Raw genomic sequence first — 57671 nt, 5'->3', positions numbered from 1 at the left:
CTAAAAAAGGGTGGGCTCTTTATCAATTTAGAACCGACGCATAATAATTTTCTATTTAAGTGGGTGAGAGAAAGGATTTATAAAAAGAACGCATTGTTTGAAGAAAGCTCAGAAAGAGGATTCGAGTTAAAAGAATACAATCGACTCTTGAAACAAGCTAGATTTCAAATTTTGGATCAATTCTACCCTGGATTATTAGGATATGTGCTCTATTACAATCCGGATGCATTTCCATTCTTAGATAGGGGTTCCGTAAGAATCGCTCGAAGTCTTTCACACTTGGATTGGATAGTGGGTAAAACGTTCCTCGGAGTATATTTTTCCTTTGCCACTTGGTCGGTCTGTAAAAAGTGAATCTGTTAACGAAAGAGTTTCTCTGGAGTCCTTACCAATTTGCTTTTCTTGGTTTTTTCTTACTGCTTTATCTAGCTGAGAGTCAGTTTAGATGGAGTCGAAAAACGGTCCTTGTTGCTTGCATTTTTGTCGCGCTCAGTCTCTCTGTCTATTTGTTCGGACCAAATCTGAAAGCAAAATGGTGGTTGATTGACGATCACGAAATTTTTTATTTTCTAAAGTCAAAAAATTCACAACAGAACTGGATACAATTTTTTGAAATTCTTTTAAATCAAACAGAAGTAGGAAGCTTTGGTAACAGCCAAAGATATCGTTCTTCCTATTATTTCCTTCGTGTATTTGAAACTTTACTCTGGAAAGATAACCCGCTTTTATGGTATTCTTTTCGATTAGTCATCACTGCTCTATTTAGTTTTTCTATTCTAAAACTGCTAACGAAATATTTTTCATTTTCTTTATCCATTCTGTTTTTGCTCTCGGCTTATTCTTTACGCTATTGGTCCGATATTTTTTCCCGAATGGCAACGAGCGAAACGTATGCGGTATTCGGAATAAGTTTGATTCTAATCGGAATTTCTAATTATCGGAATCAATCTCCGAATTCTATTTGGACTTATATTTCGATCGCGGTCGGTGTAATGATCGCGGAAGGTTCTAAGGAGAATTTTCTATTTTTAATTTCCATTCCTCTCGTGATATTATTTTTGGAAAGAAAGGCGTTGAACACTTGGAGTTCAAAGATTGTTTTGACCGTCCCAATTGTTTACGCTGGAAGTATTCTGCTTTCCCTATATTTATTTTTTAGAAAGATTCAAGTTGATATCTACGGTAATAGTACAAAAGCATCGGATAGGCTGTCTGTTTTTTTCACTTTTTTAAACAATGAGTTAGTCATCGGTTGTACGATTTTGCTCGGTATTTTGATCCTACTGATCGCTTTTCATTCGATAAAGTCTAAAAAGTATTCTCTTTCTTTTCCGGAGTTGATTCCATTCTTCTTTTTCGGGCTCTTGCTTTTAAATTTCGTTTTCTATAATGGAATATGGCCGACAAATTCCAGATACGATTTTCCAGGACTTTTAGGATATCAATGTGCGATCGTTTTTTCGGTTTATTTGATTGTTTCGAAAGTTTTAGACCTTGCAAAGGTCCCTTATCCTGAAAAGAATTTTGTTACGAATCTGATTTTAGTTTTCTTTCTCTGTTCGTTTACTCCATTGAGCGGTATAACAAATCTGCAAAGGGATTCCCGATTCAATATGAAGAGGACGCAAGAGTTTACTTCTTTTCTGAATGATTTTCTCGCAGATAAGGCGGACCGTTTCATCATTTTCTATATAAATCAGGCTTTTGACTTTGAACCTGTTGACTCTTTTTCGAGATTCTTGAATTACCATGACGATTCACGAAAGAGGATGCTCATAGTGACGGAGGTAGATGCCGAGTCCGATTTTAAAAATGGTCTTTTGAACTATTTAAGAACGATTTCAAAAGATGGATCTTTAGAGAGAAAAATTATTCCATTCGACTCGAAAGCTCTGAAGGGGAGATCGTGTATTCTTTTGCTTTTTCCTCCAGCTTCCTTAAAAGAAGCGCCTAACGTTCCGGAATGTAAAACCGTAGACGTTAAAATTGTCCCGTTTCAATGAATAGTTTGCAATTTTCTTATTAGGAGTTCCTTGGTTAGCGAAAGCTGTCATCTTTCAAGATCTCTTTTTTCTCGCCTTACCGCGATTTGATGGCGAGTGATCACCGCACAAAAAATTTTTATCACAATGAAAACACCGAAAGTATCTATTATCACAATCAATTTTAATGATCGAGAAGGTCTCGAGAAGACAATTCTTTCCGTTCGAAACCAAGATTTCGACCAATATGAACATGTCATTATAGACGCAGGCTCTAAGGATGGGAGTGTCGATGTCATTAAGAAATACAAGGATAAAATTTCCCATTGGGTAAGCGAGAAGGATAAGGGAATTTACGACGGACAAAATAAAGGAATCTTAGCTTCAAAGGGGGAATATTGTTTATTCCTCAATTCAGGTGATTTCTTTGTCGACTCGAATGTTTTAAAAGACGTTTTCTCGAAAGATCCAAGAGAGGATTTTCTCTACGGGGATATGTTGATTGATTCCGGGAGTGGGAACGTCGTATACGGAAAGAGCCCCGAAGACTTGGATTTATACTTTTTATCTTACGGGGTTCTTTGGCACTGCGTTACCTTTATTCGTAGATCATTATTTAAGAAATTTGGAATGTACGATACTTCCTATAAAATCGCCGCGGACGTGGATTTTTTTCTAAAGGCAATCGGAGTGGGTGCTTCTTCATGGCGATACATTTCTAAAAGACCGATCAGTCAATTTAATACGTTTGGCTTTGGTTCGAATCCAAAGAATGAAAAACTTCTGGAGGACGAAAGAGCTCGAATGAGAAACGATCATTTGTCCCCTGCGACCTTGAATCTTTTAGCGCAATATCATGAAATGAGGAAGGATTATCGAGTTTTTTCCTATTTTTATTTACCCCAAATTCTAAACTTCTTTCGCAATATTTCCTTTCTGAGATCTCTCATAAGAAAGTTTTTTCAATTTCTTAATAGGTGAACGACTCAATTGAAAATTCTCGTTTTTATTAATCACTTTTATGGGAAGAATCCTTTTTTTAAAGGGAGATCTACGGTCGATACGGAAAGGTTATCTCCGAAAATTTTAAAAAAAATAGAAGAACGAAAACTACATTTACGAACTACGATTCGTTCCTTAAAAACCTTAAGCGATTCGGTGGATATAAAGATTTGCGGGTATCAGGGAAAGTCTCTGGTGCATTTGGATTTTGATTTTGAGAATACGATTGATAAACCGACGGATATTATGTATGCTAGCTTGTTAAAGATGGGTGAATTCATCGAAGATTATGATTATTTCATCAATATCGAAGACGATATTCTTTTAGAAAAAGAAGCCTTTGATAGAATCGTTGCCTTTGATCGGAATTCCGAAATCAACGAGATCTTACATCCAAATCGCTTGGAAAAGGATCAGCACGGTAACCTTTTTTGCATCGATTTGAAATGTGTTCCCGGTTGGACATATAATCAGAAAACGTTTTTTGGTAAAAAATTTCGACAAGCGGTCAATCCCCATTCGGGCCTTGCAATATTCAGAAAAGATAAGCTTAAATATGCATTGGAGAATTCTGATATCCGCTCTTCAACTATTGTATTGTCCAAAGGAATGGAATCCGCATATGCGAGTATTCATTCTCCGTTTCTCTTATGGAGATCATTCGAAGAGGAAGGGTTTCATTCGGTCTATCATCAAGACAAGTGGGTACTACCAAAACGAGATCTGATTGCTTCTATCACTTGGAGAGATTTTGTTCCTCTCGTAATTCCTAAAATTCTTAAATACTTGGCTTTGTCCGTTGGATTTAAGTTTTAATGTCTTTTTCCATCTTGCGTTCAACAGGATCTAAAGAATCGTTTTAGATTTTTTCTCTATACTTTTTTCAATGCAAAAATTCAATTTTTTCGTTTCCAGAGTTGCGCTTTTTTTCCAAAAGCTTCGCTATTTATTCAGACAATATCAGTATTTCTTCTTTGTATATGCAAAGAAGAAGATTGATGTCGACTTGTTTTCATATCGGCCTTTGATCAGCATCCTGGTTCCGGTTTACAATACTCAGCTAAAACACTTGAAGGCGATGTTTCAATCGGTGGAAGACCAGAGTTACGAAAATTGGGAATTGATTCTTCTCGACGATGCGTCTCCTGATGAGAAGCCAGGGATCTATTTGAAAGAGGAAGCGAAGAGAAATTCCAAAGTTCGTTATTATCGTTCCGAAAAAAACGGTGGGATTAGTATCGCGACGAGACAAGCGTTAAATTATGCTTCGGGCGAATATGTTGCCTTTCTGGATCACGATGACCGTTTATCAAAAGATGCACTGTGCACCATTGTCGATGCCCTTCAAACGGAGAAGAATCGTCCTGAGTTTTTATATTCAGACGAGATTTTTCAGTCGAAAACTTTCGGTGTATTTTCCGTATCCGCCAAACCGGATTTTTCTCCGGAGAAATTGATTTCGCATAATTATATCTGTCACTTCGTAGTAGTTGCAAAAAGTCTAATAGATAAAATGGGCGGGATTCGAGAAGGATACGACGGGAGCCAAGATCACGAGTTCGCTCTTCGGGCATCTCGACATACGAATCGAATCCGGAGACTTCCATTTTTTCTATATATTTGGCGTCTTCACGGAGAAAGTTTTTCGAGAAAGAAGGCCGAAGTCTGCGAAAGAAGTTCGCAAAAGGCGATTTCCGAATACTATGCGGAAAAAAACGAAATCGTAGAACGAATCGATTCCGGTCACTATCCGTTTACGTATCACGCGTTACGGAAACTGAAGACAAATCACTCGGTGCTCATTGTAGTGCTGGGGGCAGAATTGGAACTTGATATTCTATATTCTAAAATTATAAAGCTTACGCAAAAAACTTCGAACGTAAATTTTGAAATAGCGATCGGAGTGAATGAGACGGAAGAATCTCAGGTTTCAAATTGGAAATTTCCTGAAAATACGAAGATCCATTTGCATACATCTGCGAATCGAAATCTGAACACCAAAGAGATCAATCGTATTGTCTCCGATACGGAAGGGGATTTTATTTTTTTTTGGAATCCTATCCTCAGTCTTCAAAAAGAAGACTGGCTTTATGAGCTATTGCAGCACGGAGAGTCGGAAGGAATCGGAGCGGTTTCACCGGTTGTCACAAATTCTAAGAGAGAGCTTCTTTATTCTTCCTTGATCCTTGGTAAAAAAGGTTTTATTGGAGTTTCCGGAAACGGACTCTCACCCATGAAGTCAAAAATTTGGTCAGGAGAATGGATCGAAAAGAATGTTTCAGCTCTTTCCAAGAATGTTCTTCTGATTTCCCGTATTCATTGGAAAACAATACAAGGGTTAGATGAGGCATTCAGTGATTCTTATTGGGACGTGGATCTTTCAATTCGTCTCAGAGAAAATGGGCTCAGACTCGTGAGCAATCCTTTTTCAGAATTCTTACTCGAATCGAAGCGTGATTGTTTCAGGGAGTTTCATCCTGGGAATTCTAATACAATAGTGGATCGAAACGTTCTCTTTGAAAAATGGGGGGATCGTCTGGAGACGGATTCTTTCTATTCTCCTCATTTGGATTTAGTAGGTGCGGATCGTCTACCCAAAGGATTGTTTCACGGATTTTTTGATTGGTTTTGGAAACGCTCCTGGAAATCCAAATAGATTCTGCTACTTATGAGATTTGTATTCTTTCAACCTTTGTTTCTTTCCGAATGATCCATAAATTTTGATCGCGAAGTGCGAGATTAAAAATTCTCTGGTATTCTTACGCTCCATTTTAGAATTTTCAACGATCGATCCAGTGAAGGTATATGCAATTTAAACGATTCTCTATCGAAGGTCCGGTCCTAATCGAACCGAAAGTTTACGGAGACGAACGAGGTTTTTTCTTTGAATCCTTTAAGTCTTCGACTTTTTTGCAGGAGAATATCCCTGTTGATTTTCATCAGGACAATCATTCTCGTTCAGCGAAAGGGGTTCTACGCGGAATGCACTTTCAAATTCCTCCCTTTGAGCAAGGGAAGCTCGTACGAGTCGTTCGAGGGAGAGTCATCGATGTAATCGTGGATATTCGAAACGGTTCTCCCACTTTTGGACAATGGATTTCCGCGGATCTATCAGAGGAGAATAAGAATATTTTCTGGGTTCCACCCGGTTTTGCGCACGGATTCATAACGTTAGAAGATAATACTGACTTTCTCTACAAAGTAACGCAAGAATACAATCCTCAGAAGGAAATCGGAATCCGATGGGAAGATCCTGCTATTGGAATTCCTTGGAAGACCTGGTTGCCTGATTTCGATTTTATCATTTCCAAAAGAGATCAGGAAACTCCGTTTCTTTCCGATTTTCAAACTCCATTCGTATATTAGAATATGATATTATACTCAGGTAAAAACGGTCAGCTAGGCTGGGAATTATCGAAAAGATTCGAGTCCAGCGGTCTATCTTCGAGAGGATTTGGACGGGAAGAATTGGACCTTTGCGATTTAAACGCGATCGAATCGATTCTTTCTCAGAATCCGAAGTTTTTTGTTCATTGTGGGGCTTATACTGCAGTGGACAAGGCTGAGACGGAAAAAGAAGTCGCGTTTCAAATCAATTCCTTAGCGGTTAAAAAAATCGCGGAAGAATGTCTTAAAAGAAAAATTCATCTGATCCATGTTTCCACCGATTTTGTTTTTGACGCGTCCTCGGAAACTATAGGAGATACAATTCGTTTTTGGAAGACCAATTCTCCGCTTTCCCCGAAGGGCGTCTACGGAACTTCAAAGGCGGAAGGCGAAACTTGGATTCGTAAGACGTTTCAAAATTCTTCGCAAGCGAATATTATACGAACGAGTTGGGTTTATTCCGCACATGGGAGTAATTTTCCTAAAACGATCTTGCGTCTTCTTGGCGATCCAAACCGATCCGAACTGAAGGTGATTGAAGATCAACTCGGTCGACCTACCTGGGCGGGAAGACTTGCGGACTTTATAATATTCTTAATTCAAGAAACTCTTAAGGGACAAACCTTCCCGCAGACGATTCATTTTTCAAATTCCGGAATCGCGAGCTGGTTTGATTTTGCAGTTTCCGTTCGAGACTTAGCCCATTCCCAATGTCTCGTAAATGAAGCAAAACCGATTTTCCCGATCCCTACGGAAAGTTATCCTACTCCGGCGCCTAGACCGCGTTATTCGATTTTAGATTTGGAAGAAACAAGAAATAGATTCGGCCCGATTCCTCATTGGAGAGAAGACTTAGAACTTTGTCTCAAAGAGATCGCGGCGAGTTCTGGAAATAGAGCATGAAAAACATTTTAGTCACTGGAGGAGCCGGCTTTATCGGTTCCAACTTCGTTCATCAGATTTTGGAAGATACGAAGGAATATCACGTTTTTGTCTTAGACAAACTTACGTACGCGGGAAATTTGAAAAGTTTGGACCGATGGAAGAACGATTCTCGTTTTACTTTTATCAAAGCCGATATCGCGGTTAAAGAAGAGGTTCTTTCCATCTTCGAAAAACACCACTTTGATTTTGTCGCTCATTTTGCCGCTGAAAGTCATGTGGACCGTTCGATCTTAGGACCGGAAGAATTTATTAAAACGAATGTCCTAGGAACATTCTATCTCTTGGACGCGGCCCGCCTTCAATGGAAGGACCAATTCGAAGGAAAGAAATTTTTGCACGTTTCCACGGATGAAGTTTTCGGGACGTTAGGCGAAACAGGATTTTTTACCGAAGAAACTCCTTACGCGCCGAATTCTCCTTACTCCGCTTCCAAGGCCGGTTCCGATCATATCGTTCGTTCCTACTTTCACACATACAGGATGCCCGTTGTCACAACCAACTGTTCCAATAACTACGGTCCGTATCACTTCCCGGAAAAACTGATTCCACTGATGATTTTGAATTGCCTTCATGGAAAACCTTTACCGGTATATGGTGACGGAAAGAATATTAGAGATTGGTTATATGTTAAGGATCACTGTTCGGCTCTGCGCTCCGCTCTTTTTCATGGAGTTCCGGGTGAAACATACAATATAGGAACCAGAAACGAAAAAAAGAACATAGAGATCGTTCATTCCATTTGCGAAATTATGGATGAACTACATCCTGCGGGCGCTCCACATTCCAAGCTGATTCAGTATGTAAAAGATAGGCCTGGACATGATTTTCGTTACGCGATCGATCCTTCTAAGATGGAAAAAGAACTCGGGTGGAAGCCAAAGTCCAGTTTTGAGTCGGCGCTTAGAGAGACGATCGAATGGTATTTGGAAAACGAATCTTGGTGGAAGGAAATTCTTTCCGGCGAGTATAAAGAATATTATCAAAATCAATACGAGACACGTTAAATGAAATATAGAAAAGGGATCATTCTCGCGGGTGGATCCGGCACAAGACTCTATCCGGTTACTCACGTAATTTCAAAACAACTTCTTCCGGTTTACGATAAACCGATGATTTATTATCCTCTCACTACGTTGATGTTGGCGGGAATCAGAGAGATCTTGATCATTTCTACTCCTCAGGCGACACCGATGTATCGTGAACTTTTGGGGGATGGGAAACGTTGGGGATTGGATATTGAATACGCCGTTCAACCTGATCCGGGCGGTCTTGCACAAGCGTATCTCATCGGGGAAAAATTTGTAAACGGCCATCCTTCGGTTTTAATTTTAGGCGATAATATCTATTTCGGACACGAACTCTCCGAGCTACTGGGAGAGGCTTCCCAAAAAGAATCCGGATCGACCGTATTTGCTTATCCAGTTCATGATCCCGAACGTTATGGCGTTGTAGAATTCGATTCCGACCGCCGGGCGATTTCAATCGAAGAGAAACCTCAAAAACCTAAATCCAGTTATGCGGTGACGGGTTTGTATTTTTACGACGATCAAGTAGTCGAGATTGCAAAATCGATTCAGCCCTCACCGAGGGGAGAATTGGAAATCACCGATGTGAATCGAGTTTATCTGCAAAGAGGAAGTCTGGACGTACAAGTGATGGGCAGGGGATATGCTTGGCTTGATACTGGAACGCATGAATCACTTTTGGAAGCGTCCGTTTTTATCGAGACGATTGAAAAACGCCAAGGGCTAAAAGTGGCTTGTCCGGAAGAAATCGCGTTTCGAAAAGGTTTTATCAATGCGAACCAACTGGAAGAACTCATCGCTCCGTTAAGAAAGAACGCCTACGGTCAATATTTAATTAAGATTCTAAACGAGAAGTTTTATTAAACGACTTTAAGGATATCGGTCAAAATAAGACGTTCAAGTGGAGTGGATCCCCTTCCAAAGGGAAAAGATCCTTCTTTTAAAGTCGTTCCTTTCATGAAATATTATAATATTCTAACAATCACATACAATTCCGAAAAATACATTCAAGCCCTGGATCGATCCATGGCGCTACCTCCGAATTGGACTTGGGTGATATGGGACAATCATTCGCAGGATAAAACGGGAAAAATTCTAACAGATATCTCAAAGAAAAATCAGAGGATCGTTCATATACACGATCGAAATCTCGGATTTGCAGGTGGAAATAACGAAGCGAGTAAGATTGCTCCAAAAGCGGATTGGATTCTTCTGATCAACCCTGACGCAAGATTAGATTCCAATTTTTTTAAACAGTGTGAATCCACCCTGAATTCTAAGGGAAACGAATATTCAGTCTTTTCCTTTCTTATGTTGAAAGAAGGGGAAGACGGATTGGTGGACGGAGCAGGGGATGTATATCACGTATCCGGCGCCGCTTGGAGAAGGGGTTATAAACAAAAACTTTCCGAAGAATATTTGAAAGAGTCGGAAATCTTTTCCGCGTGCGGCGGTGCGATGGCCATCCGTTCTGATCTCTGGGAAAAACTCGGAGGTTTCGATTCCGATTTCTTTTGTTATATGGAAGACGTGGATCTTAGCTTTAGAGCGAGGCTCTTAGGAGAAAAAGTTCTTTATACTCCGAATATCAAAGTCTTTCATCACGGATTCGGTTCCACAAAGGAAAGAAGTTCTTTTTCTTTGTATTACGGTTTACGGAACGCATTGATCGTATATTGGAAGAATATGCCTTTGTCACTCGGCATTCGGTTTTTGTTTCATCATTTCCTTTTCTTTTCCGTAAGCATCGTCTTTCATTCTTTCTTTACGAGTCCGAAAATTCTTCTCGTTCCTTTCTCATTTTTACGATCTATTCCCGGCTTGATTTTAAAACGATATCGCTTCCAGAAGAATCCATCTGTTACCAGGAGCGAACTTCTTCGTTGGATGAACCAGGACCTTTTTTCTCCCTTCCGAAAAAAATAAAAGTATGACCAACCCATTTTCTCCGATTGCGGTGATCGTAACTTTTAACCCCGACTTCCTCTCGACTCTCAATCTAATTCAAAACTTAAACGCGAAGAATGTTCCGGTTATCGTGGTCGATAACGGTTCGAAAAATATCGAAGAGATTCGCAGTATAAAACGAAATCCGAATTCTCTTTTGGAGAACCAAAATAACTTAGGACTCGGTTTTGCACTGAACAAAGGAATTGATTTCGCGGAACGGAATTCGTATTCTCACGTTTGGTTGTTCGATCAAGACAGTTATCTTGAAAAAAGTGCGATCGAAGTATTTCTTTCCACGGTAAGGAAAGAGGAAAATCGATCGATTCATGGAAAAAAGATCGGATCTTACGGTCCAAATATTTTTGATACAATCAAAAACCGTAATATATACGGACTTGAAAATTGCAACAAAGAGATCGTAGAGAATTCATTCTTAATCACTTCGGGAAGTTTTTATCCGATCGAAGTTTTGAAAAAAGTCGGAAATGTGAATGAAGATTTTTTTATCGATTATTTGGATTATGAATGGTGTTTTCGAGCCTCTTACGACGGTTATACTCATTGTGTCGTTTGTAACGCGAGGATGAAACATTCGATCGGAAATCGCTCCAAGCAAATTTTGGGATTATTTTCGGTTTCGGTTCATTCTCCTTTTCGTTGGTATTTTTTGTTTCGAAATGGAATTCTTATCTCAAGAATGTCGCATATTCCATTTCGGTTTAAAATAGAGGTGTTTTTCAAAACGGGTCTTCGTTTTTGGATTCTTCCTTTTTTATCCGATTCCATATTGCAGACGTATCGTCATATTCTTTGGGGAATCTTGGACGGAATCACCGGTCGAGAATCTTCATTTTTTAGAAACCTCGTATCGAAGAATTAGAATCTGAATAAGGATCGTATTTTGATTTCAGGACTGACTGTTTCTCTCGTAATTTATAAGCCGAATCTTGATATATTGAAAGTATCTCTGGATTCCCTCTTACAATCGATCCTATATCAGTCAAAAGAAGGATCGGAGAGATTGGAATTTTGTGTCGATCTCATCGACAATTCACCGTTGTATGGAAAGGAAGAAGCGGAATATTTGAAAAGTCTGGGAGAGAGACAAGAACTTAAAAAAACAAAGATTCAATTTCGATATCATCACTTTCCCGAAAATTTGGGTTACGGTGCGGCCAACAATCGTTCCATTCTAAATTCGAAAACTAGATTTCATCTTGTGTTAAATCCCGATATTAAGATGATTCCGGAAACAATCGAGTTGTGTGTTCGTTATCTAAAAGAAAATCCTTCCTGCGATGCGGTAGTGCCGGCAGTTTTTGATTGGGAGAGTTTTGGGCGCGAGGCTGGTTTCGATACTATGCAATTCTTGGTTAAGTCCTATCCGACTGTATTTGTCCTTTTCCTAAGAGCCTTCGCGCCTGCATTTCTCAGAAGAATCTTTCAAAAGAAATTGAATTCTTACGATCTGAGAGAAAAAGACTGGAATTTGACTCAGAGGTCAGTTCCTTTGATGAGCGGTTGTTTTATTTTTGCTAAAACGGAATCACTCCAAAGAATCGGCGGTTTTGACGAATCCTTCTTTTTGTACTTTGAGGACTTCGATTTATCGATGCGTTTAAACAGAAAAGATTATTTTCCGGAGATTAAAATTTACCACAAAGGCGGTAATTCCGCTAAAAAAGGTTTTTTGCATATTCGACTTTTTGTAACTTCTGCGTTCCGCTTTTTTTGGAAGTTCGGTTGGAAATGGGTTTGAAGATTTTAATTTTCCGTTAAGATCGGAAAACCGGATGGATTAGGAAACAGTAATGAAACAGAAATTGATTTCAATTCTTATTATACTTCTTTGTTTGAGCGGTTTGTTCCTCGTTCAGTTATGGTTGGGGGTTCCTTTTTCCGTTTCCTTGATGCTAAGCATATTTACTCTGGCAGGGCTCTTTTGGATACTGGAGCCGATTCCCGGTTACGCGACTTCCATTCTCATTCTATTTTTGGAAATTCTATTCTTCGCAAATCCTATTGGGCTTCCTTTGTTTAAATTTACGGAAGGAAAAAATCCGGCTGTATCCGTTTTTCTTTCCTCTATCGCCGATTCGTCGATCATTCTTTTCTTAGGCGGTTTCGTTTTAGCAAAAGCCTCCGTAAAAACCGGTTTGGATCGTTTTCTTGCGAATCGCGTGATCCGTAAATTCGGGACGAAAAGTCGAAGAGTTCTTCTCGGTTTTATGTTCACTACCGCGTTTATCTCGATGTGGATGAGCAATACGGCGACAACGGCGATGATGATCGCTTTATCTTATCCATTGTTTCAAATTTTACCGGAAAAAGAGCCGTTTCGCAAAGCGCTCTTATTGGGAATTCCCTTTGCGGCCAATATCGGTGGAGTTGGAACTCCGATCGGATCTCCGCCAAATATCATTGCAATGAGTCTCCTGAGACAACAAGGAATTTCGGTTTCTTTCGGAACTTGGATGATGTTTGCGGTACCGTTAGTCGTTCTTTTACTGCTCTTTGCATGGTTTTTATTATTAAAACTTTTCCCTGAAAACGGCTCTTTGGAATTGACGGTGGAGTTTACGGAACCGGAAGGGGGAGCGCAGTCTTATTCGTTTCGAACCACTTCGATCATTTTTTTAGGAACGGTGATCCTTTGGTTTACCGAAAGCCTTCACGGGATTCCGGCGGGAGTGATCGCCTTACTGCCTTTGATTCTTTTTCCTGCCTTTGGGATTTTAAACGAAAAAGACATCAACTCCTTGGAATGGTCCGTTCTTCTTTTGATTGCTGGTGGGATTGCGATCGGTGTGGGACTGCAACAGAGCGGGATGGGTCTTTGGTTTTCCGATATTTTAAAACCGATTACCAAACCCGAATATGCAATCAACGTGTTATTCCTTCTGTGCACGTTAGCGCTCCTTCTGAGCACTTTTATGTCGAACACGGCCGCCACAAATCTTTTGGTTCCGTTTGCATTTCCGCTTTCTATGCTCATTCTTCCCGGTTCACAGGAATATCTTTTGGAAGTCTGTCTTGGGATCGCTCTTTCCGCATCGCTTGCGATGGCTCTTCCCGTGAGCACTCCTCCGAATGCGATCGCCTACGCCGTAGGCGGCTTTGAAATCAGAGATATGATCAAGGCAGGATTGCCCATCGGTCTTTTCGGACTTCTCTTGACTTTGATCGGGTATTTTATTTTTCTCTAATGTATCTATAGTATCTATTTCTTACTTAAATTTTTTCTCACCGATCGCGACGTCCGTCGTGTTCTTCTTTACCCGCTTTTTCGACTCTTCTGATTTTCATTTCAAATTAAAAATTCGGCATGTTTGAAAAAAGTGGTTGAAGGGAATCCATATTTACGGCACCATAAATATGTGAAAACAACCTTAGAAATTCCGGACACTCTCTACAAACAAGCCAAGATAAAAGCGGCCGAGCGAGGCGTTTCGATGCGCGTTCTCATTATTACGGCTTTGGAGCATAATCTAAAGATGGAAGAAGAATATGCAAAGATCAAAGCGTCTGAAAAGTTCGGATCCAATCGATACGGTTGGCCTGTGCTTCCCAAACAAAAGGGAATCAAGGTCACGAACGAATTGATCAATCAACTCAGAGAGGAAGAAGGTTAGAATGGCTTATCTTCTGGATGTGAATGTTTTGATCGCACTGAGCGACGCAAACCATACGTTTCATCAGGCCGCCTGGGATTGGTTTGATCAAAAGTCTCGAAGGGGTTGGGCGACTTGTCCTATTACGCAGAACGCACTCGTACGAATTCTGAGTAACACTTCTTATCCGGGAAGTCCGGGCGGCGTGGAAGTCATAACCGAGATTCTACATTCGCTCCTAAAAGTAAAAGGCCATCGTTTTGTTCCGGATGATATTTCCCTCAATTCTCCCTCACTGTTTTTAAAATTCGGATTCGTAAAGTCCAAACAACTCACGGATGTGTATCTCCTTGCATTGAGCGTTCATCATAATCTCAAGTTCGCGACTTTCGATTCTAAAATTCCCGTCCGATCCGTGGAGAGCGGCAAGGAACACCTGGAACTCATTGTCGCTTAACATTCTATGGAAGAATTCTTAAAAGATCTTCCTATTCTTCCTTTCAAAAGTAGAAAAGAATGGGATCAGTGGTTGAAGAAAAATCACAAGAAGGGAATTGCGATTTGGATCAAGTTCGCCAAAAAAGATTCCAATGTCCTTTCCTTGACCTACGCGGAAGCGTTAGACGTTGCCCTTTGTTACGGATGGATCGATAGCCAAAAACAAAAATACGATGATTTTTTCTGGTTACAAAAATTCAGTGTTCGAGGTCCGAAAAGTATTTGGTCCAAAATCAATCGAGAAAAGGCGAACACCTTGATCGCCGATGGTAAAATGAAACCTTCCGGCCTCGAAGCGGTCGAGTCGGCTAAAAAGGACGGTCGTTGGGACGCGGCGTATGATTCTCAGAGTAAGGTCGAAATTCCGAGAGATTTTGCAAACCTCCTGAAATTACGTCCGAAAGCCAAAAAGTTTTTTGAGAGTTTGGATTCCGCGAATCGATACGCGATCTTGTTTCGACTTCATCATACAAAAAACGAAGAGTTGAGAAAGAGAAAGTTGAATCAATTTATCGAGATGTTAGAGAAAAAAGAGACGATTCATACGAAGAGAATCAAATAATTTCATACTTTTGTGCGAAATGTAGTCCGGATCGAATATTATAAATATGGAATGGAAAGCCGTGTTGCAAAGCCTGTTCCTCCATGCAGATTTTTGGAAATGCGCCAAAGTAAACTTTCCAATTCTTTTCCTTGAAAGTGACAAACTTTCTGTGATCGTTGGAAGACCTCGATCGGACTGGAAGAAACAAATATTAAAATTCAAATCCATACTTTTGATAGAAAGACAAATTGAATTTTAGGATAGGGGATGATCGTTCTTCAATCCACGGTCTCAAAAAAACGAATCGAGCTGGGATCCTTTAACGAATGTTTCGGAATCATCAAAAATAAATTCCAACGCGGAATTTGTTTTTCGATCGAGCGCGTAGATAGAGGAAATCTTTTTGTAAGGAAGTTCCTTTGCGGGTTCTTTGCGTTCTTTAAGATCGTAAAAAAGATCTTTCCAAACTCGAGCGAAGAGAATAATGTACATTTAGTGTCTTATTTCATTCTTAAAATTCGAAAACTAATTTTTCTGAGTATTCCAATTCTTTTCTTCTCCTGTCTTCTTCCGGAAACAATGGATTCCATCTCAAAAGAAGAAACTCCGGAATCTCCTTCCGCGCTCGCAATTCTCCAAGACAAACTCGATTCCGTCCTACACCCCGAGCACAATCGTGATCCGGAACTTCTCAAGGTTCTCGCGGGAGGGGACGTTATGTTCAATTGGGGAATTCGAGATACGATCAACAAACACGGGGAGATCGCTCCGGTGGAAGGTTTGAAGACGCTTTTCGGAGAAGCCGATTTTAGAATGGTGAATCTTGAAACTCCGGTCGTCGCTTCCAAGACGGAAGAATCAAAGAAGGCCTATATTTTTACCGCGCACGAGAAGGACATGGATTCTCTGAAATTTTTGGAAGTCGATCTCGTGTTTCTGGGAAACAATCATTCCTTTGATCACGGCCCGAAAGGAATGGCGGAGACTTTGGATATATTAAAGAAAAATCATATTCTAAACGTCGGCGCCGGGCAAAAAATTCCTGAAGTTTTCGGTCCCTTGAATCTGAGCCTAAAAGGAAACGATTTAAGAATTCATTCCGTAACCGCAATCGCGGAACCGGCTCACTACGCGACGGCAACCAAAGCGGGTGTGGCGCCGTTTTCCCTTCCTTCCCTACAGGCTTCTTTTTTTGAAAGAAGGGGTGGAGGAAGACAGGGCGTGGGAGCTCCACCGGTCCGAATCGTCTCTCTCCACTGGGGAGTGGAATATTCTCCCTTTCCGACCGTCGATCAGAGAAAGATCGCTCATGCCCTGATCGATTCAGGGGTCAAGGTTGTGATCGGCCATCATCCTCATATCCCTCAGGGAATTGAACTCTATCGAGGAGGGGTGATTCTCTATTCTCTTGGAAACCTGATTTTCGGAAGTAGGAACTCCTATTTGAACCACAATCTGATCGCGATTCTTCATATCCGGAAGAATGCTTTAGAAATGGTCGAACTCGTTCCGATCTTCGGGAAATTTCAAAAAGAAGATCATAAAATTCGTCCCGTAAAAGGGAAGGAAGCCAAAGAATTTCTCCAAGAAATCGCAGTCCTTTCCAGCGAACTCGGGACGGAACTCCGCGTGGAAGAAGAAAGAGCATTTCTGGACCTCCGGTTGAATTCTACCTTGACCCCGGGCTCTAAACGCAAAAAATAGGTACAATTATAGGTTCTTCTGCTCGTCGCGTTCCGCAGGCGGGCTTTAACCATAGGGGAAACAATTGAGAAACTACGAACTCACCACCATCACACGTGTGAGCTCTCGGGAAGTTGCAAAAACTGAGGTTCAAGAAACCTTAGGTAAGCATTCCGTTAGCATCACTTCCGACGAAGATTGGGGCCAAAGAAAACTCTGGCATCCGATCAAACACGAAGAGCAGGGCATCTTCCATCACTACAAGTGTACCGCTTCCCCGGAAGCGATCGCAAAAGTGGAAAAGGATTTTCTAATCAACCAGAACATTCTTCGTTCCATGGTTGTCCGTCTCAATGGCTAATGATATCAACAGAGTGACTCTGGTCGGCCGCCTAACGCGGGACCCTGAGTTCAAATCGATCAACGGGACTTCTCTCGTAAACTTCTCCTTGGCCAATGGCCGGACCTATGTGTCTAACGGTGAGAAGAGAGAAGAGTCTCATTTTTTCGATTGTGAAGTCTGGGGAAAACCGGCTGATATCATTCAACAGTATTGCAAAAAAGGCAAACAAATAGCGATTGAAGGACGACTGAAGCAGGACACTTGGGAAACTCCCGAAGGAAAGAAAGCGTCTCGGATTCGAATCGTAGTGGAGAATTTTCAACTCCTCGGTTCGAGAGACGATTCTTCTTCCTCTCCGAGGGAATCCTCTTCTTCCGGAGGAAATTCTTATCCATCCTCTCCGGAATACTACAGCCCTGCACCGGATGGTGACGACGACATACCGTTTTAATGAGGAACACTTATGAGTGAGAATGAAGTAAAAGAAGAACGATCTGAAAGATCGGAACAAGGCGAATCTTCCGGCGAAATGGAAGGAAAGCCACAGAGAAAACAGAATAAATACAAGAAGAAGGTTTGCCGTTTTACTGCGGATCCGGAACTTGCAAAACAAATCAATTATAAGAATATCGAACTCTTAGAAAGATTTATCACGAACCGTGGTAAAATCATTCCGAGAAGAATCACAGGAACCAGCGCTCGTTACCAAAGAGTTCTCGCGCGTGAAATCCGCAAAGCAAGAAGCATCGGTCTTCTTCCTTACAAGGTTAACTGAGGTAGCAACATGAGAGTGATCTTACAAAAAGACGTTATCAATCTCGGGGACGCAGGCGACCTGAAAGAAGTTGCGGACGGTTACGCAAGAAATTTCCTTTTCCCGAAAAAACTCGCGGTTCGCGCGAACGAAGGAAACACAAAAGCGGCTCTTCACCAAAAGAAACTGGGCGAGCTCAAACGTGAAAAACGCAAAAAAGCGATGGAAGGTTTTTCCTCTAACTTAGTCGGAAAAGAATACGAAATCGTAGTCAAAACCGGCGGTGGAGACAAACTCTTCGGAGCGGTGACTCCTATGGACGTAGCTTCCATTTTGAAAAAAGATGGAATCGAACTCGATAAGAGAAAAATCGAGATCGCGGAGCCCATTCGCAGTCTGGGATCTTACAAGATCAAAATCCGCCTTGCAGAAGGAATCCAGCCTGTCATTACGCTTCACGTAAAAAAAGAAGAAGAGTAATCCTTCTTTAAAAGGGACGATGCAGTCCGACTCTTTATACGAACCGGAATCCGAAAGAGCCTTCTTAGGATTCCTTCTTCTCAAAGGAGCGGACAACCTCATCGATGTTCCCGTTGCTCCGGAAGACTTTTATGTGGATCTCCACAGACGAGTCTACCGGGCGATTACGGATCTCGTGGATAAACGAATCACGATCGATCCGGTTTCAGTCCTCAACTTCCTCAAAGAAAATTCACTTCTCAAAGACGAAGAAAAAGAATTCAATTATATCTATTCCCTCTATCGGGATACGGTCGTTACACAACCGCTTCCATACTACGCGACTCGGATCAAACGATTTTCGGAACGGAGAATGTATGCGAAGATTCTCCAGGATTCTCTCGAACTCATTCGAAAAGAGCCCGGAGACAACGAATCCGTTTTCAACACGGTCGAAAAAAACCTCACCGAAATTTCCAGAAGTATAGACGCAAAAGGACTGTTGCCCGTTTCCACGGACAAGGTCGCTCTTTCCGATTATATCATGGAGATCATGAAGAATCGGGGACAGATCACCGGTCTTCGAACCAACTTTACAAAATTAGACGAGGCTACCTCCGGTCTCAAAGAGCACGAGCTCATGATTCTCGCGGCTCGTCCCGGTAACGGTAAAACCACGTTCGCTTTGAACATCGCGTCTAACGTGGCTCTCGTTTACAATCAACCCGTGGTCATCTTCTCTTTGGAGATGAGCCGGATCGAACTCCTTCTCAAAATGGTCTGCGCAGATTCTCAAGTGGAATCCATGAAGCTCAAAAAATCCGAACTCACTCGGGCGGACGCTCCCAAACTTTTAGAATCGATCGTTCGTGTCACCTCGGCGCCGATCTATATCGACGACTCGGGCGGTTTGACCATCGACGACTTTAAGGGTCGAGTGCGGAAACTTCTTACCACCGAAAAGATTGGTCTGATCGTCGTGGATTATCTCCAGCTCATGAGCGATCCCAAAAGTAAGGACGGAGGTCGTCAACAAGAGGTCTCCTCGATTTCTCGTTCCCTCAAACAGATGGCGAAAGAAGCGAGATGTCCGATCATCGCGCTTTCTCAGATGTCTCGGGCTGTGGAGCAGAGATCCAAGGATCAAAAACCGCAACTTTCCGACTTACGGGAATCAGGCGCGATCGAGCAGGATGCCGACATCGTCTCCTTTATCTATCGAGAAGAGAAGGTAAAAGCCGACGACGAGATCACTCCCGAGATGCGAGGAAAAGCGGAGATCATCATCGCAAAGAATCGTTCGGGGCCGATCGGTTCTTTTCATCTTGCCTTCCGGCCCGAGCTCAGCAGATTTGATAATATAGATTAGTTCTTATCTCATTCGATCAATACAACAGGAAATAGAAATCATTGGAACACTGGATTCAGGAAAATTATAAAAAACGCTCTTGGGCGGGAGAATTGAACGAGTCTCTGGAAGGTAAAAAAATCGTTCTTTACGGTTGGTCGTTTCGATTCCGCGATCAGGGCGGTGTGATCTTCATCGATCTTCGGGACAGAACCGGGATCATTCAAGTTGTAGCTCGCAAAGAACTCTTAGGCGACGCCTTCACACTTGCGGAAAAGATTCGTTCCGAATACGTGATCGCCGTGGAAGGAACTCTCAAAAAAAGGGACGCAGAATCCATCAATCCAAGAATGCCGACCGGAACCATCGAAGTTGTTCTCGATAAATTATCGATTTTGAATACGGCAAAAACTCCTCCATTCTCCTTGGATGAATTTGACGATATCTCGGAGGAACTCAGACTCAAATACAGATATCTGGATTTCAGAAGGGAAGAATTGAAGAATCGAATGCTCAAACGTCACGAGTTCGTATTCGCAATTCGTAATTATCTCAACAAACGTAGGTTTGTCGAAATCGAAACTCCGATCCTGAACAAATCCACTCCGGAAGGAGCGAGGGACTTTTTGGTTCCTTCCCGTCTCAACCCGAATCAGTTTTACGCGCTTCCTCAGTCTCCTCAGATCTTCAAACAGATCCTGATGGTCGGCGGAATGGAACGTTACTTTCAGATCGTAAAATGTTTTCGAGACGAGGACTTGCGCGCCGATAGACAACCCGAGTTCACTCAGCTCGACATGGAATTCTCCTTCGTGAGTCAGGAAGAAATTCTCGCGGAGATGGAAGGTCTGATCGCGAACGTTTATAAAGAAGTTTTTAATATTCAGCTTTCGACTCCTTTCCCAAGAATGACCTACAAAACAGCGATGGAAGAATACGGATCCGATAAGCCGGATCTTCGTTTTGGTATGAAGCTCGTAAACGTTTCCGAGATCGTAAAGGACTGCGACTTCAACGTATTCTCCGGAGCCGTAAAAGGAGGAGGTACCGTAAAGGTCGTTTGTGTTCCGGGTGGTTCTACGATCTCCAGAAAAGAAATCGAAGACTACACCGCGTGGTTGAACCGCGATTACAAAGCCAAGGGCCTCGCGTATATGAAACACGGCGCGGAAGGTTTGGAGTCTACGATCACAAAACGTTTTAAAAAAGAAGAATTGGATGCGATTTCCAAAGCCTGCGGTTCGAAAGAAGGGGACATGCTTTTTTTCGGAGCCGACGAATCCGATATCGTCAATCATTCGTTAGGCGCTCTTCGTTTGAAACTTTCCGAAAGATTTGAAACCCCGAAAGAAGGGGATATCAATATCACTTGGATCGTGGATTTTCCGATGTTCGAATGGAACAAGGACCACAAACGTTGGGACGCATTGCATCACCCGTTTACTTCTCCTTCGGATGAAAGTATTCCCTATTTTGAATCTATGGAAACGCTTCAGAAGAATGCGGGCAACGCGACCGCAAAGGCTTACGACCTCGTGATGAACGGAGTCGAAATCGGGGGAGGTTCGATCCGGATCCATTCTCGAGACGTTCAGAATCAAGTGTTTCGCGTTCTCGGAATCGAAGAGGAAGAGGCGAAGGAAAAATTCGGATTCTTACTCGAAGCCCTCGAATACGGGGCTCCACCTCACGGCGGTTTGGCGTTCGGAATCGATCGTATCATGATGCTTCTTACCGGCGGAAAATCGATCCGGGACGTCATTGCTTTCCCGAAAACACAAAAAGGACTTTGTTTGATGAGCGAATGCCCTTCTCCTGTGGAAGAAAAACAACTCCAGGAATTGAAGATCAAACTGGTTAAGGTATAAATTTATCTCATCGCGCAAAGAACAGTTCAATTTCGAAAACCAAGACTTGTATCGTAAGATCTGCGGGATCAACGACGAGGGAGTCAAGATTCTTGAAAAACAACTCGAGATGGATATCATCCCCAGAGGGAACGGTTTTCAGATCGAAGGAGAATCCGCTAAGGTCGACTTCGCACTCGATTTTTTTAAAAAACTCGAGGCGAACTATCGAGAACGTCCGGACCGGGACTTTACTGATTCATTCGACTTTGCTTATATTCTAAAAGATGCAGGTAAGGAACTCCGCAAAAAAAAGGTATGGGAAACCGATACCGATCGGACCATGCCTTGGAAACCTTCCGAAAAAATTCTCACCACCTATCGCGGAAAACATATCTTCCCGAGAACAAGAAATCAGGAAACTTATTTCCGTTCCTTCCAGGACAATCTGATCACGTTCGCGCTCGGTCCTGCGGGAACCGGGAAAACGTTTTTGTCCGTGGCAACCGCCTGTAGATTCTTACAAGCAGGAACGATTGATAAAATCATTCTCACAAGACCCGCGGTCGAAGCGGGGGAGAATCTCGGATTCTTACCTGGTGATCTCAATCAGAAAGTCGATCCGTATCTTCGTCCCGTCTATGACGCCTTAAACGAATGTATCGGCGCTGAAAAAACGCAAGAATACATTTCTCTTACAAAGATCGAAATCGCTCCCGTCGCTTTTATGCGTGGAAGAACTCTTTCCAATGCGTTTATCATTTTGGACGAGGCGCAGAACTGTACACTCGCTCAGCTCAAGATGATTATGACCCGTTTGGGACGCAATTCTAGAATGTGTATTTCCGGGGATTCGACTCAGATCGACTTGGATCACGGTCGTTCGGGACTCGAAAAAGTGGTGACTTTATTTAAAAACACGGATCAGATTGGAATGGTGTTTTTCGGGAAAGAAGATATTACCAGACACCCGCTCGTGGAAGTAATCGTTCGCAAGTTCGAGGAGTTGTAATCGTATGCCCAGTCCGGGAGAACAAATCGAGTCCGCTATGGCTTGGATTACGGACACCCTAACTCGGGTCCGTCCGATTCTTTTTGTTCGAAGGCTTCAGGTAGTATTAGTGGTCATCACCTTATTGATGGTGACTTGGATGCTCGCGATTCCTTTTTTCGGCCAGGATAAGATGGATCTTTCGCCGGACGGACTTTATTCCGAAGGGAAAACCGCTCCCGAAAAAATCGTTTCCGCGAAAGATATCGTCTATGAAGACGAAGACAAGACCAAAGCCAAAAAACTCACCGCTTATCAATCAGCACCTTTCGTTTTCGATCGAGACTATATCGCGCTTCAGGATTTTATCAACAAAGCCATCCAAGAAGATATGGAGAATTTTCGTTCCTTTAAGCCGAGTGTGGAAGGAAAAGCCTATCCAGAACTTCTAAACGTAATTCCAAGATGGAAGAATCGTTCTAAAGAAGAAATCGAACTTCTTTACAAAACTCCCGGAAAAGGGAAGCTCAAAGATCTTGTACAACAGTATTCTAATTTAGTATTTTCTTCTTTTTGCATATTGAGGGATCTACCTCCTGACTACGCGACATTAAAATCTTCCGGCGCTCGGGTTCGAAATCAAGGGATCAAAGAACAGATCTCGAATTTGGAAGGCGCTTATATCATTCCAAGGTCGTATTTGTATCGGGATCCGGAGACCGTAAATATTCTGACTCGGATGGCACAGGAAAAACTTTCCCGTATGGATCCGGCGGTTCTTCCTGTCGTTCAAAAAATTTCCCTGAGTTATATCTATTCCAATCCTTCTTGTTCGTACAATGCGGAAGAAACTCTTGCTCTCAAAAAATTCGCATCCGATCGTGCGGAACCCGTCAATTCCAGGATTCTCGCGGGAGACGTGATCGTGAAATCCGGTGAGATCATCACTCCGGAAATATTCAAAAAACTGCAAATTGTAAACACGTATGCTACGAGGGCGAATATCGCTTCGATCATTTCGATTCTCCTGATTCAGACGGTTTTTGTCGTGATCATCTATATTTTCCTAAAAAAATACAACCCGAAGCGGCTCAACGACGTTTCAAGTAACGTGATTGTTTTTTCTCTCATCTGGTTTTTGGTTTTAAGTTGTGCGATCGCTTCGAGAATCTTCTTTAACTTCGAGACAAAATACGATACGCTTTTTTATTTCGCGCTTTTTGTTCCAGTCGGAATGGTTTGTCTTATCATCAGTTTTATTTACGATGAACAACTTTCAATCGCGATCGGATTCTATCTTTCCTTCTTTGTTTTTATGGCTTCGCATTACAATCCGACTTCGTTTATGCTCGGATTTGTTTCCTGTATCGTTTCCGCGAGTTACGGAAGAAATCTCAAAAAACGAATCGATTTTATCAAGGCCGGTTTATACATCGCGGGTGTTCAGATCATCATCGCTTCGAGCGGTTATCTTTTCGATTCGAGAAACTACTGGGTTGCGATCCCGAGCGGCTCTTGGCTCAAGGATTTGATCGATTCGAATATCTTTAAGTTATACGTCCTCTGTCTTATCAATGGATTCGCCTGTTCTACTGCCGCACAGTTTTTACTTCCGATCTACGAATATCTTTTCAACGTTCCCACTCGATTTAAGCTGATGGAACTCGCGGATACGGGGCATCCGTTATTACAGGACCTTCTTACAAAAGCACCTTCGACCTATACGCACACGTTTATGGTCGCGGCCCTGTCGGAGCGCGCCTGTCAGAACCTTGGACTCGATTGGCTTCTCACGAGAGTTGGGGTTTACTTTCACGATATCGGGAAGATTCCGAACGCCGGATTTTTTGTGGAGAATCAGCATTTGATTCCCAAAAAAGAGAACATCGATAAAAACAATCCGGCCCTCGCGGCTAAGATCGTCATTGATCACGTGTTAGACGGGATCGAAATGGCGAAGAAGGCGAGGCTTCCGAGAGAGGTGATCGACTTTATTCCGGAGCATCACGGAACTTCTACGATGGCTTTTTTTTATCACAAAGCCCTTTCGGAACTTTCCCCAACTCAAAAGAAAAAACTCAGGAAAGAGGATTTTCAATATCCGGGCCCGAAACCGCAGAGAAAGGAAACCGCGATTGTGATGATCGCTGACTCTTTGGAAGCCGCGTCGCGTTCCTTGGAGGAGATCAATCCGGAATCCTTGGATAACTTGATCACAAAGATCATCGGCATTAAACTTTCGGAAAATCAGTTGGACGAATGCGGATTGACTCTGGGCGATCTTGAAGTCATCAAGTCGTCCTTTAAAGAGGTCTTGTTATCCAGTCTTCATTCCAGACCGAAGTATCCGAGTATGGAAGCAACAAAAGCTTTGGAAAAGAAGAATCCTTTGAACGCATCGACGAACGGTCATAAAAACTCTAAGACCGTAACACCGGGGAAAGGAAACTGATCGCGGACAACGTCTCCATCTCGAACGATTACGGAATTATTCCTTGGTGGAATGAAGAAGAGGTCTTTCGGAATTGTAAGATCCTATTTCGAAAAGAGCTTGGAGATTCTTCCTGCGAACTGAGTCTTTTGCTCCTAAGAGATTCCGATATGAAAGAGATCAATCTTCTTAGAAGAGGAAAGGACAAAACCACGGACGTTCTTTCCTTTCCCTTGGAATTTGATGTTTCTCCTTTGAGTGCAATTCTCCAACGAAGAGGAGGGAAACCACATTCTACCTTACCTCCGATCGCGTTAGGCGAAATTGTAATCTCTGTAGATACTCTCAAAAGACAAGCAATCGAAATCGGACATACGGAAAAGGACGAATTCTATAGACTTCTCGTTCATGGATTTTTACATCTCCTAGGATACGATCACGAAAGAGGAGAGGCTGAAGAAAGGATCATGAAGGAAAAGGAAGACGAATGTCTGGAAATTCTCCAGGATCTCTGAGAAAGATGCGAGGGATCGTTTTGGAATCCAGGGAGATTCCAGGAGGAGACGCGGTCATTCGTTTGTTACCGGAAGAAGGGATTGTGGAAAATTTTCGAGTGCGGGGAATTCGAAAAAGCAAGACTAGACCGATCGCTTCCGTGGAACCCGGTTCGTTGACAAGTGTGGATTATTACAATGCAAGAAATCAGCAAGAGATACATAACGTAAAAGAGATTGCGCTTTTGAATCGTTTCGACCGTGCGAAAGCCGGTTATCTTGGGATGGTTCTCGTTTCCTATCTCGTAGAACTTGCTTCCTCTTTCACTCCGGACGGCGCGGAACATCCCGGTGAATTTCGTCTTCTTTCCGGCGCACTGGAAGAATTGGAGGAGAACGGACCTTCGATTTTGATTCTTCCTTTCGTAAAACTTCGCCTTCTTGTTTCCGGAGGTTTTCTTTCTAAAGAACTTCTCTGTCATTCCTGCGGAACGCCTTTGAAGGAGATGACTTCGGTGACTCTTCAGACTTCTCCACTCGAGCTTGTGTGCGGGAATTGTCTTCATTCAAACGAAAACGATCTTGGGCTCGTTCAATGGATCCAAACTTTTTTAATGTTGCGCTTTAGAGATCTGAAGGAAAGAAAAATCTCTGTTGAAACAATCTTGGACCTAGACAGAATTTGCAATCGAATGCTCGAGCCGATTCTTCGAAGGAAACTCAAGTCGACCGGCACACTCTACGAAGCTCTGGGAGAGAACCTTGGAAAATTTTCTTAAAACGATTCTGTTCTTATTTTATTTTTGCATCCTTCTGTTTCTTGTAATTTTAGATATCCGCTGGGATCAGAAGACTCCCGTTTCCGTTCCCGTACAAGCTGAAAGGGAAGAAAGGGGGAAACGATCAATACTTGTTTCCGTGCTGGAGATCAAAAAGATGGTATTTCAGGAACTCGAGATCAGCTGGGAAAATTCAAAAAAGAAGAACGTTTTTTACGAAAGGAAATGATTGTAAAAGATTCTTTTCAAATTATGTTTTAAACGAAAAATGAATGGGGACGAAACCATCGAAACGGCGATTTTTGTCGGAGTTCCGACAATCTATGAAGGAGACTTTTGCTTGCAAAAGGTTGATTTTGTGATAGAGAAAAATTGCCTGTTCTTTCCCACCACCACGCCCCCCACCCAAAAGCGGGTGGGGAAGGTTTTCACGAAAAAGTTGTCGTTTCTCCGACGGGCGGAGCCTTTCACAGGGATCAAAGATTCGAACAGGATCCAAGTCGTCGAGGATTCCTTTTTCATAGAACCAAACGATAAAAACTTTCCTTTCCAATGGATTTCCCCGAGCGCTTTTCGCTTTTTCATTTCGTTCCCAAAAAAAATCACCTCAGATATAATTACCTTCTTACAATTTACGGATCGCTCTCACAATGAAAGAAAATGAAACTCTCAAACAAATCGTTCTAACTGCCCTTGAAAAAGCGGTCAAAGAAATTACGTCCTCTTTTACAGATCTTGATCACAACGCTTTAAAAATCAAAATCGAATATTCTAGAGACGAAAAATTCGGTGATTACTCCACCTCCTTTGCATTAGAAAATTCTAAATTACTCAAGAAGAATCCGGTTCAGGTTTCACAAGATCTTGTTTCCGCTCTGAAAAGAAGAACAGACCTTTTCGAAGTGGTCGACTTTACTCCTCCCGGATTCGTCAATTTTAGAATTCTTCCTTCTTTTCTTCTGAAATTTATCGAATCTTCCATTCTTTCCGGCGCCTTTTATCCTCAGGTTAACAATCCTCTTAAAATCAATTTGGAATTCGTATCCGCTAATCCGACTGGACCGCTGAACATCGTTTCGGCGAGAGCGGCGGCGATGGGGGATGCGATGGCCTCTCTTTTGAAGGCGATCGGACACAAGGTCGATAAAGAATTCTATATCAACGACTACGGGAACCAGGTTTTTTTACTCGGTGTTTCGACTCTTGTCCGGATTCGAGAATTCAAAGGAGAATCTTCTTCGATACAAGAAGCGGAAGATTCTACTCCGATCGAAGTTCTTTTGGAAAAAAACGTATTACCATCCGAAGGATATCGAGGAGAATACATTAAAGAAATTGCAAGTTCTTTAATGAAGGATGCAATAAAATCCATTCGTATCGAATCCTTACTCAAAGAAAAAAAATATAGGGAACTCGCGGAACTTTGTTCCGGCTGGACCGTGGAAAACAATCTCGTCTGGCAAAGAAAGGATTTGGACGCATTCGGAGTGGAATTTGACAATTACTTTAGCGAAAAAACGCTCCACGAGGCGAACAAAGTTTTAGCGGTTATGAAAGATCTGGAGAGCTCCGGAAAAATATTTCAGGAAGACGGAAAGAAAGTTTTTCGTTCTTCGGAATACGGAGACGATAAAGATCGTGTTGTGGTCAGAGACGACGGCAGACCGACTTACTTATTGGCGGACATCGCCTATCATAAAAATAAGATCGAGAGAGGATACGATCGTATCATCGATATTTGGGGACCGGATCATCACGGATACATCGCAAGACTTTCCGGTGCGATCCAGTCTTTAGGGTATCCAAAGGAGAATTTCAAGGTCATCATCGCGCAACAGGTCAATCTTCTTGAATCGGGTCAAAAAGTTAAAATGAGTAAGCGCGCAGGTTCGTTTCAGACAATGAGCGACCTCATCGGTTTTCTCGGAAAACACGGAAAGGACGTTGGTCGTTATTTCTTTGTTATGCGTTCTCTCGATGCCCCTCTGGACTTTGATCTGGATCTTGCAAAGGATGAATCGGATAAGAATCCTGTCTTCTATCTTCAATATGCGCACGCAAGAATTTGTTCCATCTTTCGAGAAGTAGGAAACGAAACCTCCGCAGAAGAAGCTTCCAAACTCGAAATGTCCGAGGAGAGAAAACGACTCCTTTTTTGGATCGCAAGATATCCGGAGGAAATATTAGATTCTGCGAATGCGATGGAGCCACATCGTGTCACCAATTATCTCCAGAGTTTTGCAAAAGCATTCACGAGTTTTTATCTCGGAAAAAACAACAGACTAAAAGAGGCGACTCCCGAGGTCCGTTTGGGACTCGCGAGAATCTGTCTTGCCTCCAGAAATGTTCTCTTTCAAGGTCTATCTCTGATCGGAGTTTCCGCTCCCGAAAGAATGGACAAGGAGTCCTAATGTCGGAACCGAAGATCATTGTTCTTTCTACCGGATCGGAGCTTACCTCGGGAAGAAGTCAGGATACGAATTCTTCCTGGATCGCGAACGAACTCTTTGGAATCGGATTTTCGGTTTCTAAGTTCGTGGTTCTCCCGGACGATCCGGTCGTTTTGCAGGAAGAAATCGGAAATCTCGCGAAAGAATCTACAAAGGAAAAACCTGTATTGATGGTCATGACCGGTGGACTCGGTCCAACGGAAGACGATTATACATTAGAAATTGCTTGTAAACTTGCAGGCGTTTCTTCCGTTGAAAGTCAGGTCGCGAGACAAAGGATCGAGGCTTTTTATCGATTGAGAGGAAAAAACTTTGAAGAAGCGATGCAAACTTCGATTCGGCAGATTTCTGTTCCCGAAACCTCGATCATCTTAAACAACAAAGTAGGAATTGCTCCCGGGTTTATTCTGAAACTGGGTGAGAATGCGACCTTGAGTTGTATGCCCGGTGTTCCCGGTGAAATGACGGAGATGTTCCGCGAGGAATTGTCTCCCTGGATTTCAAAGACCTTTTCAGCAAAGGAACTCCACTCAGGTTTTCGTTTTCTCTGGTGGATGAGCGAATCCCTATTTCAAAAAGAATTTATTTCTAAAGAAGAATCGATTACGAACGGCTCCGTTGTCTGGGGAGTTGCGGCGAAACGAGGATATATCCGCGTGAGTTTCCAATCGGGAGATCGAAAACTCGTAGATTCTCTTCTCGAGAAGCTCGATCAAGTCTATGGATCAAAAGCAACTCCGGATATTTTTGAAGAACTGCCGAAAATTCTCACCAAACAAAAAGTTACAGTTGGAACGGCGGAAAGTTGCACCGGAGGTTTGATGGCTAAGACCTTTACGGATCGGGCAGGATCCTCCGGTTACTTTATGGGAGCAGTCGTTTCCTACGATAACAGCGTCAAGGCGGGACTCCTCGGTGTGAAACAAAGCACGTTAGACGAATTCGGAGCCGTGAGCCGAGAAACCGCGAAAGAGATGGCGGAAGGCGCGCTTTTGTCCTTAAAAACGGATTATACGATCAGCGTTACGGGCATTGCGGGTCCGGGCGGTGGAACGCCACAAAAAAAAGTGGGACTTGTCTATTTCGGAATCGGGCAGAAGGACGGAGAGACCGAAATTCATGAACACTATTTTCCATTTCCGAGGACTTCCTTTCGAGAATACGCGGCTCATACGGGATTGTATTTATTATATGACTTACTAAAGAGGAAAGGATGAAACTTCTTCCGATTGCCGGGTTCGGTTTATTTTTTACGTTAATCTTCTTCTATTTATTTGGAAATCCTTATCAGAGTGCGATTGGAATCCAAAAGGTATGGGCTTTCTCAAAGGCGGCTCACGCAGGAATGGCTCCGGATCCACGTTTCTCCTGGAATCCGGAAGAGAGTTTGAACGGTTATAAATATGAGAATTCTTATTATACCATTCAAAGTTCGAACGGAATTGCGTTAGACGACACAAGGAGAATCGAGTATCCTCTCAACACAAAGGGATACTTGGAATATAAAAAGATCGGCGCTGAAGTGAATTTTTATTCTCCCTTGGGAGAGATTCTCTGGACAAAGGAATACAGGAGTTATCCTAGAATTTCTCCTTCCGGAAATCTGATTCTTTTGATTGCAGGCGATCACAATCAGGTCATTCTTTCCGATATAAACGGAAATGAAACCGGGGTAAAAAAGATAGACGGTCGTTTTTTGACGGATTATTCCTTTGCTCCCGATTCTAAAATGAGCGGGGTTCTTTTCTCGGGCGGTGAGTTGTTCGTCTTGGATTCGAAGGGCGGGATTCTTTATAAAAAGGATTTGGGCTCAGAAAAAAGTCCCGTTTTCGCCAAGAGCCTTTCTCTCTCACCGGACGGAAAAAAAACGGCGATTCACCTTCTGAAATCAAATCAGGATCGAATCCTGATTTTGGACGAGAAAGGGAACGAGGATTTCACTTACGAACTGGATTCTATTTATCCGCATAAGGTCTATTTGGCGATTTCGAATACGGGAGAAGTTTTGGTTTCTGTTCCGGATAAAATTTCCTTTTATCACGCGGACGGTAAGAAGGGCTTCGAAGCGAAACGAACTTCTGGAACAGGGGTGTATCAATCCGTTTTTCACAATGGAAGTTGGTTTACTGCGGAGTTGAATTCCGAAATTCTTTTTTTGGATGAAAAAGGAAACATTCTAAAAAAGGATAAGATTAAGTCTTCCGATCTTCCCGGCAGATTTTATCCTTCCGGAAAAGACGGTTCAGTCATTTTGGAAACCGGAAAAGAATTGTTCCTTTATAGAAATTTATAATATTCTTATATTCTGATTTGTTTTGTTTGTTCCGACAAGGCATTTCTTTTTGAAAAACGCTTGCAACGGACTTCAAGTCGGTTTTGAGAAATCATCGCGTGACTTTGACTTCGGCTGTAGACGATTCTTACTTGTTCCGACAAAGCGTTCTTTTTGAAAAACGCTTGCAACGGACTTTAAGTCCGTTTTGAGATATCTTCGGGAAAGGATTCCTTACTTCAAACTTCGTAGATCGAGAGAGATTTATAACTTCTGTTTCCTTGTTTGTCGAGGAGTGCGATGATCTCGGTTCTTTTGTCCTTCTCTATGTTAAAAATCAGCTGATCTGAAATTTCGCGACAGATATAAAGTCCTCTCCCATGGGAATCCGCGAGCCCCGGAGGGAATCCGGTCGCCTCATCCACGGTGATATGACGATCGAGTCTTTTTAAAATTTCTTTCTTATCCAAGGAACCGAAGTGATCCCGAATTACGATGATGAACGTATTGTCCGCGATTCCGTATCCGATTTCAAAGAAGTCGGATTCTGCGAGTTGAATATTTTCCAAGGGAATCACGAGATCCCGGGACGGAAGTTCATATTGATATTTGTAATTTCCTTTGGAATCTCTCGGAGCGCGAATCATCGCGTTCGAAGTAAGCTCTTCTAAGATTTGATTGATCGCGTTCGGCGCTCCTTTTTCCACGAGGAATTTCGCGATTCGATTGCAAAGAAAATTTCTCTGTTCATCCGAATAGATTCTTTTGTAGACGATACTTTCCGGTTGAGGAACGGAAAATTCCCGATCTTCCGCTTCCGATTCTTGAATGATGAAGTCGGAGCCGAAATATTTTTCCACTCCGAAGATGTCTTTGGTAAGAAGTTTGTGAACCATCACCGAGATCAGTTTGATATCGAGGAAAGAATATTTAGGAATGATATTCCAGATTCCGTGTTTGTATGCGAAGTTGATGTAGTCGTTGATATTGTAGGCGGTCATCAACGTATAAAGAACTTTCGGAAATTCGTTTTGAATCGTCTTGATCAAATCGAGTCCGGTCTTTCCGGGCATTCGAATGTCGGTAATAACGAGGTGAATTTCCTCATTCTTAAGAATTTGGACTGCTTCGTCGTAATTCTCCGCGTCAAAGACGCGGTATTTTCCGGTCAGAAGGTCCTTGATCGCTTCTCGAATTGAATGGATATCTTCTACGATTAGGATATTGTGCATCAGGTAGAATACCCGTTATTTTGTGTGAAGGGTAGGGAGACTCGGAAACGGGTTTTTCTTTCGAAGGATCGAACGGACAATTCTCCTCCGTGTTCCCTTACGATTGAATGACAGATCGAAAGTCCGAGTCCGGTTCCGATTCCAGTCTTATTCTTCGTGAAGAACGGAGAAAAGATCTTGTCGATGAGATTGTCTGGGATTCCACCCGCGTTGTCTTCTACGATGATATGGACCATGTTCCTGGTCTTTCTTACTTCCACGCGGATCTTTCCTTCTCCATAGTCAAAGGCTTGGAGAGAATTCTTAAATAGATTGATAAACAGGCGTTCCATCTTTACCGGATTGAACTGAAACGTGGTTCCAGGTTCGCAGAGAATTTCCCAGGTAATATTTTTAGAGAGGACCGGATAGACCCAGACCACGTTTTCCTTCGCCTTTTGTATGGTCTCGTAGATGTCGGCTGTCGTGGTTACGAGTTTATCCGGTTTGGCAAAGCTGATGATGTCAGAGACAATCATCGCGGCCCGCGTTAGATCCTCTTTCATCATATCCAGACGTTTTTTAAAAAAGTCGGGATCGATCGAAGTGAGGTTGTTCAAAAGACTCTGCAGGGTTAAACTCATTCCCGTGAGTGGGTTGTTGAGTTCGTGTGCGACCCCGGAAATAAAAATTCCTAAGGAAGCAAGATTTCGAATTCTAAGATTCTCCTCTTCCTTCTCTTTGATTCTTGTAATATTACTTACCTTTTCCAAAACGGAACCGATGACTCCGTCCTTTTCAATCGGATAAAAATCCAAATACAAGGTCTCTTTTTGTCCTCTTACGGAATGAAAGATCTCTCGGTTGACATCCGTTTTCGGATACTCAAAGTGTTGATTGAAGTTTTCTTCACCCGGCTTCATATCCTTCATGGGACAATACGGACAAACTTCGTTTCGATTGTAGAGGACTTCGTAACATTTCTTCCCTATAATGGAGGAAAACGACGGTTGACCGGAAAATTCGAGCGTGGATCGATTGACCCTCCGGATCCGAAAACCCGGCTCGATCAATACCAATGGCTCGGTAATCCCATCCAGAATGGACTGAAGTTCACCGGCTCTTTCTAAGAGATTTTCCTGCAACGAGGACATGAAGATTCAATATTGTAGAGAATCTTTAAAAGTTTGCAGTAACTTTTTTTTATTTTTTGCAGATTCTTGGTTTTGCATTTCTTGTAATCGCAAGACTTGCACGAGAAAATCTTCCAAAAGTTTTAGGTAGAATTCTTGTTTAAACGCGGATCGTTCCCGATTGATTCCTTCGTCTGGAAGAAATTGAATCGGGTAGCGCATCTCTTTTCCGTTCCGATTCGATTCCACAAGAATATCGTCCACGTTTTGATCCAGAGGAGTTTCGTCGATCAGACGGATGATCGTCGTGTCCGATCCGTCCGCGTTCTCCGCTCTTACTTCCGTTATGACCCGAGAAAGAGTCGTCCCCGTAAATTCTAGAAGAATCGATTTGCTTTCCGCTCTTTCGATCCCATTTTTTCCTTCGGAGATGGAATGTTTTGTGACCTTGATTCCCTTACGATTCGGAAAATTTCCTAGGAAAGAAATGTATGTTCCGTTCGGAACAGAGTCGATTCTTTCCAATTTGATGAGTTCTCTCGCGACTCCGAGGTCTTCGTAGATTCTTAAAATTCTTCGATTGAGAATCGCCGCAGTTCCTGAAGAAGCTCTGTGATCGTCCGATTCTTTTCCCTCTCCAAAAATAGAAATTGTTCCAATGAAAAAAGAAAGGAAAAGGAAAGCGAAGATTCGAGAGGGAAGAATTCGGATCAGAGAAGAAAGAACTTTCGGAAAAGATTCTTCTCTGACTTGATTCCCTTTGAAATTAAGGAGTGGTTGCCGGAACCGCAGGAGCCGCGTTCGGAGTTGGAGTCGTAGTAGGTGCGGTATTTTCACTTTTGGTCTCCTCGGGAGGTGCGGTCAGAGTCGGCGCCGTTTCAGGCATCAGCTTATCTTCTTTCTTCGCAAAGAGAAAGGAAAGAAAAAGAGAAAGAATGATAAATAGAATCGCCGTCACTCGGGTTGCTTTGGTAAGAACGTCCGCAGTGGAGGAACCGAAAACGGATTGGCTGGAGCCTCCGCCTAACAATCCTCCGCCCTTGCCGGTTTGAATCATGACGAGTAAAACCAGAAAGAGAGAAACAACAACGAATAATGTAAGAATGACTCCGTTTAACATATCAGTTCCTGAAAAAAAATTGAATCCTTTGCCAGTTTATGAAGCCGCAGAAGAGTGACAATTAAAATACTCTTCTCTGCGCGCTTCTCGATACGGTTTCAGTCGGTTTTAGAAAAGCCCCGCATAAGAATCGATTTTCTGACTGGCCCCACCCACGAGTCCTCCATCGATATCTTTTTCTTTGAGGAGGGCTGTGATATTGTCCGGTTTTACCGAACCTCCGTAAAGAATGGAAAGGGATTCCGCAACGCCGGAGGCTCCCACAAAAAGTCCCGCGACCTCTTTTCGGATGAAGGCGTGTACTTCCTGCGCTTGAGCGGGAGTGGCTACTTTTCCGGTTCCAATCGCCCATACCGGTTCGTACGCAAGAATCAGATTTGAGAAAGAATTGCTCTCGATTCCTTTGAGTCCTTCTTTCACTTGGGAAGCGATCACTTCAAAGGTCTTTCCCGATTCTCTTTCTGCCAAGGTTTCCCCGACGCAGTAGAGGGCTGTGAATCCGTTCTTTAGAAGGTAGTGGATCTTTTCGTTACAGAAGGAACTGGATTCACCTAAGAATTGTCTTCTTTCGGAATGTCCGATCATCACGACCTTCACGCCGATTTCACGGAGTTGTTCCGGTGAAGTTTCTCCCGTAAATGCCGCGAGTCCGGAAGGATAGGCGTTCTGAGCTCCGACAACGACTCCGGTTCCTTCTAGGATTCTTGCCACGCTCGCTAAGTGAAGGGTAGAAGGGAATACCATCGGGATCCTATCCTTTGCGACGCTTGGAATTTTCTCCTTAATCGATTGTGCCAAGGAGATGGCTTCCTTTTCGGAAAGATTCATTTTCCAATTTCCGGCGATCACTGTCTTGCGCATGGTTTCCTCATTGATGATGATTTCGTGATAGATGGGAAGAGTTTGTAGGAAAGCCTGTCGGCTTCAAGGACTTTTTGGGAAGGGTTGCGAGAACGCTTCCTTCTGTAGGAGCGATAGAACTCTGGCCGAAGTCGTTTCTTAATTCTTAGTGAAAACTCTGGATTGAGAAAATGAGCTATGGGATGTAGAAATATCCGTCGTACTCGTAATTTCATACGTTGCCGGATTGGTAGGAAGAGCCGGAACATCCAAGAGTGTGTAGAGCGTTTCTAAAAACCAATATTCTTTGCTTTGCGCCTTACGGGTGACAATCGATGCTCCATTTGCGTGCTCGCATAGGACAGAAAATAGGCCATCCAGATTGATTCCGGAATTACGGTAAGATAACTCATGCTTTAGATAGGTAAGATCATTTGCTTTAGCGACGTCCTGCAATGATTCCGGCATTCTTTGAACCGCGGTAATGGCGCAGTTATTTTTTCCGGCGACTATCGTGCAGGTTTCGGCGATCGCAGTTTCGGAGCCTTTGCTTCCTGAAAAATTTGTGCGGAATTTCCAGGTTACCGAACGAATTTGAACGTTATCCGAGACTTTGGTGAAACCCGACGCGGTTGCAGAATAAGGAAAAACTTCCGCTAAATCGGCCGCTTCCGTCGATTCAAATCTCGCGGTTCTAGAGTTTAACAACAGAAAGTTTCCTGCAATGGAGTTCCCTCTTCGAGTGACACTGATTGTGCCCTGACGGACATCTTCCGTAAATTGAACTTCGAGAATCAATTTCGTTGTGGGTAGAATTCTGCGGATCTGTACGTTTCCGTTGTTCATAGGATCATGAGAATTGGAGTATACTCCCGCGTTAAACGCTTTCGTTCCCAGGTCGTTCCAGTCTAAGGAATATGTGGCCTCGTTTGCAGGAGAAATGGATGCGATTTCGGCGGGAAGAAGCACTTCCTCATTGTTGGAATTCATCGCCAAAGCGCCGATCGCTAATAACTCGTTTCCATTTTCGGTTTTTTGGGAATTACAATTTAAGGTAAAGACCCCAAGATAAAAGAAAAAGATAGAGATAATCAGTCTATTTATCATAGAAAGAATTTTCTCCGCGTTTCAAAACGTAAACCTATAGTTTTCATAAATTTGTTCCGTACGAATGGAACTTTTCGCATCTGTCATAAAATTCCTAAAATAAAAAGTAGAAAATTAAAATTTAGAATTCGGCAAATCTTTTATTCCGAAATATAAGTTGTTTGTTCCGGATCGTTTTCTATCGACCTCTGTTCCTAAAAATATTAGAATTCTTGAATGAATCAACTTTTTGGAAAGAGGAATGTACAATGTTTAGGAAAAGGACAGGATTGATTGTACGCGATTGATTTTATATATCTCGTTCTACGACGTTACCTGAGCCTTTTTTTAGATTCTTTTTGTAAAACGAAAGGTGATAAAAAAAGCCGGAACTGAAAGACTCCGGCTTTTTGCGTCGAGGATCGAAAAAAAACCGAACGGTTTAGATTCGGCTTTTTAGTAGGGTAGAAGGAAATACCATCGGGATTCTTTCCTTTGCGACGCTTGGAATTTTCTCCTGAATCGATTGTGCCAAGGAGATGGCTTCCTTTTCGGAAAGATTCCTTTTTCAATTTCCGGCGATCACCGTCTTGTGCACGGGTTCCTCATTGAGAATGATTTCGTGATCGATGGGAAGGAATAGTTTATGGAAAAGCCTGTCGGCTTCTGTGACTGTATGGGAAGGGAAAAACCTAAATTCTTCGGAATTCTGATTACGTTTTTATGTCGAAAAGATCCGTTGACGTTTCCATCTTTGCATCACATCTTTAAGGGAAAGAACGGATCTTGCTTTGAAATAGCGTCGATTCTTCTGAGAAAAATGAATTCGCTTTTGAACCTGTGCCAAAACTTAGGATGTGGGAACTATAACATACATAGAAACAATGAAGGCAGTCAAAAAAAGTGAATTAGACTCCATTTTGTGGGATCTCATACTTTCTTATTAGAATTTTCTAAAGGAAGATCCTTATGACCTTAGAGATTTTAAGACAGGATCTTTATTTAAAGACCGTGAATTGGGTAAAACCCTCGTCATCTGGGTCCAAGGTATAGGCAGTAGTGATGCTGTCGACGGTATAGTTGCCCGACGGTGGATTGATTGGAATGTTCGGGAATGTCGCAGTCGATACCAAAGACCAAAATTCTTTTCCTTGCGCTTTTACGGAAATCACGTTTGGGCCTGGACATTCGATTACGAAATATCGATAGCTATGTAAGTTGTTGTTATAGATTTCGTAGTAAGAAAGATCGGAATAAAAATAACCGGAGTAGTCTTGTTTGAAAGCGTCTTGGAGTTCGTCCAACATTTGTTGAATTGCAGTCACGGCACAACGATTCTTTCCGTTGATCATGTTGCAATTCTCCGTGATGGTAGACGCGAATCCTTTGGCTCCGGAAAAATTCGTATGAAACGGCCAAGTGACCGGAACAATTTCAGTTCCGTCGGAAACTCTCGTAAAATTCGACGCCGTTGCCGAATAGGGGAAAAAGGAAGGGAAATCGGCAGGATCATCCGATTCAAATCTTGCGGTTCTTGCATCCGACATCGTAAAATTTCCAGTTACTTGAATTTCCTTTCGAAAAACTTGAATACTTCCGCCGTTTACGTTTTGTGTGAATTTAACTTCAAGGATCAATTTCGTGGTGGGAAGTGTTCTACGTATCTGCATGTTCCCTAATCCATTCACACCGCAGGAATTATCAAACGATTTGAATCCTAAATCCGCCCAGTCAAAGAAATAGGTAGAAGCATTTTTAGGAGAAAGGGAAGCGATCTCTGCAGGTAAAACGATCTCAGGAATTTCGGGAATCGGTTTCTGATTGCCTTCTCTGGCTTTTGGTGGGCTGGTAGGATTGGTCGCCAAAATTCCGATCAAAAAAATCGTTTTGCCCTTATCCGTTTCGCCCGCTCTTTTAGGGTTACAACTGAGGACGAACATCACGAGAACCAAAATTGAAAAATTGTTTCTTATTCGTCGCTGAAGCAATGGAATCACCTCGCTTTCAGTCAACAAAAGAAAAGAGATCTTATGATTACAAATTGATCTTTTTGTTTCGATTTTAAATGTGTTTACTCCGACTCTGATTTTAGATCGTCGATCGTGCGCAACGATTTTTAGAATTAAGAGTTAAGTATATTATAAAATATTTAAATATTTTTTAAATACGGTAAACGGAACGGTTTTATTCACTCCGAGATCGATGGTCTCTTTCAGGATCGTCTAACTTTCCACTTTCGGTGATGACTGGAAAGAAGGTAACGTGATTCGGTAGGAAATGCTTCTTTTTCAAAGGGGTGTTGATTTTTCATTTGTGTTCTTCTCTTAATATCGATCCTAGAAGTTCGATATTAAAAGAAAACAGGGGAGCCGTTTTTTTTTAGGGTTCGGTGCCGAAAAGAATTTTCTATTTTTAAGATCCTGCATTGCTTTTTAAGCCTATTCGGATTTATTGTCCCCGAGAATTTTCAAGCTCGGCCTCTTAATTCCTTTTTTGAATTTCGAACCGTTCGAGAAAAAATTCGAAATCGCTTGCTTTGAAGTTCCATTTTGACTATTGGAGAGTAGGTTGGCTCCATCCAAAGGCCTCTGAAAAATATCATATTGCTCTATACTGTTAATAAAGAAGGGATCGGACGCCGCAATCATATCACTTTCCAGAGTAAATTCTCCTATGGGAGGTTTTTCCGGAATGTTGGCAAACGTAACGTTCGTTTCTAAAAGCCAAAATTCGTTCTTAAATTCTTTTTCGCTAAACGCCTTTTCATCGCATTCGATATACCCATATCCGTAATAATTAAAATCGTCGTCGCGAAAACCCAAATGATAATAAAAAAACCAAGCCCCTTCATCCTTCACAAAATCTTGGAATCCGTCACTTCCTTTGATCCTAGATTGCACTGTGCACTCATTTTTTCCGTCTTGCAAGACGCAAGCTTCCGTTGGTTTGAAATCCTTATCCAATGGATCGCTTAAGTTGGTATGAAAATTCCAGGTATAAGGTGGAACTGTGTTCCCGCCTACGGTAAGAAATTCGGAGGCCGTCACGAAATAATCGAGAGTTTTGTGTGTACGAGCTGAATCAAGAGTTTCGAACCTAGCCGTTTTAGGATCTGGGTAGGTAAGTTTTCCCGGAACTTCCGCGCCCAACCATCGTAAGCTTATTTTTCCTCCGGTGACTTTTTCTAAAAATTTCACTTCTATTACTAACTTCGTCGTTGGTAAGATTCTTCTAAGTTTCGTTTCGGGCTGACCTACGATACCCTCGCCGTCATAAAAACAACTACCGCCGAAATCCACAAATCCAGCGTCTTGGAAATCTAAAGAGTAAGTGCTGTCTATATTCGGGCTTACCGATACTATTTCGTTCGGAAGAATCGGATCGGGAGTTTCCAGAGGTTTGTTTTCATTCCCATGGATTTCAGAATTTCCGGAAAGAAAAGGTAATATAACACTCGGTTCTACTTTGCCCTTTGGTTTTTCCAAATTACAAGATATCATTAAAATAACGGTGCAAGCAGAAACGATTCGAAAGGATACGATCATTAAGGAGATTCCTTTTTTTATTGATGAACTCTTTCGGTCGGCTCAATGCCGAGCCCAAAAAAATCACTTTCATTGGTAAAAACAAGTCGTTAGCGCTGATTTTCGTTGAAGGACGCATTTTCATTCCCTTTTTGCAGTCGTTTGTTCCGGATGAAGTTTTGAAAACAGAAATTGAAGAATTATAATTCTTGAATATTATAGTAAGAGGGCATTGAGAAAATAGGTCTGGGTCGGTTTGTAAAAAAATGGATTTTCCTTAAGAACTAAAATATGGGAACCCTAAAGAGAAACAAAACGAATTGGAAGGCTAAGGAATCGTCGGAATTAAAGCGAGCATGAGAATCATAGATTGATTAGAATTTTCTAAAGGATGAGATTCTGTCCCTTTAGGTTTTTCAAGAAGGTTATAGATTTTGTTTTGTGAAGATAGGAAAGCCGGGTTATTTTTTACCCGGCTTGTTGACCTGTTTCGAAGTTTATTCTACTTCTTTTTTCTTGAGAGCCTCGACGCCTGGAAGTTTTCTTCCTTCCATAAATTCGAGAGAAGCGCCGCCACCTGTCGAAATATGTGTGATCTTATCCGCGACTCCGGCCTTGTTGATCGCCGCGATGGAATCGCCGCCGCCGACGACGGTCTTCGCTTTGGACTTCGCGATCGCTTTTGCAATCGCCATCGTTCCGTTCGCGAATTTGTCCATTTCAAAAACTCCCATCGGGCCGTTCCAGAAAATCGTTCCGGCGTTTTTGATGATCTTTTCGTAGTTGGCCACGGTTTTGGAGCCGATGTCCATTCCCATCCAACCTTCTAAGATTCCCATTTTGTCGACGGACTTTGTCTTTGCTTTGTCGCTGAACGAGTCGGCTATGATATGATCCACAGGAAGTTGAAGATCGACTCCGGCTACTCCGGCTTTTTCGATCAACTGAAACGCTTGCACTTCGAATTCTTTTTCCACGAGAGAGTTTCCAACGGGAACCGCTCTGGATTTTAAGAATGTGTAAGCCATTCCTCCTCCGATGAGAAGATGATTCACCTTGTCAAAAAGATTGGTGAGAACTTTGATCTTGGAAGAAACCTTCGATCCTCCGATGATCGCCACAAAAGGGCGAGCCGGTCTGGAAAGAAGTGCGGAAAGTTCCACGATTTCTTTGTGCATTAAAAGTCCCGCGTAAGCAGGAAGAAGATGTGCGATTCCTTCGGTAGAAGCGTGTGCTCTGTGAGCCGCTCCGAAAGCGTCGTTTACATACACATCTGCGAGAGCCGCGAGTTTTTTGGAAAAGCCGGGTTCGTTCTCTTCTTCTTCTTTATGAAATCGTACGTTTTCGATTACGAGGATTTCTCCGTCTTTCAATTCTTTGGACATTTGAACGACGTCGTCTCCAATCACGTTCTTGGAGAACAGGACGTTCGCTTTTACGAGTCCTTTGAAAACTTCCACAACGGGTGCCATGGAGAATTCAGGATTCACTTGGCCTTTGGGTCTTCCTAAGTGACTCGCAATGATGACCCGGGCTCCTTTTTTGAGGAGGAGCTCGATGGTCGGGAGCGTTTTTTCAATTCTGGTTTTGTCGGTGACTTTTCCGTTCTCAATGGGAACGTTGAAGTCCACTCGTAGGAAAACACGTTTTCCCGCGAGGTCGACGTTTTCGAGTCTAGGCAATTCCATGAATTAACCTTTCTTCGCCATAAAGCGGATGAGATCGAGAACTCGGTTCGCGTATCCCATCTCGTTGTCATACCAAGAAACCAATTTGAAGAATCTAGAATTCAATTCGATACAAGCATCCATGTCGAAGATGGAAGAAAGTGTGGAGCTTACAAAGTCGTTGGAAACTACCATATCTTCCGTATAACCGAGAATACCTTTCATCGGACCTTCGGAAGCGGCTTTCATTTTCGCGGAAATTTCTTTCAAAGAAGTTTCTTTTGTGGTTCTTACGGTTAAATCCACGACGGAAACGTCCGGAGTCGGAACTCGGAAGGACATCCCTGTGAGTTTTCCGCTCACTTCCGGAATACAAAGTCCAACTGCTTTTGCCGCGCCTGTAGAAGCGGGAATGATGTTTTGCATCGCTCCTCTTCCTCCACGGAAGTCCTTTTTGGAAGGTCCGTCCACGGTCGGTTGTGTCGCGGTTGTCGCGTGAATCGTGGTCATCAGACCTTCTTCGATTCCGAAGTTGTCAAGAACCACTTTTGTGATCGGAGCGAGACAGTTTGTAGTGCAAGACGCGTTAGACACGATGTGATCGGTCGAAGCGTTGTATTTCTCGTTGTTCACGCCCATGACGAAGGTTGGAATGTCCTTGTCTTTCGCAGGAGCAGAGATCACGACTTTTTTTGCTCCGGCCTTGAGGTGTTTTTCCGCTCCGACTCTGTCCGTAAAAAGTCCGGTGGACTCGATTACGTAGTCGACTTTCAGGTCTTTCCACGGAAGTTTTTCGGGATCCCTTTCCGAAACGCAGAGAATTTTTTTTCCGTCCACGATCAGTTCTTTTTCGGTATGTTCTACGGTTCCTTGAAATCTTCCGTGAGTGGAATCGTATTTGAGTAGGTAGGCCAGGTTATCAGGAGTAACTAAATCATTGATTGCGACAAATTCCAGATTGGGGTCTTTGATTCCTGCGCGGAAAGCGAGTCTTCCGATTCTTCCAAATCCGTTGATGGCTATTCTTGTCATTTTCTTCCCTTTGTTGTTTAGATTTATTCAAGATCTCCCGGTTTCGACGGATGTCGAATGGGAGAATTTTTAAGATTTGATTACAGTATTTTCCCGGAACATTCTCTTGAAAATCCGTTTTTTCCAGAGAAAACGAAGGGAATTTTAAAAATAGGCGTTCAGAATCTCCCGGAGTATCGCTTCCGTAAGAGGCTTCGTTTTAAATTCCGCGAGAATGCCGAATTCGGACGCCTTGGTTCGGTCGTCGGGATTGTCCGAGGTCGTGAGCATCACGACGATGATTTTCCCCTGAAATTCTTCGGGAAGCGTTTTGTATTCTTCCAAAAATTCCCAGCCGTTCATTCCGGGCATATTGATATCCAGAAAGATGAGATCGGGACGAGGGTCGTTCGTAGTCGTCCGATTTCGGAGATATTGGAGTGCGGCTTCTCCGGATTGTTTCGAGATCACTTGATCCGCAAAGTTCCCTTTTCGAATCACGCGTTCGTGGACGAAGTTATCGGCCTGATTGTCGTCGATGAGAAGAATACAGTGAACTTTTGGATTCATACCGTTAGATTGGGAATCGTAAAATGAAAGGTGCTTCCGAGTTTCGGAGTCGATTCGATCCAGATCTTACCGCCGTGTAGTTCCACGATTTTTTTGCAATTGGCAAGACCGATTCCATAACCCTCGTATTCGGATTCGAGATGAAGCCTTTGGAAAATATAAAAAATTCGATCGAAGTGTTTGGAGTCGATTCCGATACCGTTATCTTGAATCGAAAATTGCCAGAGATTTCCATCCTGTTGTGATCGAATCCGAATTTCCGGGGAAACATCCCGATTCTTAAATTTGATCGCGTTCGCGATGAGATTTTGGAGGAGTTGTCTGAATTCCACTTCGTAAACCTTGAGAGAGGGAAGCGAATTGAGGATGATCTTCGTTTCGGTTTGAAGAATCAGACTTTCGAGATCTGCGAGAACTTCTTCGATCAAGACGTTGCAGTCCACGTAGACGAGCTTTCTGTCTCTTCCGATTCTCGAATACGTGAGAAGGGCTTTTACGAGCGCGCTCATTCTTTTTGTGGCCAGATCGATCGTTTTGAGGTGGCCGTGTGCGATGTCGTCTAACGTTTTTACGTAATCTTCCCGTAGAATCTGAATATAATTCGAAACCGTCCGAAGCGGTTCTTGGAGATCGTGAGATGCGAGATAGGCGAACTGTTCGAGTTCCTTGTTCTTTGCTTCGAGTTCGTTTTTACGAATGATCGTCAATTCTTGAATCTTACGTTCTGTGATATCGATGATGGAAGCGAGAACCATCGGGCCTTCATCCGTCTCGATCGGATTGAGTCCGATTTCGACTTGAATTTCTGTGCCGTCCTTTCTCAGAGCGAAAAGATCCCTTCCGGCGCCCATGGAACGAACGGAAGGTTCGGAGAAGAATCGAGCCCTGTGGTCCGGGTGCTCGTTTCGAAAACGATTCGGGAGAAGAATTTCGAGTTTTTGTCCGATCAAATCCTCTCTGTTATATCCGAAGAGTTTTTCGGTTTGATCGTTGACTAAGGAGATTTTTCCTTCTCGGTTCACGAGGATCATCGCATTGGGCGCCGATTCGACGACGAGACGAAATCGTTCTTCCGCTTTTTTACGCTCGGTGATATCGATGATGGACGCAAGAACTAGGGTTCCGTCCGCGGTGGGAACGGGATTGAGTCCGATTTCGATCGGGAATTCGGCTCCATTCTTTTTCAGACCGAAAAGATCCCTTCCGGCTCCCATCGGCCGTACTAGAGGAGAATCAAAAAAAGAATTTCTAAAATCCGGATGACGACTTCTGTAACGGGAAGGAATCAGTTCCTCTACGATTTGTCCAATGAGTTCGGCCTTGAGATAACCGAAAAGTTTTTCCGTTTGTGCGTTGATATATACGATCTTTCCTTCTTTGTTTACGAGAAGAATCGCGTTCGGAGTGGATTCTACCATCAACTGAAATGTAAGTTCGGAGAGTTTCATCTTTGTTGAGATTAGAAAGAGAAATTACGATCGGATTCGTCCCAGAATTCTACATTGAAAGAGAAAGAAAGCAAGACACAAATCAAAATACGGTAAGAATTCTTTCGTAAGGAAGGACAAAAACGGGGAACATAAGAAATTTCCAAAGCGAAATTCGGAATTCGATCGGAAAATATATTCAAAAATTCTACATTAGAATTTAAAGTTTTTGCTCATTCTTTTTTTTCGTTCTTTCTTACAATAAGGAATTTCAAGGGAAGGTCTCGGAAATAGGGTTTCCAATCGGTTCCAAGAGGATGTTTCGAAATTCCGATTCTTAAAAAAAAATCAGAAGAAACGTAGATTTGAAAGGATGAACGATCGGAGGAGAAGGATGTTCTTTGCTATCAAATCGACCTCCTGCATACGAAAAGATTCGATTCCGATCAAAAGACGCGAAGAATTGGAAATAAATTGATTCCAAAAAAAACGAACGTTTATCGAGTCGAAAGAGGCAAAGTCCGCCGAGAAGAAAGTTCGTTTTTTCTTTTGGAATTTTTGATTTAGAAAGCTTTTCCCAGGATATTCTCGATTCGGACCGGTCCGAAATCTCTCGAATCGGAACAAGAATCTCGATTGTCGCAGAGGAGAAAGTAATCCCTGTCTTTGAGAAGGAGGGGCTCCGAATTGTCTCTCGCCGAAAAACTCGAAGGGAAAGGACCGCGTCTGTCTTCGAATTGAAGGGTAAAACCCGAACCGGAACCGAGATTCTCCTCGGGATTGTTGTTTCTAAAGAAGACCTTATTCTTCATTTGCACCGTTTCGCCGGGCTTTCCTGCGATTCTTAAAAAGAGAACCTTGCCATCTTGGGAAGGATGTTTTACGAGAACCAAATCTCCGAGATAGAGATTGGAACGGTCCACAAAACGGGAAAAATAGATTCGAGTTCCGGGAGAATAACCGGGGAGCATGTCTCGGTTTTCCAAAACAAAAGGAAAGAAAAGGAAGAATCGAATGAGGAAAGCGATTGCGGCCCCGATGAGAAGTCCGATCCCCGCTTGTTTGAGGAGGGATTTTATTTTTTCTCTTCTTTCTTTTTCCTGGTTGGAAGAACTGCGGCTCATGCGTGCATTCTTTTCTCGCGAAGAATAGGGTCAAAAGAAAATCTTTTTTTTAGACTTGTTTTGAAGACTCCGGAGGAAAGTTCTGGAAAGGGAAATGAAAGCGAGGGAAGGGCGATGAAATCAAACTATCAGATCTTAGAATACATGGGAAAAAAACCGCAGATCCATGAATCCGTTTTTTTGGCGCCGGGTTCCCAAGTAGTCGGAGACGTTGTGATAGGAAAGAATTCCTCGATTTGGTTTCAGACATTGGTGAGAGGGGATGTAAATTATATTCGGATCGGAGAGAATGTAAACATCCAAGATCTCACCGTGATTCACGTTGCAAGAGACGTTTATCCTGTCGAAATCGGAAATAACGTTTCAATCGGTCATCGGGCGACGATTCACGGATGCAAATTGAAAGACAATTCCTTCGTCGGGATGTGCGCGATATTGATGGACGACGTCGAAGTCGGCGAGTTTGCGTTTATAGGCGCGGGTGCGCTTGTGACTCCGGGAAAGAAAATTCCTCCAGGAGTTTTGGTGATGGGTTCTCCGGGAAAGATCATTCGAGATATAACCGAAAAGGAGAGAGAGATCATCACGAGAACCACGGGGAATTATATAAAATACAAAGAGAACTATCTTCAAGATCCGTTTTATTCTCGAAGCTGAAAAGAAGGGAAAAGAAAAAGGATGAGAACGTTTGAAAAGGAAGACTCCGTAAAAGGGACCCTTGTCGGAACTCCGACGCTCCACCGTGAAATTCGCGCGCCCCACCCTCGTTGGGTGGAGGAGGCGGGCTGGTGGGGAAAAACCGCCGGACATTCCTTTAACACAGGAGACTCATTCTTTCAAGAAGAATTCTTCAGCAAAACCCTTGTCGGAACTCCGACGCTCCACTGTGAAATTCGCGCGCCCCACCCTCGTTGGGTGGAGGAGGCGGGCTGGTGGGAAAAAACCGCCGGACACTCCTTTAACACAGGAAACTCATTCTTTCAAGAAGAATTCTTCCGCAAAACCCTCGTCGGAACTCCGACAAAACCTTCTCCACAAAAAAGGAATCATCTATGAATCCGAAACAACTTCCCGGAGTCTATGTCCGTGGAACGGGCGTTATAGGTTGGCCACTCGCATCTCTCCTTTTGATTCTTCAGGAGAAACTCAAACAATTCCAAGTTTACATCGAACCTTTTCGAATGAAAGAATCTGAAATTCCAGCGATCCTTTCCCTTCTGGAAAAAGGGGCGTTCCTTGTTGAAACACGCGACAACGAAGTTTCAAAATTCTTTCCGGATTTTATAAAAAAAGAGGAAGCTCTGCTTCGTTCTCGGGTTCTCTGCGATTGTTCTCCTCCCGGAGTGGCGGATTCGAGAATCGAAGAATACAATTTATCAGAATATTCTAATATTAGAATGTTTATAGCACAAGGAAGCGAACATAAATTCGGTCCTCAGTTTATGTATCCTGATACGAGGGCATTTTTGGAAAAGAATCTTCCGAAAATGATTCACGTCGCGACTTGCAATACTCATACACTCGCCGGATCACTTCGCTTATTAACGGAAGAATCACCTAAAGAATTGGAATCGATCCTCGAGGAAGCTGATTTTCTCGTCATTCGTCGAGACGCGGACATGGCGAAGGACGATCCTCACGTCACCGGACCTCTTTTGGTAAAGCCCGAGGCGGATTGGGGAACACATCACAGTCGATTGTTAAACGAACTCTATTCTCAGATAGGAATCAAAGTCCCGGTGACTTCTTCTTCCGTAACCATCAACTCTCCGTATATGCACCTCGTTCGTTTTCGTTTTCGATTAAAGAAGAATCTAAAAAGAGAAATTGTCTTAAGAAGACTGCAAAACGATCCTTATCTTTCGACGACCAACTTGGTTTCCACAAACTCGATCTTTTCTTCGGGAAGGGATCGAGGTCTTTATGGAAGAATTTTTTCTCACGCGGTGATTCCTCTTGGCTCCTTGGAAATTTTAGAAAAGGAAATTCGAGGTTACGCCGCAACTCCGGGAGATTCCAACGTCCACATTTCTACGATCTTCGCCGTTTTTCAGACTCTTGGAATCGAATTCGGACCGACTGCAGAATCCTTTCTCCAAAGCATCGTCCTTCAAGAAATCTAAGATTCTTCTTAGAAAAGTAGGAACTCACACGTTTCCACAAAACCGAGGTCGATCAAAAGCCCGTCCTTTTGTAAAAAGAATCCTCTGAAAAGGATTTTTTTACTTGAATCTATTTGTTATATTGAAATAAATGTCTAATATAACAACATCTAAACTCAAAGAACCCTTGGAAGAGGCAGGAAAACAGAAATGAAAGCTAAGAGTATTTTAGAAACGATCGGAAACACTCCTCACGTAAAAATCAACCGCTTGTACAACACAAAAAGCGAAATCTATGTAAAATTAGAAAGATCCAACCCGGGCGGATCCATCAAAGATCGTATCGCACTTTCGATGATCGAGGACGCAGAAAAGTCCGGAAAACTCACGAAAGACAGTATCATCGTAGAACCGACTTCCGGAAACACGGGGATCGGACTCGCGCTCGTTGCGGCAGTGAAGGGATATAAACTTCTCTTGGTAATGCCGGAGTCGATGAGTATTGAAAGAAGAAGAATCATGGCGGCTTACGGAGCCGAGTTCGAATTGACTCCGAGAGAGAAGGGAATGCCCGGTGCGATTGAAAAAGCAAAACAAATCGTAGCGGAAAATCCGAAAGCATGGATGCCACAGCAGTTTGAAAACGAAGCGAACATCAAAGTTCACGTTGAAACAACCGCGCAGGAAATCGCGAAAGACTTTCCGGAAGGATTGGATTTTATCATCACCGGAGTCGGAACCGGAGGACATATCACAGGTGTCGCTCAAGTCTTAAAACAAAAGTTCCCAAAACTGAAAGTATTCGCAGTGGAACCGGAAGCTTCTCCTGTAATTTCCGGAGGAAAACCAGGACCACACCCGATTCAAGGAATCGGAGCGGGATTCATTCCAAAAAACCTTCACACGGATCTTTTGGACGGTGTGATTCAAGTGAGCAAGGATGAGGCTTTTCAATACGCACAAAGGGCCGCAAAAGAAGAAGGTCTCTTTATCGGCGTTTCTTCCGGAGCTTCTCTCGCGGCGGTTGCTAAAAAACTTCCCGAAATTCCGGAAGGCTCTAAGGTTCTCACATTCTCTTACGATACGGGAGAAAGATATCTTTCGATCGAAGGTTTGTTCCCAGTTCCTGCGAACGCATAAGAATTATTGATCTACATTTTCTCCATTGGAAAACCCCGGGGTCGTCTGATCTCGGGGTTTTTTTTGTCCTAAATTCTATTTTTTGAATATACTCCGCTCGATGACGGCTTTTTTGTCCGAGACATCCTTCTTTTGTATTCGATTCCCGTTCCGAAAGGTCGAGAGAATTATCTTTCGTTTTTGTTCTTTGCCTGAATAGGATTCCGATCCGAATTTCTTTTCAAAAAAAGGGTTCAGCCAATTTTCAATCGGAGAAATCCATTTCGGGATCGAATTCTCTTTTCGAAGATCTCTTAAAAGATGTTTTTTTGAATTCCATTCTCCATCGATCCTTCTTCATTTCGGTTTAACTGATAATTTTTTAATGAGAAGAATCCAATTCTTTGTGAACGAATGTTTACATTTCTTTGTAAAGGTTTGATAACAAAGGAATTAGAAAGAAATTTTCTTGCATCACAATCGTGATTCTGCAAATTGCGGGTATGTGGAACAGATATGCGATTTATAATCAGATTCAAGAATTGGATCCGGAGAAGGATTGTCATAAAATATCCTTTCTTTCCGGAAGTTACGATTTTCCAAGGGATATAGAAATCTCCCTTGCATTAGGATTCTTTAAAACGTTTGCGATTCCTTCGATCGCAAAGATTTTAGATGAAACGAAACAATTTGAAAGATTCGGACAGAAGAGATACGATGATACTGCGATTCTTTTGGGAGAGTTTTTAGAGAACGGAATCGAATCCGAAAACGGAAGAGCCGCAATCCGTAGGCTCAATCAAATTCATAAGAAGTATCCGATTCCCAATCAGGATTTTCTTTATACTCTGAGCACTTTTATCTACGAGCCGGTTCGTTGGAATCTTCGTTTCGGTTGGAGAAGGGGATCCGAAAAAGAGAAACTCGCCAACTTCTTTTTATGGAAGAACGTTGGAAAACTCATGAACATCAAGGATCTTCCGAATGATGACTACACAGCCTTCGAAGCTTGGAACCGAAAATTCGAAGCGGAAAATTTCAAACGAACACCAGAGAGCGAACGACTCGGCCAGGCGACTCTTCAAATTCTCGCAGGAAGAATTCCGAAAATTCCGGGAATACAAACGATTCTCTTTCACGGCCTTTTTAGTCTGATGGAACCTCCGCTTCGGGAAGCGATGGGATTTCCCAAACCCATTCGTTGGATCGAACTTTTGACGATCGCCGTCTTTCGGATTCGTGCCTTTGTATTGCGTACGATTTGGCCTCCAAGAACAAAGCCCTTTCTCGTAACGAAACGAAAAAACCCAACTTACAAAAACGGATATTTGATTGAAAACCTCGGGCCAAGTTAGAATCTAAAACTTCGTGTCCTTCCTTCTCATCGTTGAATCTCCATCCAAAGCAAAGACCATTGCCGGTTATCTGGGAAAAGAATATAAGATTCTTGCGACGTTGGGACACGTCGCGGATCTTCCCAAGGGCACACTCGGAGTTGATCTCAAAAATCGATTTGAACCGGAATACTCGATTCTTCCGGGAAAGAAAAAAGTAGTCTCCGAAATTGTAAAAGCCGCCAAAGACTCGGAAAAAATTTATTTAGCGACCGACCCGGATCGGGAAGGTGAGTTTATCAGCGCCTATATCCGCGATCGTTTCAAAAAAAAATCGAACGTCTTTCGGATTCGTTTCTCCGAAATCACGAAAAATTCCATTCTTTCCGCATTGGAAAATCCCGCACAGATTCAAGAATCCCTCGTAGACGCGCAAAAAACGAGAAGGATCGGCGATCGTCTGATCGGATATTTTATAAGTCCTGTCCTCTGGAAGGAAATCGGACCCGGGCTTTCGGCGGGACGCGTTCAGTCCGTCGCACTAAAATGGATTTGCGATCGAGAAGAGGAAATTCGAACGTTTCAATCGGAAGTATATTATAATATTCTGATTTATGCAAAGGATAAGAAGGGAGAAGAAGGGATTTTTCAGAGGGTAGGGGGACGAATTTTTTCGGAAGAAAAGGCGAATTCTATTCTCTCCCAAATCCAAAAAGAAAAGGTTCTGAAAATATCCGAAAAAAAGGAATCGAACGGAAAGAACTTTCCTCCTCCGCCCTTCCAAACGGCGAGTCTTCAACAGGAAGCCTTTCGTAGATTTCAGTTTCCCTCCAAAAAAACCATGAGCATCGCTCAAAAATTGTATGAGGGGATCGACCTCGGCAATGGAAAAAGGGAAGGTCTTATCACCTATATGCGGAGCGATTCCACCCGTTTGAGTCCGGAGTTTGTTTCGCAGGCGCAAACTTGGATTCTAACCCATCTGGGAAAGGAATTTGCGGATTCCATTTCGAAAACAAAAAAATCCAACCGAAAGATCCAGGACGCGCACGAGGCGATCCGCGTCACGAACGTCTCTTTGACCCCCCAGGATGCGAGAAGAATCCTAACCAAAGAAGAATCTTTCCTTTACGAGCTGATCTGGAAACGAACCGTAGCGTCTCTTCTTCCTCCGGAAGAGTTTATAAAAATTGAATATTCAATTTTTACGGCAGGAGAAACGTTCCGATTGGAGACCAAAAAAACGATCTTTTCCGGATTTAGAATTCTAAACGAAAGCGAAAACAAGCCGATTCCGTTTTGGGAAAAGGGAGATTCCGTTTTGGTCCAGAAAGCGGAAGCGGACAAGAAACAAACGGAACCTCCACCTCGATACTCGGAAGGATCTCTGGTGGCAAAACTTGAAAAAGAAGGAATTGGTCGCCCGTCCACATACGCGACCGTCGCTGAAACACTTCTCAAACGAAAATACGTCGATCAAGACAAGAAATTCTTCTTTCCGTTTCCATTGGGAGAAAAGGTAAATTATTTTCTACAAGCGAGTTTTGGAGATCTTTTTCGGGAGAAGTTTACCGCGGATCTGGAGACGGATTTGGATAAGATCGAACGAAACGAGAGCGATTCCTTCGAAATATTAAACCGACTTTGGAAAACTCTTCAAACTCAAATCGACGCGAGCAAGACTGCTTCCGGAACGATTCGCAAAGGTTGGGCGAATGTAAGGGAAAAGAAAAAGGAAACCGGTTGGGGAATTTGTCCGCTTTGTAAGGAAGGAATTCTTCAGAAAAAGAAAACCGCAAAAAAGAAGGAATTCTACCAGTGTAACCGATTTCCGGACTGCGAGTATGTCAGCTACGAACTTCCGGAACGTCCCGATCCTTCTCTTTGAATCCGTTGTTATTTCGGTTTAGAGGAATTCGCTTTACAAAATCGTATCTTCGAATGAGACGAAATACCGTTTGCGTTCGAACCTCCCCGTTTTTCAATCTAAGAACTTTCGATCTTTAATCCCTAAGGATTAGAATCTGCGTTGTATCCCTTATCAATCCTTTTCGTTTCAAAGGACGTTCGAGTGAAAACATTTCAAAGATTCTTACTATATACGCATTTCTAATATTCTTTGCTTACTTTTTGGGCGAAAGGTATCGTTTGCTTTTGCGTTTTCTTTCTACAATTGTCCGGGAAGTTTTGATTCTGTTGAAAGAATCAAAGTTCTTCCTCAGAAAAAAAACGAACTTTAGAAACACTTTCGTTTGTTTGAGATTTCTTCTTAAACTTGTATAATCTATAGGAAGGATCGTTTCAATGGAATACGGTTCTCGTTCAATTTTTAGGAATTTCGTGTTCTCGTTCGATTCATTCGTTCGTTTAGATTTTTACTTTGTTCTTATTTTAAGGAAATGGCTTCTTTTGCGTGTTATAGGCAGGTCTTTGTTAGTTGCAAAAAATAGAATATTCTAAAAATAAAGAATATAAAATCGGATCGGAAATAAAATTTATAAATTTATAAAAAAAATATTTATTTTTTTAAAAGGACGAGTCGTATTGGTTAGAGAGAAAAGAAGAAACTTTGGATCTCGAGAGACCGTCTTAAAATGAATCGATTTTGAAAGACGGATTCTAAAGCAAAAATAAATACAAAACTTGAGGTTTCAATCATGAACACAACTAAACTGATTTCTGTAATTTCCCTTTTGGGCTTTCTGACTGCAAGTTCCGTTTTCGCCGTTTCAGAAGAAGTGGAAGATCAACTCTTGGAAAAAGCAATCGTAGAAAGCGCCGTAACAAAAGAACAGAAAACCGCAGTGGGAAATTACTTAAGAGCAGTGGCTCAACAAAAAGCGCAAAGAGCGGATGAGTTGAGAGAACTTGCAAGAAGATCTACCGGTGGTAAGTTTCTCGCAAGCAACGCTCAGTCCCAAAAATATATCAAACAAGCTCAAATGTTGGAAAGAGAAAACGCAAGATACCAAGCACTTCTTGGTAACTTCTGATCCGGAAAACTTTGAACTTAGAAAAACTAAAAAGGCGCTTCGGCGCCTTTTTAGTTTTTAGAGGAATATTCTGCTTTTATAACATTCTTCTTATGAGATGCATCCTCGGATCGGTTTTTCTTATCCGAACTTCTTTTTATCAAACTTTTTAAATCGTTTCAATCCTTTTGAACCCAGTCTACGTCTTCTTAGAATTTTTCCGGAGTCATCGTTGTGATTTTAAAAAGGAAAGAAACTCACATCCATCCGCGTTTGCAAGAATTTACATCAAATTGTGAACCGGTTCTCCCATCGGCAAGTGGACCCATGATTGAGGATTCCATACTCGTTTTTTGTTGATGATCGTCTTGCGTTTTCCTTGTGAGGCATCGATGATCCATTCTTCATCGCTTTCTGATTCGATGGATTTGCAAAGTTCGAAGGCACATTCCGGAACGTTTCTTGATTCGGAACGATATTTGTAAACGGTTTCCCATGACGCACGTATCGATACGGAGATATGTTTTCTTACCAAGATCAGAGCGAAATTCTTCTCTTTCGTGCGTTTGGTCGGTCGATTCTAAGTATCGAAGACTTGCACTTACAGATTTTAAAAAGGAATTCTTGAATGTGCAGTGTTTGATTCGTTTCTTTTTGGTATGACGGACCAGGTTCCGTTGATTCTTTTTACTTTTAAGGAAAGGTCGTAGAGTTCCTGAAGGTGTTCCTCCGTAAAGGATTCTTCGATCGGTCCGGCGTTTAGAACCCTTCCCTCTTTTAACAACACGGCCTTTGTATAGAATTCGGGGATTTCTTCCGGTCGATGTGTGATGTACAGAGATGTAAATTTTCTCTGAGAATGATATCGTTTTAGAAATCCTAAAAAATCCTCTCTCGCCGTCAGATCCAAAGAGGAGCAGGGTTCGTCCAAAATCAAAAGGTCGGGCTCGCTTACAAGACTTCTTAAGAACAAAATCTTTTTCTTTTCTCCAGAGGAGAGCGTAACGTAGAATTGGTCCTTTTTGGAAAGTAGATCTGCGTCCTCTAAGATTTGAAGGGCTTTTTTTTCTTCTTCCGGATTTGGATCTCTGTAGTATCCGATCGTATGAAAGAGTCCGGTGAGTATCACGTCGAAGACGGTCAGTTTTCTTTGGAGTGCGTTTTCTTGTTGAGAAGCGTCTAAGATCCCGATTTTTTTTCTGAGTTCTTGGATGGCCGTTTCTCCGTAGGTTTCTTGGAAGAGCCGGATCGTTCCGGATGTCGCCCAGATCATTCCGTAGATTAGATTGACTACGGTGCTTTTCCCGGCTCCGTTTCTTCCCAGTAGGACACAGTGTTCGTGTTCGAGAATCCGAAAGCTGACCTTGTCTAAGATGATCTTACCGGTCGGTTTATAACTGACTTCTTCGAGGGAGAGTAGGGAATCCGATTTCAAACGTTTTTAGTTCTCCATTCTTGCGATGTTGTAAAGCTTTCTGAGTTTTTCGCAAGTTTCTTCGAATGTCTTTTTATCCGTGAGATCGTATTTTTGAAGTATGGTTTCGTCAATCGTGAAAAAGGAAGCCTTTTTATCGATACAATCCACCATCATATTTGCGAGATATACGAGTTCGACTAAGTCGTGATAGACGCTTCCCATCGTCATAAACGGTCTGTGATGAAATTCTATCATCTGCACGAGATCCGGAGGAAAGTCCCACTTTTTTGCGAGAAGTCCTCCTAGAGTCGGATGGGAAATTCCGATCGAAATCTCTTCCAAGATCGTGGAACTTCCGAAGTCCCTGTCTTTTTGATAATTGGATAACTTGATAAAGAGTTTCTGATCCAAAGAAAGAAGGATAAACTTTCCGAGGTCGTGCAAAAGCGCCCCCGCCGCGGCGATATCGGCCACCCTAGTCATTCCTCCTCGACCGGCGATATGACGGATAAAAAAACTACACATATTGGAATGGTTCCACACTTCTTGCAGTTTCGCATAACGTCCATCCATGATCTTACGAACTCCGGAAACGTAGAGAAGGTTTCGAACGTTCTTTAGTCCCACCACCTTGACCGCCTGTACGATCGTGTTGACTTTGTTTCTACTCGCGAATCCGGCCGAGTTCGAGAGTTTTAAAAGATCCACGCTCAAGGCAGGATTTTTTTCGATTTCGTTTGCGATGATCGTCAAATCCGAATCCGGATTGTTGCAGAGGGAGATGATTCGAGTCAGAGTGTTTGGAAGAGGAGGAAGTCCTTCGATCTCCGCCAGAATTCTTTCTTTGAGTTTGGTCGTGATGTCGATCGGAACGATCTGTTGCGGAACGACGAGCGTGGCCCTCGTGAGTTTTCCGTCCGTATCCACTTTGAATTTATCCGAACCGATTCCTGAATTTTTTAAGAGCAATTGAATGAGGACTAAACCGAGGCCCGCGCTTTCCTGGGAATCCGAAATATCCATAAACGCATCGGAAAGATCGTTGTATTTTCTTGCGGATTCGATTCTTTTTTTTATTCTTTCGGTTTCTTGGGGAAGAAGAGCGGCGTCGTTCTCCACAAGAATCGCGAGGCTATTGTTGATCATTTTCGCTCGAAGGTGAATCTGAAAATTGCTGTTGATCAGGCTTTCTTTTTGGTCGTCCCAGTGATGTGTGATTTCCTGTTGAAAGGTTCTCATTCCTTTTGCGTATTGATCCGCGTTGTGAATGTCCAAATTCTTCTTCAAAAAGAAAATTCTTTTTGCGTTGGCCTTGTTCGCGTTCATCAGAATTTCTTTTAGAATCGTGGAAATTACTTCCGTGAGAAAGAGCCGGTCGATCTTTCCTAAAATATTGAGCAATAAATTATAGAGCTGTTGGTGATCCTCTTCCGATACGAATTTATACTCGATATCTATATCCTTTCCGTTGAGAAGAGTGTCTGTAAGTTCCGGTATGTTGAGCATCGATTGGCCTTTCTCATTGCAATTTTTTGACGAATCCCAAATAAATCCAGTCTTTCCGGAAAACATTGTCCGGGGTCCGATTTATTCTTTCTTTCGTAACCGAGGAAAGTTGGGGGATAGAATGGTGTTGATCCGCGAAACAGAAAACGAAATCGAGCAACAATTGCGTTATTTTTTAGAGGAGAAATTGGAAGGAATTTTAGAAGAAGCCAGGAAGGTGAAAAAACGGCGTCAGGAGGTCCTTCACGGCAAAAAATGGGGGGAGTCGACCGTTTCCTCTCCGAAGGATCCGGAAGAGGGGCAAATGACGCTTTGGGAATAGGATTTCATACCGATCGTTCAATCAATGCGAACATAATAAAAGAATGGACATTCGAAATGCCTGTTCTTAGAATTGAACCAATGGACAATAGCTTCTTTTCAGAAAGCGAAAACGGCCAGGGTTTCCCCGTAAAAAGGGACATTCTCGACATCATGGACTCCTATCGGTACATGAATTCCTCCTACTTCTTTGATTTTCTTTCCGACGGGCGCTGGGATCACGGCACGGGTTGGATTGAGAAGAATATGAGCGGAGCGGATTGGTCGACACGATACGTCCCGGAGAGCATCGAACGTTATAAGAAACAAACAAAACGTTCCAGAAAATCTCTCTAAACCATCTTTTTTGATTCTTCCGATTTCAAAAGCTTTTTGAGATCTTGTTTTATTTGTATTCTTTGAGAAGAATTCTGATTCCTTCCTTGAGAGTTGGCTTCTTTTTTAGAAAGGATGCAAAATGAATTTCGGTTTCTTGAGATTCTTTTCCATCCCACATCTTTTTTCCGATCAAAAACGGACTAAGCAAAATCGTTTTCCGAATTCTCCTTTTCAATACAAAGAATCTTTTCTGATCCTCATTCTCTTTTTCCTTCTAAAAAGAATTTTCCAAAAATAGAAGATTTCGAGTGCAATGCTTGAGTCATGGAGCGAACGAGTTTCAAGGAAGGAAAAGTCGGTTCGATTTTGTTGGCGTTTGAAGTTGGATTGAAGCGTCTCTTTTTTAAGAACTGTAGTTTATGCCGTTTTGTAGGAGGTTGATTCCTTCCCAAACAACTCAAATTCATAGAAGTTGACTCTGAATCGTTGGAGAACGTTGCTTTTCAGTAAGAGATTGCTCTGATTCAAGAGAACGTTTGGTGCGGATTTCTTTCCTTGATTTTCAGGTGAAGAACCGTTGCGTTTGAGCTTTCTCTAAGTAGGCGTGCAATGATTTTTTTTAAGTTTCGTATATTCAGATTGTGGAATATTGTCTTCTGTTTTTCCTCTTTCTTTCTTTTTCATTGTGCGATTCGTTCCAATAACCTCTGCGATCCAAGCGGAGAATTGTTTTTGAAAACCGCAGTTTTTAAAATTCTTCTGCAAGATCCGACTTCGTTTTGTGGAACGAGTCTTTCCATTTCTACAAAACCTCCGGTCATCAATAATACCGGATTGCGACAATGGTCCACACTTTTGGGTGTTGCGGGCGCAACCACGAATTCGTTCGGTGTTGCTTCGGACGATTCCGGAAACGTTTATGTCAGCGGTTTTTCAAACGGGAATCTGGACGGACATCCTTTGGTCGGGCTTTTCGATATTTTCGTAGCGAAATACGATAACGTCGGAAACAAACTTTGGAGCCGTACTTTGGGTGTGGCCGCTTCCAATACTTCGGTAACCGGCGTCGTTTCG

At 42.6% G+C, this 57671-nt stretch carries 58 protein-coding genes and 2 pseudogenes (2 of these 60 cut by a window edge); 42 read left to right on the top strand and 18 right to left on the bottom strand.

Going from position 1 to position 57671, the window contains the following annotated elements:
• The 32 genes from DLM75_RS10785 to DLM75_RS10620 form a co-directional block, all read left to right on the top strand.
• Nucleotides 1-354 carry the 3' portion of a class I SAM-dependent methyltransferase gene (locus DLM75_RS10785; RefSeq protein ID WP_118968489.1) on the top strand. It extends 432 nt beyond the left edge of the window, so the window shows 354 of its 786 coding nt (coding positions 433-786); its start codon lies beyond the left edge, outside the window; the stop codon is at nucleotides 352-354.
• 518 nt (nucleotides 355-872) lie between these two features.
• Nucleotides 873-2003 carry a hypothetical protein gene (locus DLM75_RS10780; RefSeq protein WP_147456624.1) on the top strand — a complete coding sequence of 377 codons (1131 nt, stop codon included), beginning with the start codon at nucleotides 873-875 and terminating at the stop codon, nucleotides 2001-2003.
• Between the two features lie 126 nt (nucleotides 2004-2129).
• Nucleotides 2130-2963: a glycosyltransferase family 2 protein gene (locus DLM75_RS10775; RefSeq protein WP_241547879.1), complete on the top strand. Its 834-nt coding sequence runs from the start codon at nucleotides 2130-2132 to the stop codon at nucleotides 2961-2963.
• Nucleotides 2964-2972: 9 nt separating this feature from the next.
• Nucleotides 2973-3800, top strand: coding sequence for a hypothetical protein (locus DLM75_RS10770; protein WP_118968487.1), 828 nt, complete (start codon nucleotides 2973-2975; stop codon nucleotides 3798-3800).
• Nucleotides 3801-3870: 70 nt separating this feature from the next.
• Nucleotides 3871-5640: a glycosyltransferase family 2 protein gene (locus tag DLM75_RS10765; protein WP_118968486.1), complete on the top strand. Its 1770-nt coding sequence runs from the start codon at nucleotides 3871-3873 to the stop codon at nucleotides 5638-5640.
• Nucleotides 5641-5789: 149 nt separating this feature from the next.
• Entirely contained in the window at nucleotides 5790-6350 is a 561-nt protein-coding gene (gene rfbC, locus DLM75_RS10760; RefSeq protein WP_118968485.1) for a dTDP-4-dehydrorhamnose 3,5-epimerase, read from the top strand.
• A gap of 3 nt (nucleotides 6351-6353) precedes the next feature.
• On the top strand, nucleotides 6354-7274 hold the full coding sequence (gene rfbD / locus DLM75_RS10755; RefSeq protein ID WP_118968484.1) for a dTDP-4-dehydrorhamnose reductase: 921 nt from the start codon (nucleotides 6354-6356) through the stop codon (nucleotides 7272-7274).
• Nucleotides 7271-8320 carry a dTDP-glucose 4,6-dehydratase gene (gene rfbB, locus DLM75_RS10750; protein ID WP_118968483.1) on the top strand — a complete coding sequence of 350 codons (1050 nt, stop codon included), beginning with the start codon at nucleotides 7271-7273 and terminating at the stop codon, nucleotides 8318-8320. The genes rfbD and rfbB overlap by 4 nt, the downstream gene beginning before the upstream one ends.
• Nucleotides 8321-9205 carry a glucose-1-phosphate thymidylyltransferase RfbA gene (gene rfbA / locus DLM75_RS10745; protein ID WP_118968482.1) on the top strand — a complete coding sequence of 295 codons (885 nt, stop codon included), beginning with the start codon at nucleotides 8321-8323 and terminating at the stop codon, nucleotides 9203-9205. It begins immediately after the preceding gene.
• A 93-nt stretch (nucleotides 9206-9298) separates the two neighbouring features.
• Nucleotides 9299-10267: a glycosyltransferase family 2 protein gene (locus DLM75_RS10740; RefSeq protein WP_118968481.1), complete on the top strand. Its 969-nt coding sequence runs from the start codon at nucleotides 9299-9301 to the stop codon at nucleotides 10265-10267.
• A 4-nt stretch (nucleotides 10268-10271) separates the two neighbouring features.
• Nucleotides 10272-11171: a glycosyltransferase family 2 protein gene (locus DLM75_RS10735; RefSeq protein WP_118968480.1), complete on the top strand. Its 900-nt coding sequence runs from the start codon at nucleotides 10272-10274 to the stop codon at nucleotides 11169-11171.
• Nucleotides 11172-11192: 21 nt separating this feature from the next.
• Entirely contained in the window at nucleotides 11193-12050 is an 858-nt protein-coding gene (locus DLM75_RS10730; RefSeq protein WP_118968479.1) for a glycosyltransferase, read from the top strand.
• Nucleotides 12051-12102: 52 nt separating this feature from the next.
• Nucleotides 12103-13497, top strand: coding sequence for a DASS family sodium-coupled anion symporter (locus DLM75_RS10725; protein WP_118968478.1), 1395 nt, complete (start codon nucleotides 12103-12105; stop codon nucleotides 13495-13497).
• A gap of 171 nt (nucleotides 13498-13668) precedes the next feature.
• On the top strand, nucleotides 13669-13923 hold the full coding sequence (locus DLM75_RS10720) for an antitoxin (protein WP_118968477.1): 255 nt from the start codon (nucleotides 13669-13671) through the stop codon (nucleotides 13921-13923).
• Nucleotide 13924: 1 nt separating this feature from the next.
• Nucleotides 13925-14359: a TA system VapC family ribonuclease toxin gene (locus tag DLM75_RS10715; protein ID WP_118968476.1), complete on the top strand. Its 435-nt coding sequence runs from the start codon at nucleotides 13925-13927 to the stop codon at nucleotides 14357-14359.
• A 6-nt stretch (nucleotides 14360-14365) separates the two neighbouring features.
• Nucleotides 14366-14962: a YdeI/OmpD-associated family protein gene (locus DLM75_RS10710; RefSeq protein ID WP_118968475.1), complete on the top strand. Its 597-nt coding sequence runs from the start codon at nucleotides 14366-14368 to the stop codon at nucleotides 14960-14962.
• 426 nt (nucleotides 14963-15388) lie between these two features.
• Complete coding sequence (locus tag DLM75_RS10695) at nucleotides 15389-16648, top strand: CapA family protein (protein ID WP_241547902.1); 1260 nt, start codon at nucleotides 15389-15391, stop codon at nucleotides 16646-16648.
• Nucleotides 16649-16712: 64 nt separating this feature from the next.
• Entirely contained in the window at nucleotides 16713-16988 is a 276-nt protein-coding gene (gene rpsF / locus DLM75_RS10690; RefSeq protein ID WP_118968472.1) for a 30S ribosomal protein S6, read from the top strand.
• The gene (gene ssb, locus DLM75_RS10685; RefSeq protein ID WP_020774387.1) at nucleotides 16981-17421 is read left to right on the top strand and encodes a single-stranded DNA-binding protein; all 441 of its coding nucleotides are present in this window, start codon (nucleotides 16981-16983) and stop codon (nucleotides 17419-17421) included. The genes rpsF and ssb overlap by 8 nt, the downstream gene beginning before the upstream one ends.
• Nucleotides 17422-17433: 12 nt before the next feature.
• Nucleotides 17434-17745: a 30S ribosomal protein S18 gene (rpsR, locus tag DLM75_RS10680; RefSeq protein WP_100784045.1), complete on the top strand. Its 312-nt coding sequence runs from the start codon at nucleotides 17434-17436 to the stop codon at nucleotides 17743-17745.
• A 9-nt stretch (nucleotides 17746-17754) separates the two neighbouring features.
• Nucleotides 17755-18204, top strand: coding sequence for a 50S ribosomal protein L9 (gene rplI, locus DLM75_RS10675; RefSeq protein WP_118968471.1), 450 nt, complete (start codon nucleotides 17755-17757; stop codon nucleotides 18202-18204).
• Between the two features lie 19 nt (nucleotides 18205-18223).
• Nucleotides 18224-19552, top strand: a complete 1329-nt coding sequence (gene dnaB, locus DLM75_RS10670) for a replicative DNA helicase (RefSeq protein WP_118968470.1) — start codon at nucleotides 18224-18226, stop codon at nucleotides 19550-19552.
• A 41-nt stretch (nucleotides 19553-19593) separates the two neighbouring features.
• Nucleotides 19594-21399 (top strand): aspartate--tRNA ligase, encoded by a 1806-nt coding sequence (gene aspS / locus DLM75_RS10665; protein WP_118968469.1) that lies wholly within the window; start codon nucleotides 19594-19596, stop codon nucleotides 21397-21399.
• Between the two features lie 109 nt (nucleotides 21400-21508).
• Complete coding sequence (locus DLM75_RS10660) at nucleotides 21509-22390, top strand: PhoH family protein (RefSeq protein ID WP_118968604.1); 882 nt, start codon at nucleotides 21509-21511, stop codon at nucleotides 22388-22390.
• Nucleotides 22391-22394: 4 nt separating this feature from the next.
• Nucleotides 22395-24821, top strand: coding sequence for an HD family phosphohydrolase (locus DLM75_RS10655; protein WP_118968468.1), 2427 nt, complete (start codon nucleotides 22395-22397; stop codon nucleotides 24819-24821).
• Between the two features lie 80 nt (nucleotides 24822-24901).
• Nucleotides 24902-25315, top strand: coding sequence for an rRNA maturation RNase YbeY (gene ybeY / locus DLM75_RS10650; protein ID WP_241547900.1), 414 nt, complete (start codon nucleotides 24902-24904; stop codon nucleotides 25313-25315).
• Nucleotides 25288-26073 (top strand): DNA repair protein RecO, encoded by a 786-nt coding sequence (gene recO / locus DLM75_RS10645; protein WP_118968466.1) that lies wholly within the window; start codon nucleotides 25288-25290, stop codon nucleotides 26071-26073. Before ybeY ends, recO begins: the two co-directional genes overlap by 28 nt.
• A complete protein-coding gene (locus DLM75_RS10640) occupies nucleotides 26057-26302 on the top strand; it encodes a hypothetical protein (RefSeq protein ID WP_118968465.1) in 246 nt (81 codons plus the stop codon). The genes recO and DLM75_RS10640 overlap by 17 nt, the downstream gene beginning before the upstream one ends.
• Before the next feature lie 143 nt (nucleotides 26303-26445).
• On the top strand, nucleotides 26446-26610 hold the full coding sequence (locus tag DLM75_RS24260; RefSeq protein ID WP_158586465.1) for a hypothetical protein: 165 nt from the start codon (nucleotides 26446-26448) through the stop codon (nucleotides 26608-26610).
• Nucleotides 26611-26723: 113 nt separating this feature from the next.
• Nucleotides 26724-28484, top strand: a complete 1761-nt coding sequence (argS, locus tag DLM75_RS10630) for an arginine--tRNA ligase (RefSeq protein WP_118968463.1) — start codon at nucleotides 26724-26726, stop codon at nucleotides 28482-28484.
• Entirely contained in the window at nucleotides 28484-29740 is a 1257-nt protein-coding gene (locus tag DLM75_RS10625; RefSeq protein ID WP_118968462.1) for a nicotinamide-nucleotide amidohydrolase family protein, read from the top strand. The genes argS and DLM75_RS10625 overlap by 1 nt, the downstream gene beginning before the upstream one ends.
• Nucleotides 29737-30816: a hypothetical protein gene (locus DLM75_RS10620; protein WP_118968461.1), complete on the top strand. Its 1080-nt coding sequence runs from the start codon at nucleotides 29737-29739 to the stop codon at nucleotides 30814-30816. Before DLM75_RS10625 ends, DLM75_RS10620 begins: the two co-directional genes overlap by 4 nt.
• A 218-nt stretch (nucleotides 30817-31034) precedes the next feature.
• On the opposite strand, the gene DLM75_RS10615 is transcribed toward DLM75_RS10620, so the two are convergent.
• The 14 genes and pseudogenes from DLM75_RS10615 to lepB all read right to left on the bottom strand — a co-directional run bounded on the left by DLM75_RS10615 (nucleotide 31035) and on the right by lepB (nucleotide 45508).
• Nucleotides 31035-32027 (bottom strand): response regulator transcription factor, encoded by a 993-nt coding sequence (locus tag DLM75_RS10615; protein WP_118968460.1) that lies wholly within the window; start codon nucleotides 32025-32027, stop codon nucleotides 31035-31037.
• Nucleotides 32027-33160, bottom strand: a complete 1134-nt coding sequence (locus DLM75_RS10610; protein ID WP_118968459.1) for an LIC_12097 family sensor histidine kinase — start codon at nucleotides 33158-33160, stop codon at nucleotides 32027-32029. Before DLM75_RS10610 ends, DLM75_RS10615 begins: the two co-directional genes overlap by 1 nt.
• A 6-nt stretch (nucleotides 33161-33166) precedes the next feature.
• Entirely contained in the window at nucleotides 33167-33790 is a 624-nt protein-coding gene (gene lenA / locus DLM75_RS10605) for an endostatin-like outer membrane lipoprotein LenA (RefSeq protein WP_429945458.1), read from the bottom strand.
• 115 nt (nucleotides 33791-33905) lie between these two features.
• Nucleotides 33906-34259: a preprotein translocase subunit SecG gene (gene secG, locus DLM75_RS10600; RefSeq protein WP_118968458.1), complete on the bottom strand. Its 354-nt coding sequence runs from the start codon at nucleotides 34257-34259 to the stop codon at nucleotides 33906-33908.
• A 108-nt stretch (nucleotides 34260-34367) separates the two neighbouring features.
• Nucleotides 34368-35120 (bottom strand): triose-phosphate isomerase, encoded by a 753-nt coding sequence (tpiA, locus tag DLM75_RS10595; RefSeq protein WP_118968457.1) that lies wholly within the window; start codon nucleotides 35118-35120, stop codon nucleotides 34368-34370.
• Between the two features lie 138 nt (nucleotides 35121-35258).
• Nucleotides 35259-36206, bottom strand: a complete 948-nt coding sequence (locus tag DLM75_RS10590) for a hypothetical protein (protein WP_118968456.1) — start codon at nucleotides 36204-36206, stop codon at nucleotides 35259-35261.
• Between the two features lie 439 nt (nucleotides 36207-36645).
• Nucleotides 36646-36783, bottom strand: a pseudogene (locus DLM75_RS24660) (triose-phosphate isomerase); the annotation flags it as partial.
• A gap of 400 nt (nucleotides 36784-37183) precedes the next feature.
• Nucleotides 37184-38173 (bottom strand): hypothetical protein, encoded by a 990-nt coding sequence (locus tag DLM75_RS10575; protein WP_147456623.1) that lies wholly within the window; start codon nucleotides 38171-38173, stop codon nucleotides 37184-37186.
• 450 nt (nucleotides 38174-38623) lie between these two features.
• Complete coding sequence (locus tag DLM75_RS10570; protein WP_118968453.1) at nucleotides 38624-39730, bottom strand: hypothetical protein; 1107 nt, start codon at nucleotides 39728-39730, stop codon at nucleotides 38624-38626.
• A 476-nt stretch (nucleotides 39731-40206) separates the two neighbouring features.
• Nucleotides 40207-41397, bottom strand: a complete 1191-nt coding sequence (locus DLM75_RS10565) for a phosphoglycerate kinase (protein ID WP_118968452.1) — start codon at nucleotides 41395-41397, stop codon at nucleotides 40207-40209.
• A gap of 3 nt (nucleotides 41398-41400) precedes the next feature.
• On the bottom strand, nucleotides 41401-42408 hold the full coding sequence (gap, locus tag DLM75_RS10560) for a type I glyceraldehyde-3-phosphate dehydrogenase (RefSeq protein ID WP_118968451.1): 1008 nt from the start codon (nucleotides 42406-42408) through the stop codon (nucleotides 41401-41403).
• Between the two features lie 144 nt (nucleotides 42409-42552).
• The gene (locus tag DLM75_RS10555) at nucleotides 42553-42957 is read right to left on the bottom strand and encodes a response regulator (RefSeq protein ID WP_118968450.1); all 405 of its coding nucleotides are present in this window, start codon (nucleotides 42955-42957) and stop codon (nucleotides 42553-42555) included.
• Nucleotides 42954-44405 carry a PAS domain-containing sensor histidine kinase gene (locus DLM75_RS10550; protein WP_118968449.1) on the bottom strand — a complete coding sequence of 484 codons (1452 nt, stop codon included), beginning with the start codon at nucleotides 44403-44405 and terminating at the stop codon, nucleotides 42954-42956. The genes DLM75_RS10555 and DLM75_RS10550 overlap by 4 nt, the downstream gene beginning before the upstream one ends.
• A 542-nt stretch (nucleotides 44406-44947) precedes the next feature.
• Entirely contained in the window at nucleotides 44948-45508 is a 561-nt protein-coding gene (lepB, locus tag DLM75_RS10545; protein WP_118968448.1) for a signal peptidase I, read from the bottom strand.
• A 114-nt stretch (nucleotides 45509-45622) separates the two neighbouring features.
• Here lepB and DLM75_RS10540 point away from each other — a divergent pair, with 114 nt between their 5' ends.
• The 7 genes from DLM75_RS10540 to DLM75_RS10510 all read left to right on the top strand — a co-directional run bounded on the left by DLM75_RS10540 (nucleotide 45623) and on the right by DLM75_RS10510 (nucleotide 53056).
• Entirely contained in the window at nucleotides 45623-46165 is a 543-nt protein-coding gene (locus tag DLM75_RS10540) for a gamma carbonic anhydrase family protein (protein ID WP_118968602.1), read from the top strand.
• A gap of 21 nt (nucleotides 46166-46186) precedes the next feature.
• A complete protein-coding gene (locus tag DLM75_RS10535; protein WP_118968447.1) occupies nucleotides 46187-46564 on the top strand; it encodes a hypothetical protein in 378 nt (125 codons plus the stop codon).
• Entirely contained in the window at nucleotides 46561-47631 is a 1071-nt protein-coding gene (locus DLM75_RS10530) for a hypothetical protein (protein ID WP_118968446.1), read from the top strand. Before DLM75_RS10535 ends, DLM75_RS10530 begins: the two co-directional genes overlap by 4 nt.
• A 189-nt stretch (nucleotides 47632-47820) precedes the next feature.
• On the top strand, nucleotides 47821-48750 hold the full coding sequence (gene cysK / locus DLM75_RS10525) for a cysteine synthase A (RefSeq protein ID WP_118968445.1): 930 nt from the start codon (nucleotides 47821-47823) through the stop codon (nucleotides 48748-48750).
• A 482-nt stretch (nucleotides 48751-49232) separates the two neighbouring features.
• Nucleotides 49233-50084, top strand: a complete 852-nt coding sequence (locus tag DLM75_RS10520) for an oxygenase MpaB family protein (protein WP_118968601.1) — start codon at nucleotides 49233-49235, stop codon at nucleotides 50082-50084.
• A gap of 13 nt (nucleotides 50085-50097) precedes the next feature.
• A complete protein-coding gene (gene topA / locus DLM75_RS10515; protein ID WP_118968444.1) occupies nucleotides 50098-51951 on the top strand; it encodes a type I DNA topoisomerase in 1854 nt (617 codons plus the stop codon).
• 769 nt (nucleotides 51952-52720) lie between these two features.
• The gene (locus tag DLM75_RS10510; protein WP_118968443.1) at nucleotides 52721-53056 is read left to right on the top strand and encodes an LIC10421/LIC12816 family protein; all 336 of its coding nucleotides are present in this window, start codon (nucleotides 52721-52723) and stop codon (nucleotides 53054-53056) included.
• Nucleotides 53057-53318: 262 nt separating this feature from the next.
• On the opposite strand, the gene DLM75_RS10505 is transcribed toward DLM75_RS10510, so the two are convergent.
• From DLM75_RS10505 to DLM75_RS10495, 3 genes are all read right to left on the bottom strand, one after another.
• A complete protein-coding gene (locus DLM75_RS10505; RefSeq protein WP_118968442.1) occupies nucleotides 53319-53570 on the bottom strand; it encodes a hypothetical protein in 252 nt (83 codons plus the stop codon).
• Nucleotides 53571-53645: 75 nt separating this feature from the next.
• On the bottom strand, nucleotides 53646-54470 hold the full coding sequence (locus tag DLM75_RS10500; RefSeq protein WP_118968441.1) for an ABC transporter ATP-binding protein: 825 nt from the start codon (nucleotides 54468-54470) through the stop codon (nucleotides 53646-53648).
• Between the two features lie 6 nt (nucleotides 54471-54476).
• Nucleotides 54477-55958: an HDOD domain-containing protein gene (locus tag DLM75_RS10495; RefSeq protein ID WP_118968600.1), complete on the bottom strand. Its 1482-nt coding sequence runs from the start codon at nucleotides 55956-55958 to the stop codon at nucleotides 54477-54479.
• 121 nt (nucleotides 55959-56079) lie between these two features.
• Between DLM75_RS10495 and DLM75_RS10490 the strand changes: the two are divergent.
• Nucleotides 56080-56350 (top strand): annotated as a pseudogene (locus tag DLM75_RS10490) (LIC12077 family protein).
• On the top strand, nucleotides 56337-56615 hold the full coding sequence (locus DLM75_RS10485; RefSeq protein ID WP_343286659.1) for a hypothetical protein: 279 nt from the start codon (nucleotides 56337-56339) through the stop codon (nucleotides 56613-56615). Before DLM75_RS10490 ends, DLM75_RS10485 begins: the two are co-directional and overlap by 14 nt.
• Nucleotides 56616-56664: 49 nt before the next feature.
• On the opposite strand, the gene DLM75_RS24255 is transcribed toward DLM75_RS10485, so the two are convergent.
• Nucleotides 56665-56805 carry a hypothetical protein gene (locus DLM75_RS24255; protein ID WP_158586464.1) on the bottom strand — a complete coding sequence of 47 codons (141 nt, stop codon included), beginning with the start codon at nucleotides 56803-56805 and terminating at the stop codon, nucleotides 56665-56667.
• Between the two features lie 524 nt (nucleotides 56806-57329).
• Between DLM75_RS24255 and DLM75_RS10475 the strand changes: the two genes are divergently transcribed.
• Nucleotides 57330-57671: the 5' end (the start) of an SBBP repeat-containing protein gene (locus tag DLM75_RS10475; protein WP_241547878.1), read on the top strand. The gene runs 984 nt beyond the window's last position; only the first 342 of its 1326 coding nucleotides appear in the window; it begins with the start codon at nucleotides 57330-57332; its stop codon lies beyond the right edge, outside the window.

It is taken from the genome of Leptospira stimsonii, from assembly GCF_003545885.1.
GTDB lineage: Bacteria > Spirochaetota > Leptospiria > Leptospirales > Leptospiraceae > Leptospira > Leptospira stimsonii.
The sequence above is the reverse complement of the archived record's forward strand: the minus strand, read 5'-3'. Positions and strand labels throughout refer to the sequence as shown.

Coding starts and splice junctions, on each gene's coding strand:
- DLM75_RS10780 (WP_147456624.1), top strand. CDS start 873: ATGGCAACGAGCGAAACGTATGCGGTATTCGGAATAAGTTTGATTCTA.
- DLM75_RS10775 (WP_241547879.1), top strand. CDS start 2,130: ATGAAAACACCGAAAGTATCTATTATCACAATCAATTTTAATGATCGA.
- DLM75_RS10765 (WP_118968486.1), top strand. CDS start 3,871: ATGCAAAAATTCAATTTTTTCGTTTCCAGAGTTGCGCTTTTTTTCCAA.
- rfbC (WP_118968485.1), top strand. CDS start 5,790: ATGCAATTTAAACGATTCTCTATCGAAGGTCCGGTCCTAATCGAACCG.
- rfbD (WP_118968484.1), top strand. CDS start 6,354: ATGATATTATACTCAGGTAAAAACGGTCAGCTAGGCTGGGAATTATCG.
- rfbB (WP_118968483.1), top strand. CDS start 7,271: ATGAAAAACATTTTAGTCACTGGAGGAGCCGGCTTTATCGGTTCCAAC.
- rfbA (WP_118968482.1), top strand. CDS start 8,321: ATGAAATATAGAAAAGGGATCATTCTCGCGGGTGGATCCGGCACAAGA.
- DLM75_RS10740 (WP_118968481.1), top strand. CDS start 9,299: ATGAAATATTATAATATTCTAACAATCACATACAATTCCGAAAAATAC.
- DLM75_RS10735 (WP_118968480.1), top strand. CDS start 10,272: ATGACCAACCCATTTTCTCCGATTGCGGTGATCGTAACTTTTAACCCC.
- DLM75_RS10725 (WP_118968478.1), top strand. CDS start 12,103: ATGAAACAGAAATTGATTTCAATTCTTATTATACTTCTTTGTTTGAGC.
- DLM75_RS10715 (WP_118968476.1), top strand. CDS start 13,925: ATGGCTTATCTTCTGGATGTGAATGTTTTGATCGCACTGAGCGACGCA.
- DLM75_RS10710 (WP_118968475.1), top strand. CDS start 14,366: ATGGAAGAATTCTTAAAAGATCTTCCTATTCTTCCTTTCAAAAGTAGA.
- ssb (WP_020774387.1), top strand. CDS start 16,981: ATGGCTAATGATATCAACAGAGTGACTCTGGTCGGCCGCCTAACGCGG.
- rpsR (WP_100784045.1), top strand. CDS start 17,434: ATGAGTGAGAATGAAGTAAAAGAAGAACGATCTGAAAGATCGGAACAA.
- rplI (WP_118968471.1), top strand. CDS start 17,755: ATGAGAGTGATCTTACAAAAAGACGTTATCAATCTCGGGGACGCAGGC.
- dnaB (WP_118968470.1), top strand. CDS start 18,224: ATGCAGTCCGACTCTTTATACGAACCGGAATCCGAAAGAGCCTTCTTA.
- DLM75_RS10660 (WP_118968604.1), top strand. CDS start 21,509: ATGGATATCATCCCCAGAGGGAACGGTTTTCAGATCGAAGGAGAATCC.
- DLM75_RS10655 (WP_118968468.1), top strand. CDS start 22,395: ATGCCCAGTCCGGGAGAACAAATCGAGTCCGCTATGGCTTGGATTACG.
- recO (WP_118968466.1), top strand. CDS start 25,288: ATGTCTGGAAATTCTCCAGGATCTCTGAGAAAGATGCGAGGGATCGTT.
- argS (WP_118968463.1), top strand. CDS start 26,724: ATGAAAGAAAATGAAACTCTCAAACAAATCGTTCTAACTGCCCTTGAA.
- DLM75_RS10625 (WP_118968462.1), top strand. CDS start 28,484: ATGTCGGAACCGAAGATCATTGTTCTTTCTACCGGATCGGAGCTTACC.
- DLM75_RS10620 (WP_118968461.1), top strand. CDS start 29,737: ATGAAACTTCTTCCGATTGCCGGGTTCGGTTTATTTTTTACGTTAATC.
- DLM75_RS10615 (WP_118968460.1), bottom strand. CDS start 32,027: ATGCACAATATCCTAATCGTAGAAGATATCCATTCAATTCGAGAAGCG.
- DLM75_RS10610 (WP_118968459.1), bottom strand. CDS start 33,160: ATGTCCTCGTTGCAGGAAAATCTCTTAGAAAGAGCCGGTGAACTTCAG.
- secG (WP_118968458.1), bottom strand. CDS start 34,259: ATGTTAAACGGAGTCATTCTTACATTATTCGTTGTTGTTTCTCTCTTT.
- tpiA (WP_118968457.1), bottom strand. CDS start 35,120: ATGCGCAAGACAGTGATCGCCGGAAATTGGAAAATGAATCTTTCCGAA.
- DLM75_RS10590 (WP_118968456.1), bottom strand. CDS start 36,206: ATGATAAATAGACTGATTATCTCTATCTTTTTCTTTTATCTTGGGGTC.
- DLM75_RS10570 (WP_118968453.1), bottom strand. CDS start 39,730: ATGATCGTATCCTTTCGAATCGTTTCTGCTTGCACCGTTATTTTAATG.
- DLM75_RS10565 (WP_118968452.1), bottom strand. CDS start 41,397: ATGGAATTGCCTAGACTCGAAAACGTCGACCTCGCGGGAAAACGTGTT.
- gap (WP_118968451.1), bottom strand. CDS start 42,408: ATGACAAGAATAGCCATCAACGGATTTGGAAGAATCGGAAGACTCGCT.
- DLM75_RS10555 (WP_118968450.1), bottom strand. CDS start 42,957: ATGAATCCAAAAGTTCACTGTATTCTTCTCATCGACGACAATCAGGCC.
- DLM75_RS10550 (WP_118968449.1), bottom strand. CDS start 44,405: ATGAAACTCTCCGAACTTACATTTCAGTTGATGGTAGAATCCACTCCG.
- lepB (WP_118968448.1), bottom strand. CDS start 45,508: ATGAGCCGCAGTTCTTCCAACCAGGAAAAAGAAAGAAGAGAAAAAATA.
- DLM75_RS10540 (WP_118968602.1), top strand. CDS start 45,623: ATGAAATCAAACTATCAGATCTTAGAATACATGGGAAAAAAACCGCAG.
- DLM75_RS10535 (WP_118968447.1), top strand. CDS start 46,187: ATGAGAACGTTTGAAAAGGAAGACTCCGTAAAAGGGACCCTTGTCGGA.
- DLM75_RS10530 (WP_118968446.1), top strand. CDS start 46,561: ATGAATCCGAAACAACTTCCCGGAGTCTATGTCCGTGGAACGGGCGTT.
- cysK (WP_118968445.1), top strand. CDS start 47,821: ATGAAAGCTAAGAGTATTTTAGAAACGATCGGAAACACTCCTCACGTA.
- DLM75_RS10520 (WP_118968601.1), top strand. CDS start 49,233: ATGTGGAACAGATATGCGATTTATAATCAGATTCAAGAATTGGATCCG.
- DLM75_RS10510 (WP_118968443.1), top strand. CDS start 52,721: ATGAACACAACTAAACTGATTTCTGTAATTTCCCTTTTGGGCTTTCTG.
- DLM75_RS10495 (WP_118968600.1), bottom strand. CDS start 55,958: ATGCTCAACATACCGGAACTTACAGACACTCTTCTCAACGGAAAGGAT.
- DLM75_RS10485 (WP_343286659.1), top strand. CDS start 56,337: ATGCCTGTTCTTAGAATTGAACCAATGGACAATAGCTTCTTTTCAGAA.